The organism is Deinococcus marmoris (assembly GCF_001949125.1).
GTDB lineage: Bacteria > Deinococcota > Deinococci > Deinococcales > Deinococcaceae > Deinococcus > Deinococcus marmoris_A.
Genome location: NZ_MSTI01000066.1, coordinates 56,835 through 113,463, shown reverse-complemented (window position 1 = coordinate 113,463; position 56,629 = coordinate 56,835). Strand labels below are relative to the sequence as shown.

Below are 56,629 nucleotides of genomic sequence, written 5' to 3'. Positions count from 1 at the left end.
GCGTGAGCATCACCGTGGAGGTTGATCCCACGCGAATTGCCAAGCGCCTGGAAACCCGCTATCTGGACGAGGTGGCCGACAATCTGGAGGACGCCATCAAGCGCGCCGAGGGGTACAAGGCGGCGGGGGAGGCCCGCTCCATCGGCCTGCTGGGCAACGCCGCCGAGATCATCCCGCAACTGGTGGAGCTGAACTGGACCCCGGATCTGATCACAGACCAGACCAGCGCCCATGACCCGATGTGGGGCTACCTGCCCGTCACCACGCCGGATGAGGACGCTGCTGTGTTGCGGAAGGATCAGCCGGAGGTCTACAGAAAGCGGGCCTACGACGCGATGGCCGCCCACGTCCGCGCCATTCTGGAACTTCAGAAACGTGGTGCGGTGGCCTTTGATTACGGCAACAACCTGCGCCAGCGCGCAAAAGAGGCGGGCGTGGAAAATGCCTTCGACTACCCCGGCTTCGTGCCCGCCTTTATCCGTGATTCCTTCTGCGAGGGGCGCGGGCCATTTCGCTGGGTGGCGCTGTCCGGTGATCCAGAGGACATTTACGCCACCGACAGGGCGCTGCTGGACCTGTTCCCCGAGGACGCCCGCCTGCAATCCTGGCTGAGCTACGCCGCCGATCAGATTGCCTTCCAGGGCCTGCCCGCCCGCATCTGCTGGCTGGGCTACCGCGAACGCGATAAGGCGGCGAAACTGTTCAATGACATGGTGGCCGATGGCCGTTTGAAAGCTCCCATCGTGATCGGGCGCGATCATCTGGATGCGGGCAGCGTCGCCAGCCCGTACCGCGAGACGGAAGCCATGCTGGACGGCTCTGATGCCGTGAGCGACTGGCCGCTGCTGAACTTCGGCATCGGCATTGCCTCTGGCGCGGCGTGGATGAGCTTTCACCACGGCGGCGGCGTGGGCATGGGCTTTAGCCAGCACTCCGGTCTGGTGGCCCTGGCCGACGGCACCCCGGAAGCTGCCGAACGCCTGAGCCGCTGCCTGACCAACGATCCCGCGATGGGCGTCCTGCGCCACGCCGACGCGGGGTATGGGTTGGCGCAGGACGTGGCGCGTGAACGGGGGCTGGATCTGCCGAGCCTGGGCATTGGGAACAAGCCATGAACGTATTGGCGCTGTCAACGTTGGGAAGACTCACCGCCTGCGCTCTGATCGCCGGGGCTGCGGCGCTGGCCCAGGCGCAAACGCCGCCCACGCCTCCCATAACTCCGGTGCCCCTGCCAGATGGGCGGATCATTCAAGTCAGCGCCCCGCCCGCCCAGGCCCACCCGGATGGAGGCTGGATGGACTGGCGACTCCATTTCAAACGGACCAGTCTGGACAGACGGTTTACTGCTCTGGGCTTCGTGCAAAGCTCAAACAACCCCAAACACGATCCGGTGGAAGTTCATCTGGTCAAGCCCTCTGGTCAGATCATCCCCCTCAGGAACAGCGACGTGGTTGACGTTCTCTGGACCATAGACGGGCAGTATCTGATCGGGCAGGGCAGCAACACCCTGAGACTCTGGAACACCAACGGCGGCCTCCGTGTCCGGCAACTGCCCCGGATGGATCGGCTGGACGTGATCCCAAATCTGGTGTGCGTCGCGGTGCGAGACTTCACCGACAGCGCGGGGAATGAGACCGATGTCTGGACGGTTTACCGCCTGCACATCCCTTCCCTGCGACCAGCCGGACAATTTAAACTTCCAGAAGAACCCACTGAACGCCAGAGGTTCTGCCGATGAGCCAGCCTACCCACCTTCCCTACGCCGGAATCCCCACCTTCGCCCGCGCCCCGTTTCAGCAGCCGGACGGCGACTGGACTGCGGACGTGGCCGTGCTGGGCATTCCCTACGATATCGCTTTAGGCTTTCGCCCCGGCGCACGCTTCGCGCCGCGTGCCTTGCGGGAGGCGTCCCTGCGCTACGTGCCGCCCTTTACCGGGCTGGACGGCGTGACCCGTTTGCAAAACGTTTCCTTCGTGGATGCCGGGGATGTGGTGCTGCCCTCGCTGGAGCCGGAGCTGGCGCGGGAACGCATCACCGCAGCGGCGAGGCTGGTCAAGGCGCGTTGCCGCTTTCCCGTCTTTCTGGGCGGCGATCACAGCGTGTCGTATCCATTGCTGAGGGCTTTTGACGATCAGCCCGAATTGCACATCATCCAACTGGACGCGCATCTGGATTTCACCGACACGCGCAACGACACGCGCTACAGCAATTCCAGCCCCTTTCGCCGCGCCGCCGAGGAACTGCCCAATCTCGTCCACATCACCACCATCGGTCTGCGTGGCCTGCGCCATGACCCGGAGGCGGTGGCGGCGGCGCGGGCGCGCGGGCATACGCTGGTGCCGATGGAAGAGGTAGAGGCTAGGTTTTCGGGGATCGTGGAGGCACTACCCCCAGACCGCCCCGTTTACCTGAGCGTGGATGTGGACGCCTTTGACCCCGCCGTGCTGCCCGGCACCAGCAGCCCGGAGCCGGACGGCTTCTCGTATGCGCTGGCCCTACGTCTGATCGCGGCCCTGGCCCGCCGACATCAGATTGTCGCTCTGGACGTGGTGGAACTGGCTCCCAACCTTGACCCGACAGGCCGCAGTGAATTGATTGTCGCCCGGTTGATCCTGGAAACGCTGTGCGAGGTTTTCCATGACTGAGACGTTGTTTTCCGGCATTTCCCATCTCGTCACCCCCGCCCCCGGCTCCCAGCGCGGCGCGGCCATGCGCGAGTTGACGGTGATTGAAAACGCCGCCCTGCTCGTCCGTGACGGTCTAATTGCCTGGGTTGGAGCTGAAAAACAGGCTCCCCCTACCCCAGAGACACACGATCTGGGCGGCGTCGCCGTCGTTCCCGGCCTGGTGGACCCCCACACCCACGCCGTCTGGGCCGGAAACCGTCTGGCGGATTTTGAGGCGCGGGTGGCCGGGGTTCCTTACGAAACCATCCTGGCAGCGGGCGGCGGCATCCGCTCCAGTATTGCGGCGACGGCGGCGGCAACGGTAGAACAACTCGTCACGCTGGCCCGTCCGCGCTTGGCAGCCCTGCGGCAATCCGGTGCGACGACAATTGAGGTTAAGAGCGGCTACGGCATGGATTTTGACGCCGAGTTGCGGATGCTGCGGGCTGTTCAGGTGTTGGGCCATGAATTTGAACTCTCACCCACGCTGCTGATCCACGTTCCGCCCACCGAGAACCGCGAGGACTATGTGCGCGGCGTCTGCGAAACGCTGATTCCCGAAGTCGCCACCGAATCCCTCGCCACTGCCGTGGACGTGTTCTGCGAGGCCGAGGCGTTCTCGGTGGAGGAGACCCGGCAGATCTTTGAGGTGGCGCAGGCCCACGGCCTGAAGATCAAGCTCCATGCCGATCAATTTCACGCCATCGGCGGTACGGAGTTGGCCTGCCAGATGGGGGCATTGAGCGTGGATCATCTGGAGGCCAGCGGCCCGGCGCAGATTGCGGCGCTGGCTGCGTCCAATACGGTGGCAACCATTCTGCCCGGTGTGACCCTGCATCTGGGCCTCCCCGCCGCGCCGGGCCGCGCGCTGATCGACGCGGGTGCAGTGGTGGCGGTGGGAACGGACCTCAATCCGGGCAGTTCTCCGCTGTTCAGCGTGCAGATGGCGCTGGCGTTATCGGTCCGCCTGAACGGCCTGACCCCCGCCGAGGCATTGACCGCCTGCACCGTCAATGCCGCCGCCGCGCTGGGCCTGTCTGACCGAGGCAGCCTGAGTGTGGGAATGCGGGCCGATTTCCTTGCCCTACACGGCCCCGACTGGCGCGAGCTGCCATATACGCTGGGCGCGAACCCGGTGCGCGATGTATTTGTGGGAGGGATAAAACTATGATTCTTGACCGAAGTTTATCGCTGGAAGACTTTATCCGCGTGGTGCGCGGCGGCGAGAAGTTGGAGCTGTCGGACGCGGCCAGGGAACGCATTCTCAGGGCACGCGCCGTCATTGAGCGCATCGTGGAAGGTGGCGCGGCGGTGTACGGCATCAACACCGGCTTCGGCAAATTCGCCAGCGTGCGCGTGGGCAACGATGACCTTCAGAAGCTTCAATACAACCTGATCGTCTCCCACGCCATCGGTGTGGGTGATCCTCTGCCTGCCGAGGTGGTGCGCGGCATGCTGTTGTTGCGGGCTGTTTCACTGTGTCAGGGCCATTCGGGTGTGCGCCCGGAAGTCGTGGAACTGTTGCTGGCCCTGCTGAACGCCGGGGCGCATCCGGTGGTTCCCGCACAGGGCAGCGTGGGTGCGTCGGGCGATCTGGCTCCGCTGGCGCATCTGGCGCTGGCCCTGATCGGCCTGGGCGAGATTGAATACGGAGGAGAGGTCCGCCCCGCTACCGACGTCCTGAACGAGCTGAACTTCGCGCCGCTGATCTTGCAGGCCAAGGAAGGACTCGCGCTGATCAACGGCACGCAACTGATGGGCAGCCTGCTGGGTCTGGCCCTCACGGACGCCCGCACGCTGCTGGGCACGGCCAACCTTGCGGCGGCGATGACGGTGGAAGCCCTCTACGGCTCGCACCAGCCCTTCCGCGCCGACTTGGTGGGCCTGCGCCCGCATCCCGGCGCGGTGGCCGTGGCTGCCGAGTTGCGCTACCTCCTGCGCGATTCCGAAATTGCCCCCAGTCACGCCGAATGCGGCAAGGTGCAGGACCCGTACTCGTTGCGGGCCGTGCCCCAGGTCCACGGCGCAACCCATGATGCGCTGGCCCAGGCCGCCCGCGTGCTGGACACCGAATTCGCCTCCGTGACCGACAATCCGCTGGTCTTCCCAGAAACGGGTGAAGTGGTGTCCGGCGGCAATTTCCACGGGCAGCCGCTGGCCGTCACCGCCGACGCCCTCAAGGTGGCCGTGGCCGAGTTGGGCAGCATCAGCGAACGCCGCTGCGAGCAGCTTCTCAACCCGGCCCTCAGCGGTCTGCCGGGCTTCCTGGCGGCGCACGGGGGCCTCAACAGCGGCCTGATGATCGCGCAGTACACGGCGGCAGCCCTGGTCAGCGAGAACAAGGTGCTGGCCCACCCCGCCAGCGTGGACAGCATCCCCACCAGCGCCAATCAGGAGGATCACGTCAGCATGGGCGCGCACGGCGCACGCCAGTTGCGTCAGATTCTGGGGCATGTCCAGACCATCGTCAGCATTGAACTGCTGTGCGCCGCTCAGGCGCTGGATTTCCAGCAGCTCCGCGCAGGCGTGGGCGTGCAGGCCGCTTACGAACGTATCCGCGAGGTAGTGCCTTCTATGGAAGAAGACCGCTATTACCGCCCCGATCTGCTGCGCTTGCGGGAGCTGGTGGTGGGCGGCGAGCTGCTAGAAGTGGCCGGGTAAAGCCAAGCGTCCGGCCTGTATGGACGCTATTCCGGTCCACACGTCTAGAGGACTCAGACAGGCGCGTTAGCATGGGTCTCTATCCCGCTGTTTCTCGCCCTATCTGGAGGACTTGATCATGACTACCCTTGAAGCCTTGATGAACGCCCCCGCCCCTGCCTCGGCCTGGGTGCTGGAGCGCGACTGCCAGGAAACCGGGCTGGACCCCCAAGACATCCGCGACGAGATGGCCCGCCGCATCCGCGAGATGCGCGACAGCATTGAGCGCGGCCTGAACAGCAGCGCGAAAAGTATCACCGGTATGGTGGGCTGGAACGCCAAGGGTCTGTGGGATTCCCCCGATGCCCTGAACGCCCCGCTGATCCGCCGCGTGCAGGCCTACGCGATGGCCGTCAACGAGGAAAACGCCCGCATGGGCCGCATTGTCGCCGCGCCCACGGCGGGCAGCGCGGGGACCATTCCCGGCGCGCTACTGGGCGTGGCCGATCACTTGGGCATCCCCGACGACAGACTGGTGGACCCGATGATTCTGGCCGCTGGCGTGGGCAAGGCCATCAGCAAGCGCATGTTCATCTCCGGCGCGGCGGGTGGCTGCCAGGCCGAGATCGGCTCCAGCGCCGCGATGGCTGCCGCCGCCGTCGTGGAACTGCTGGGAGGCACGCCCCGCGCCGCCATTCAGGCCGCCAGCATGGCCCTGATGAACACCATCGGTCTGGTCTGCGATCCGGTGGGAGGTTACGTGGAAGTCCCGTGCGTCAGCCGCAACGCCTTCTTCGCCGTTCACGCCGTCAGCGCGGCGCAACTGGCGCTGGCGCAACTGGAATCCTTCATCCCCCCCGACGAGGTGCTGGGTGCTATGGCTGCCGTGGGCCGCATGATGCCCGCCGAACTGCGCGAAACGGCGGAGGGCGGGCTGGCGCAAACGCCGACAGGATTGGCTGTGACGGCCCGTATGGAAGGCCGGGGCGAAGACGGCGGTACAGGCATGGTTGAATTGCCGATGGCGTGAGTCTTTTTTTCCTCTCCCCTTGAGGATGACTGGTACAGCCGCTTGCGGAGACAGGTGTCGAAGGCGGCGATGGTGAGGGGATCACCGCCAAAACTCTGGACGCAAAGAACAGAAAAACGCCGCCCCGGATTAGTTCCGAGGTGGCGCAGGTTTTAAGAGGGCTTACGCAGCGGCGATGGTCGCCAGTGCCTTCTCGTTCTTGAGGGTGATCTTGCCGTAGCCCGCGCTGATCACGCCTTCGCGGCTCAGCTCGCCCACCACCTTGGTGACGGTCTCGCGCACGCTGCCCACGGCGGCGGCCAGTTCGTCGTGCGTGGCGTAGATCATGGTGTCGCCGTTCTCGGTCTGGGTGGCCAGGGCCGTGTCCTTCAGCTCCAGCAGCTCGCCAGCAATGCGGGCGCGCAGGCGCTTGCCCACCAGCCGGTAGATGCTCTCGTAAGCGCGTTCCAGGGTCTTGACCAGATGGGTGGTCACCACCAGATTGTCCTCGGCGCTCATCAGGGCGGGGTTGATCACGTCGATGCTGCTGTCGGTCACGGCTTCGGCAAAGTAGGCGCGGTTCACTCCGGCCAGGGCTTCCTCGCCAAAGTACTCGCCGGGCTTGACATAACGCAGGGTCAGGCCGTTGCCGTCGTCGTCCATGGTATGCACGCGCACCAGACCGCTGGAAACGCGGTACAGCATGTCGCTCTTGCCGGGGTAGAGGATGACAGCTCCGGGGCGGTAGGTCACGGTATCGACGAAGGTGCGGGCGGTGCTGTGTTGGGTCTGGGTCATTGTGGTCGCCTCCTGGGCGTTTTGGGTAGGGGATAGGGAGGTCGGGGCCATTCCCGACGTGCTTACAGTGTAACCTATCTCTACAATTTTGTAAACACTTTTGTTTCTTTAAACACCGTTTAGCTGACAAAGTCTGACGGTGAGCTGATGAACGGAATCACTGATCTGGACTGCAAAATCTCGCCTCGTGTCTCTGGTTTCACTCTCACCTCGACTTCATCTGTGATACGTGTCCAGAGAGTGTCAAGGTTCAATCTGGTCTTTTTCCAGCTTGTGCCGGGCGCTGGAGCAAACTTCAGAATCGCAATTGAGCAGGCCATCAGAGCGAGAACAGCGCCCGAAGCCAGTTGCCCCGGACGCCCTTTCTACCGCCTCTCTGTAAATTGTGGGTTAATGCTCGAAGCTCAGTCGCTCAGGCTCAAACCTCGTCCTCACGGCGGATCGGGAAGGCGCTGATCACGCTGTCCTTGTCACCGATATTGATGACCTTGACGCCCTGGGCATTGCGCCCGGTCACGCGCACTTCTTCCACGCGGGTGCGGATGACCGTGCCCTTCTCGGTGAGGACCATCAGTTCCTCGTCGCCGGCCACGCGGGCCAGTGTGACCAGCTTGCCCGTCTTGTCGGTCACGTCCAGCGTGATGACGCCCATGCCGCCGCGCCCCTTGGCCGGGTAGTCGCCCACCGGGGTGCGCTTGCCCAGCCCCAACTCGCTGACAGACAGGAGTTCGCTGGTGTCGTCGCCGCCGGGGACCAGGGCCATGCTCACCACGGCGTCGTCCTCGCCCTCACGCAGGCGGATGCCGATGACGCCCTGGGTGGCGCGTCCGGTATCGCGCACCTCGCCGCTCTGGAAGCGCATGGCCTTGCCGTTGCGGGTCGCCAGCACCACATGATCGTCGTCCTGCACGATGCCCACCCCGATCAGCTCGTCGCCGTTCACAAGGTTGATGGCGATCAGGCCAGCCGAGGTGATGTTGCCGTAGTCGGTGATCATGGTCTTCTTGACCACGCCCTTGCGGGTGGCGAAGATGAAGCAGCCCTCTTCCTCGAAGCTGCCCACGCTCAGGACGCTGGCGATGTTCTCGGTGTCGCGCAGGCTGGGCAGCAGGTTGCGCATGTGCGTGCCCTTGGCGTCGCGGCCCGCTTCCGGCAGGTCGTAGATCTTCTCGTGGAAGACGCGGCCCTGATCGGTGAAGAACAGCAGGAAGTCGTGCGTGCTGCCCACGAAGACGCGGGTGTTGATGTCCTCGTCGCGCAGCTTGCCCCCCGATGCGCCGCGCCCGCCGCGCTTCTGCTCGCGGTAGGCGGCCAGATTGGTGCGCTTCAGGTATCCGGCCTTGGTCATGGTGATCACCATGTCTTCCACGGCGATCAGGTCTTCCTTGGAAATGTCGTCTTCCAGAATGGAAATGGTGCTGCGCCGCTCGTCGCCGTAACGGTCCCGGATGTCGCGGATCTCCTTCTTGATCTCGCGCCACAGCAGCTTCTCGTCGCCCAGGATCGAGCGCAGGCGGGCAATGATCACGCTCAGCTCGTCATGCTCGGCCTGAATCTTCTCGCGTTCCAGACCCACCAGCCGTTGCAGGCGCATGTCCAGAATCGCCTGCGCCTGAATCTCGGACAGGGTGAAGCGCTGCATCAGGGCGTCTCTCGCCTCGGCGCTGGTGTTGCTGGCGCGGATGCGGGCGATCACCTCATCGATGTCGTCCAGCGCTTTCAGCAACCCTTCCAGCACATGGGCGCGTTCCTCGGCCTTCTTGAGTTCGTAGGCGGTGCGGCGGGTCACCACGTCCTGGCGGTGGTCCAGGAAGTAGCGCATGGTGTCCACGAGGGGCAGCACGCGCGGCTCACCGTTCACGATGCTCAGGTTGATGACGGTAAAGGTCCCCTGGAGCTGCGTGTACTTGTAGAGCTGATTCAGCACCAGGGTGGGAATCGCGCCGCGCTTGAGTTCAATGACGATCCGTACCGGATCCTTGCGGTCCGATTCGTCGCGCAGGGCCGAGATATCGGGGATTTTCCCGGCCTTGTACATCGCCGAGATGGTCTGAATCAGGTTGGTCTTGTTCACCTGATACGGAATCTCGGAAATGATGATCTGGTTGCGCCCGTTCTTTTCCTCGATGCGGGCCTTGCCGCGTACCTTCAGGCCGGAGTGCCCGGTGGCGTAGGCCTCGCGGATGCCCATCTTGCTGATGCGGCCCCCGGTGGGGAAATCCGGCCCCTGGACGTGTTCCATCATCTCATCCAGATTGATTTCTGGTTTGTCCACCATCGCCAGCAGGCCGTTGCAGATCTCGGTCAGGTTATGCGGTGGGATGTTGGTCGCCATGCCCACGGCAATCCCCGTCGCGCCGTTGATCAGCAGGTTCGGCACCGCCGAGGGCAGCACCGAGGGCTGAACGGTGGTGTCGTCGTAGTTGGGCTTCATGTCGACGGTTTCTTTCTCTAAATCCGCCAGCACTTCCTCGGCCACCTTGGTCATGCGGGCTTCGGTGTAACGCATGGCGGCGGGGGGATCGCCGTCGATGCTGCCGAAGTTGCCCTGCGGATGCACCAGCGGGTAGCGGATGTTCCACCACTGGCCCAGGCGCACCATCGCGTCGTAGATGGAAGAGTCGCCGTGAGGGTGGTACTTCTTCATGACCTCGCCCACCACGGACGCGGACTTGGCGTGTTTCTGGTTGCTATACAGGCCCTCCAGCATCATGGCGTACATGATCCGGCGCTGTACGGGCTTGAGACCATCGCGCACGTCGGGCAGCGCGCGGTCCACGATCACATTCATGGCGTAGGTAATAAAGTTGGTCTTGACTTCGCTGGTGATGTCAACGGGATGAATTCCAGTCATGTGGCTCCAGTCGGGGCGGGTTGAAACCGCCCGGCAATGTGGGGGTGATGGAGGCCTGGCGCGGCTGCCAGGAGTGAAACGATTCTAGCACATTATGTTTTTGACGTAATGAATCTCGTTCCGCCGAAGGGGTTCCCTCAATAGACCCATTGTACCCGAAAATGTCGGCAAAGACGGTGATTCGCCTCGCTTCAGGGCGGGTTGATCGGTGGGCATTCTGTGCATCATGCCAATCCCTCCCGACGGTGCGCTCAACTTCCGCCGCCCGCTGCCCGGCCTGTACCGCAGCGGCAACCTCAGCTTCCTGAGCGGGGAGGGGAGAGGTGAACTGCTGGCCCTGAAGCTGGGCCGCATTCTCGATCTGCGGACGCGCGCTGAACGGAAGATCGACGCGCCGCCGTTTCTGGGTCAGGCGGAATATCTGAATCTTTCGCTCCTGCCTCACCGTGTTCGCGAACTGAACGAAGCCCATCTGGCAGGCATCAATGCCCTGAACTCCATAGCCCTGCTGGATCATGGTGCAAATAACATTGTCAACATCCTGGGCGCGATTCTGGACGCGCCGCCCGGCCCGGTCCTGATCCACTGCCATGCGGGAAAGGACCGCACTGGATTGATTGCCGCGTTGTGCCTGGAACTGGCTGGGCGCAGCCGCGATGGGATTGCTGCCGACTACGTCGCCACCGGACCAGAGCTGGTTGACTTCTATGGCAGAGGCCGTTTACATCGGACTCTTGAGCAGCAGAAGCGGGATGCCCCGTTCATGCCCACCATCTCAGACGACATTCTGCGGCCCCTGGCGCATCTGGACTCAACCTGGGGCGGTGTCGGGCCGTATCTGGCTGCCTACGGTTTCTCGGAGGCCGAGGCGGCGGCGCTGGGTGACAGGTTGATAAAGGGCTGAGCCGGAACGGATTTTTGCGGCCTCTGAATCCACGTTCCGTGCGTGATGCACGGTGTTGCTTCCCTCTCTTCGGCTTCGCCCACTGCTGGCATGGAATTTGTGCGTGATTTGAAAGGGAGCGTCTGTATCATGATCCCAGAATGCTTGCTCACCTCACCCAACTGGTCAAAGACGTGGACGGCGCGTGGGCGGCGGCTATTGGCGGGCTGGACGGCCTGCTGATCGAGGGCCACTCCATCACCGATACGGACCTCAATTTGCTGATCGCCGAACACGCCGGGCTGCTCGTGGCCGCAGGCACCGCCTACACCCAGACCCTGAACGCCGGGCAGCCCCGCGAACTGTACCTGCGCGGCGAACGCCTGAGCGTGTACCTGCAACCCATCCGCGCCGAATACTTTCTGCTGCTGGCCCTGGACGCCCGCAGCAATCTGGGTCAGGCCCGCCTGTATGGCCGCGAGGCCGCCCGCAAGCTGGAGCAGACGCTGTGAGTGTCCTGACCCTGTCGGTTCAGGTTGTCCGAGAGGCCGGATTCGTGGCGAACCCACCGAGGAACCAAGCATGAAGATCGATGTTCTGAACAACATTCCCGGTGTGATCGCCACCGCCCTGGTCGGCCCCGACGGCCTGCCCATCGAATCCAACGGTGACGGCGGCGAGGTGCTGGCTGCCGAGCTGGCCTCGCTCAGGACCAGCCTCGACCGCATGGGCCGCCGCCTCGGCGCAGGCGAGGTCACCCGTCTGGCCTTCACCAGTGACCGCATCGAAGTGGTGGCGCTGGCCGTGGGCGACTTCATGATGGGCGCGGCGCTGGCCCGCAGCAGCGACACCCGCGCCGCCCAGCAGGCCCTGGCCAAGCTGGCGCAGGAAGTCGATAGCCTGCCGCGCGTGGACCGCTCGTGATCGCCACACTGCTGGAAGTGCGCGGCGTGCGGCATACCGTGCTGGTCAGCCCGACAGGCGAGGTGGTCGCCAGCGCCGGAATGTCCGAGGCCCAGATGAGCAGCGAACTGGGTCTGGTCGCGGCGGGCCGCGCCGTAATAGGCAGCCTGCAAAGCCAGATGGCCGCCGAGTCGTGGCAGGAAATTGTGCTGGACGTGGATGACGGTCCAGTGTTGCTGACCCCCCACGGCGATCAGGTGCTGCTGACTGCTTTCGATGAAGTGGCCAACCTGGGCCGCGTGCGCTTCGCCGTGCGGAAGCTGCTGGGATTGGCGTAATCGTTGTTCAGGACTCATGCCAGTCACCAGAATTCCGACTGACACGGACTCCGTGTAACAGGTCGGCAGGTCTGCACTATCCTCAGGGCTGATGTCCCTGCCGCCAGCCACCACGCCGCCCGCCGATCCGCCGCACCAGATCATCGAGACGCCCGACGGCTCACGCACGGCCCACAACCTGCGTTTCGGCGAGGCATACGGTTCGCGGCACGGCGCACACACGCAGGCGCGGCATGTCTTCGTGGAGGGCACGCGCACCGACGTGCATCCGGCCCCACGGGTGCTGGAAATCGGCTTTGGCCTGGGCGTCAACTTCCGCGCCACTCTGGCAGATGCGGTGGCACGCGGCGTGAGGCTGGACTACGTGGCCTACGAATTTGATCCGGCCCCCGCCGAACTGCTGCGCGCAGTTTCAGAGGGTGAGGTAGGCGCAAAGCATCCGGCGTGGCAGGAGGTTCTGGACCGCTGGCCGCACGCCCCGTTCGAGACCCAGACCGAAGACGTGCGCCTGACCGTTCACTTCGCGGATGTCCTCAGTGCCGATCTGCCGCAGGACTGGGCCACCGCGCTGTATCTGGACGGCTTCTCGCCCACGCGTAACCCGGAGGTCTGGACGCCGGACTTCATCTCGCGGCTGGCCGGAACCCTCGCGCCGGGCGGCGTGCTGGCCACCTACAGCGCCGCCGGGCATGTGCGCCGCGCCCTGGCAGCGGCGGGCCTGAGTGTGGAACGCAGACCCGGAGCGCCGGGCAAACGCGAATGCCTGCGGGCCGTGCGGTGACCCGGACTCTGGTGATCGGCGGCGGCATCGCTGGAGCGTCTGTCGCCTATTTCCTCTCCAGACTGGGCGCACAGGTCACGGTCATCGATGCGGGACTCCACGCGGCCAGTTCGGTGCCGTCTGCCCTGATCAACCCGGTGCGCGGGCAGTCGGGCGGCGTGGACGCGCGGGCGCTGGAGGGAATGCGGCTGACCTGGGAGCTGCTCCGCGAGTTGGAGGCGGCAGGTTTTCATGTCCCGCACGGTCAAACGGGGATGTTGCGGCCTGTTCCCGACGATAAAGCCCGCGCCCGCTTCGAGCGCAACCTCCCGCCCGAATTGCCGCACCGCTGGCTGAGCCGGGATGAATTGCCCGTGCCGCTGCCCCCCGCCTGGGCACACGCCCTGTGGCTGCCGGAGGGCGGCTGGGTGGACGGCGCGGCCTTCACGCGGGCTTTGCTGGAGGTTTCGGGCGCAGCGGTGATCCGGGGGCGGGCGGAGCAGGTGGGTGGGCAATGGTTGATGGTGGATGGAGAGGGCCAGAACTTGACGGCTTCCCTTCCCACAGCCCACAGCCCACACCCCACACCCCAGATCATCCACTGTGGCGGCTCCATCGGCTCGGGCTGGGCGGGCGAGGACCGGACGCAGCGCATGGGCACGCTGCTCACGCTGGACCGGGCGGCGGCAGACGTGCCCCTGAGTTTCGGCGCGTATCTGGCTCCATCTGCGCAGGGCGGCGTGCTGGGCGCGACTTACGAGACTCCGGCGCAGGGATGGCAGGCCCCGACGCTGCCACTGGCCTCGCTGGGCTGGCTGCTGGGCAAGGGCGAGGCGCTGGCGGACCTGAGCGGGGTGAACGTGACCGGGCGCTGGACAGGTTCGCGCCTTTCGGGTTTGAAGACGGGGCAGGACGAACGCGGCGTGTGGCACCTGTCGGGCCTGAGCAGCAAGGGCTTTTTGCTGGGCCCACTGCTGGCGCGTGAGCTGGCGGGGCAGATTGTGGAGGCTGAAAAATAGGGGCCGAAAAAAGTGGCTTCCTGTTTTCGTCACACACCCGGTAACGCCTGCGAACCCCGCCGCTGGTGAACTAGACTGTCGATTATGGCGAAATACCGCATCTGTTCTATCGAGGGCGACGGCATCGGGCACGAAGTCATCCCCGCCACCCGCCGCATGCTGGAGGCCGCTGGCTTTGACGCCGAGTACGTGGACGCCGAGGCCGGGTACGAGTACTACCTGGACCACGGCACCAGCGTTCCGCAGGCCACCTACGACGCGGTGGAAAACACCCACGCCACGCTGTTCGGCGCGGCCACCAGCCCTACGGGCGAGAAACCCCCCGGCTTCTCCGGCGCGATTCGTCACCTGCGCCAGAAGTACGGTTTGTACGCCAACGTGCGCCCCACCAAGACCCGGCCCGTTCCCGGCGCATACGAGAACGTCGATCTGGTCATCGTGCGCGAGAACACCCAGGGCCTGTACGTGGAACAGGAGCGGCGCTACGGCGACACCGCCATTGCCGACACCGTGATCACGGGCGAGGCCAGCCTGCGGATCGGCAAATACGCCGCCGAACTGGCCATGAAACGCGACAAACGCCTGACCGTGGTGCATAAGGCCAACGTGTTGCCCGTGACGCAGGGCCTGTTTCTGAACACCATTCTGGACCACTGCAAGACAGTGGAGGGCCTGAGTGTCAGCACCATGATCGTGGACAACGCCGCCATGCAACTGGTCCGCAACCCACGCCAGTTCGACGTGATGGTAATGACCAACATGTTCGGTGATATTCTCAGCGATCTGGCCGCCGGGCTGGTGGGCGGGCTGGGCATCGCGGCCAGCGGCAACGTGGGCGACAAGTTCGGCATCTTCGAGTCGGTCCACGGCAGCGCCCCGGATATCGCCGGGCAGGGCATCAGCAACCCCACCGCCACCATGCTGGCCGCCGTGCTGATGCTGGACGAACTGGGCGATCACGAGACGGCCAAGCGCATCGACAACGCCGTGAACAAGGTGCTGACCGAAGGCCCGCGCACCCGCGATCTGGGCGGCACGGCAGGGACGAAGGAGTTCACCGACGCGGTGATCGCGGCGCTGTAACCCGTCCTGTCGCGTCGCTTGAGTCTGGCCTCAACTCCTGTGCTGGGATGCCCAGGCGGGTCAGTTCCCCACAGCGAGGTACTGACCGTGAGATCGCCACAGGAACGTGGCAGGGGCCGTTCTCGGAAATGGCTGACCCAGGTTTCCACCCGCGTGGCATACAACGGCCCAGACAGCAGAACTCCCCCACCCGAATCTGGGATGGGGGAGTTCTACGTTGTGCGCTTTACTTCAGGGCGTCGTTCATGCCGATCACGTCCGGCACCTTGAGGCTCGCGCCGCCCACCAGCGCACCGTTCACGTTGGGCTTGGCGCAGAGGGTGGCGATGTTGTCCGGCTTGACGCTGCCGCCGTACAGGATGCGGATGCCGTCGGCGTCGGAGCCGTAGCGCTCGATCAGCGCGTCGCGGATGGCGGCGGCCAGTTCCTCGGCGTCGTCGGCGGTGGCGGTCTTGCCCGTGCCGATGGCCCAGACGGGTTCGTAGGCGATGACCACTTCCGGCCCGACGCCCACCAGACTGCCTTCCAACTGCCCCAGCGTGTAGGCCACCTGCTCGCCCTGCTCACGCACGTTCAGGCCCTCGCCCACGCAGACGATGGGAATCAGGCCGTTGGCCTGCGCCTGTTTGGCCTTGGCCGCCACATCCGCATCCGTTTCGTGGTGGTACTCGCGGCGTTCGCTGTGGCCCACCACGGCGTATTTCGCGCCCACATCCACCAGCATGGCGGCGCTGGTTTCGCCCGTGTATGCGCCGGATTCATGCGCCGACACGTCCTGCGCGCCCAGCGCCACGCCGGGGGGCAGGTGTGCGGCCAGCGACGCCAGCGCCACCGCCGGGGCCATGACCGCCAGTTCGGTGTCGTTGGCCGTCAGCTTCTCGCGCAGTTCCTCGGCCCAGGCGCGGGCCTCGGCGGGGGTCTTGTTCATCTTCCAGTTCAGGGCAAGCAGATTCTGAGTCATCATGTCTCCAGCCCGTTCGGGACGGGTCTTAAGAATGTTCGGTCATTGCGGTGGATCAGCGTTGGCACTTCCCGGAACAGGTCCTGGCACACCGGGTCTGCCATCGACTGCTCCCGGTAGCGTTCATAGTCCGCCAGACTGGGAAAGGTAAATAGCGCGTAGGCCAGGTCCGATGCTCCCTCGGAGGGCAGGAAGTAGCCGTGATGCTGGCCGCCGAAGGCGTTGATCAGCGTGATCCACTTGCGTCCATACGCCTCGAACTCGGCCAGCCGCTCAGGCTTGACCTCGTAGGTCAGGAAGCAGGTGACGGGGGCCACTTACGCCATCGCCTCCACGCCGGGCAGCGCCTGCCCCTCCAGCAATTCCAGGCTTGCGCCGCCGCCAGTGCTGATGTGCGAGACCTTGTCGGCCTGCCCACTTTTGTTGATGGCGCTGACGCTGTCGCCGCCGCCGATGACAGTGTATGCGCCCGCCAGGTTGCCCACGGTGGCGGCAATTGCGTTGGTGCCGCCCGCGAACGCCTCGAACTCGAAGACGCCCAGCGGCCCGTTCCAGAACACGGTTTTCGCGCCCTGCAATGCCTCTTTATACGCTTTAACCGTGTCCGGCCCGGCGTCCAGTCCCTGCCAGCCATCGGGAATTTCACCGCTCGGCACGACTTTGGTGTTGGCGTTGGCATCGAAGGCGTCGGCGGCGATCACGTCGCTGGGCAGCATTAGCTTGTCGCCGTACTCGGCCAGCAACCGTTTTGCCAACTCCAACTGGTCATCCTCGTGAATGCTCTCGCCAATCTTGCCGCCGCGCGACTTGATGAAGGTGTAGGCCATGCCGCCGCCGATCAGCATGCGGTCCACTTTCGGCAGCAGGTTCTCGATGACCTTGATCTTGTCGCTGACCTTGGCCCCGCCGATGATGACCACGTAGGGCCGCGCCGGATCGTGCAGCAGTTTGCCCAGTGCGTCCACCTCGCGCTGAAGCAGCAGCCCCGCCGCGTGCGGCAACTCGCCCGCCACACCGCTGACCGACGAGTGCGCCCGGTGCGCGCTGCCGAAGGCGTCCAGCACGAAGGCGTCGCCCAGCCGCGCCAGCTTGGCGTTCAGGCCCGCGTCGTTCTTCTCCTCGCCCGCCTCGAAACGCACGTTTTCAAGCAGCGCCACCGCGCCCGCCTTCAGGTTCCGCACCGCCACCAGCGTCTCGTCGCTGGAGGGCAGGCTGTCGATAAAGGTCACGTCCTGACCAAGTGTTTTAGACAGCACGTCTGCCACGGGTTTCAGGCTGTATTTCGCCTCCGGCCCGTTCTTTGGGCGTCCGAAGTGGCTCATCAGCACCACCGAGGCCGCGCCCATCTCCAGCAGCTTTTTGATGGTGGGGAGGCTGGCGGTGACGCGGGTATCGTCCTGCACCACGCCGTCCTTGATCGGCACGTTGTAATCCACGCGCACCAGCACACGCTTGCCACTGATGTTAAGTTGATTGAGGTTCTGCATCTTTGTCTCCATTTGTAAGTTTTCTGAAAGCATCTTCTATGATTTTAATAATTCGGTTTTTAAGGTCACGACTAATCAGAAGTCTATTAATTGCCTCAATAACTTCTTCTCTGGTGTGTCCCTTCTCAATTAATCGCATAGCTGTAGCCATAAGCAGATTTTCAAAACCATACTTCGTAATTGATCTGGATATTAAGCCGATTATGCCCAGAACTGCAATTCCGCCAAGCATTCCAAACGGTCCACCCAAGATGGCAAGTGAGCTTGTGATGGCGGCGGCTCCGGCAAATCCACTAATACTTATCATTACCAGCAAAATTAATCCGGGTATTCCGAGAGCGGCTATTTTATCTATTATCTTATCCATATCTAGATATCAAAATGGGTGGAGGGCATTTAATGCTCCCTCCACCCATCCTGCTTTATTAGCCTTTTTCCTGAACCAGTTCCACCAGATCGGCGATGCGGTTGCTGTAGCCCCACTCGTTGTCGTACCACGAGAAGAACTTGACGAGGTTGCCCATCGCCATCGTCAGGCCGCCGTCGATGATCGCGCTGTGCGAGTCGCCCACGATGTCCTGAAGCACGATGGGGTCCTCGGTGTAGGCGATGATGCCCTTGTGGGTGGTCTCGGCGGCCTTGCGGAACACGTCGTTGACCTCTTCCACGGTCACGTCACGGCCCAGGATGACCACCACGTCGCTGATGCTGCCGACGGGGGTGGGCACGCGCAGCGAGGTGCCGTCGAACTTGCCCTTCAGCTTGGGGTACACCTGCGAGACGGCCTTGGCCGCGCCCGTAGAGGTGGGGATGATGTTGATGGCGGCGGCCCGTGCGCGGCGCAGATCGCTGTGCGGCAGGTCCAGGATGCGCTGATCGTTGGTGTAGCTGTGGACGGTGGTCATGATGGCCTTCTCGATGCCGAATGCCTCGTCCAGCAGCTTCATCGGCGCGCCCAGGCTGTTGGTGGTGCAGCTCGCGTTGCTGATGATGTTGTGGTTCTTGGGATCGTAATCCTGCTCGTTGACGCCCAGCACGATGGAGAAGTCCTCGTTCTTGGCGGGGGCGGTGATCAGCACTTTCTTCGCGCCGCCGGCCAAGTGCTTGCTCGCGCCCTCACGGCTGGTAAAGATGCCGGTGGACTCGATGACGATGTCCGCGCCCATGTCGCCCCACTTGATGTTGGCGGGATCGCGCTCGGCCAGCGTGTGAATCTTCTGGCCGTTGACGGTCATGCTGTCGTCGTCGTACTCCACGGTGCCCTTGAAGCGCCCGGCGGTGGAGTCGTACTTGAGCAATGTCGCCAGCGTCTTGTTGTCGGTCAGATCGTTGATCGCCACCACGTCGATGCCGCGTTCCACCAGAATGCGGAACACCAAGCGTCCGATGCGGCCAAACCCGTTGATCCCGACTTTCATCTTGCCCGAATTGTTTCCCGTCATGCTTCCTCCAGTCTTGAGGGCCGCCATCTCGCAGCAGAACAGCCCACTGTGGGCGGCGACAGACCTCTCATGGCCCAGTCTAACGGCTGGCGTCAGTTCTGGCTTGGTGTCTTATCTACACCAAAGCGTAAGGTTGCTGACACTGACTGGTGAATGCAGGGCTGGGACGGCGTGCGGCACGCGTTCAGAACAGAACCGATCTGCACCGTGATGGAGTCGGTCTCGCCAGGAAAAAGAGCTGTTCCTGCTGACCTGCGTCAGTCGCGAACGGTTGCTCCTGACGACACGAGGCAAACTCCCTGGAGATTTAGGTCTCTCTAAAACTGGGGACAGTTGCCACGGTGGAGGCGGCTTACACTGGCAGCGACTTGAGGCCCCTTCGCGCCACCAAAATTGACCTCAGACGCCTGCTGGCGGTGCTGACGGTGGTGGCCGCCTTCGCGTTCCAGGCGCGGGTGGGCGGCATGCTGGACCTGCCGATGCCGGGGATGTCGGGCATGGTGCGGATGGCCGGGCACGGCATGGCCCGGATGCCTCCTGGGCCGTCCTCCACCGCTCCACTTCCAGCTCCGCAGCCCCAGCCTGGTCAGGGCGACAGGGAGAGCCACAACCACGCCGCGCACTGCCCCTTCTGCGTGACCGGGGCTTTCGCGCTGGAGGCGGGCGTGCTGCCCCTGTCCACCGCGCCCCCCCAGCAGACGCCCCAGGCGCAGCTTTTTACTGTCGTTGACCTGCCTGCCGCGATCCGTCACGCCGACGCCCGCGCGCCCCCTATTTCCCTCTGAAAACCCAGTGCCTTAACGCCACTTTTCAGAGGAGAACTTCCACCATGCAAAAATTTTTCATGCTGTCCGCCGCCCTGCTGCTGTCCTTCGCCGCCGCCCACGCCACCGTCCGCACCGAGGCGGGAACCAGCGAATCCGCCGCCGGAAAATCCGAGACCTACCGCCTGAACGTGCCTGTCGAGAAGGACATGGCCACCACCCAGATTCGCCTCGTCATCCCCGCAGGCGTGGGCATCAGCCGCTTTCAGGTCACGCCCGGCTTCGCCCGCACCGTGACCAAGGATGCCGATGGACTGGTCACCGAAGTGGTCTGGAAGGGCGACATCGAGCCGATGGAATACGCGCGATTCTTCTTCCAGGCCGTCAATCCGGTCCAGCCCGGCGAACTGGTCTGGAAGGTCTACCAGACCTATGCCGACGGCAGCGTGGTGGCCTGGGACGATACCCAACCCGATAAGACGCCCGCCAGCCACACCACGGTCAAGTAACTGACTGGGGCAGGGGAGACTTTGCCCCTCTGGAGGAAAAGAGATGCGTCTAACCGTTCTGTTGCTGGCCCTGATTCTGGGCACCGCCTCAGCCCATACCGCCGTTACATCCATGATTCCCACTGCCGATTCCACCGTCAGCGCCCCAAAAGAAATCGTCCTGAAATTCAGCGAACCTATTGAACTGCGCTTCTGCACCTTCCGAGTGATGGTACTGGGTGCCGATATGAAGCCCGAGGACGGTGCGAAAGCGGCGCTGGCCCTGAAAGCGGATGCCCCCGAACTCGCCAACACACCGCTCGTCGCCCGTAATCTGGCCGCGCAGCTCCGCATCCCCCTCAAGCCCGATTTGAAGGCCGGGAAATACGTTGTCGCCTGGAAAATTCTGTCCGAGGACGGCCACCCGGTCACAGGCCAGAACGTCTTCACGGTGAAGTGACACCCGAACTGCTGCCCAACCTGCTGCTGTACCTGGGCGCGGCACTGCTGGTGGGCGGTGTCTTTGCCCGCCGCCTGCTGACACCAGCTCATCCGGGGTTGGTCTGGCTGGGGACCGGGCTGGCGCTGCTGATTCTGGGTGGCGGTCTGGGCGTGTACACCACCCTGGCCGCGCTGGGCTTCACCGCCCCTGCCGACATTCTGGATTACCTGACGGGTACGGTGGCGGGCCGCGCCGTGCTGATCCTGTGGATCGGGGCGCTGGTCCTGCTGGCTGCCGAGATCGCGGAACTGACGTGGCTGGCGGCTCTGGGGGCGTCTGGCGTGCTGCTGTGGGGGCTGGCAGGGATCGGCCACGGGGCCTCGCACGGGCAACTCGTTCACGTCTTACACACGCTGCACGGCGGGGCGATGTGTCTGTGGGTGGGCGGGGTGTTCGCGCTGCTGACGCGGCGTGGGGCCAGTGCTGCCCTGGCCCGCAGATTCACGCCCTACGCCCTTGGATCGGTCCTGATGCTGGGCGTCAGTGGCGTGTGGATGTCGCTGGAACATGCGGGCAACCTGCTGCAACTCCCTGCCTCGGGCTATGGGCGCACGCTGCTGCTCAAAGTGGCGCTGGTGGGGCTGACGCTGGGGGCTGCCGTCGTTGTCCGCCGCGCCTTTGCCGTGGGCCAGGGCGTGCGCCCCCGTCTGGCCGCCGAGGCGCTGACATTGCTGGCGGTGCTGGGCGTGACCGCCTCCCTGTCGGGTCAGGCCCCTCCGACGCACGGAACCGGAACGGAACATTCGGGGCACTGAGGTTGAATCCGGTGGGGAGCGTGGTCATGGGCCGCGCACCCTTTTCATGGGCTGCCCAGACCTTCTTTCTCCCGGTCACCCGCTTCGCCCCATACTGAACGCCATGAGCGACACCCTTCTCGTGATGAAATTCGGCGGCACCAACATGCAGGATTCGGCAGCCATTCGCCACAGTGCCTCGCTGGCCGGGCGCAGCCTCTCGGCGGGCGTGCGCGTGGTGGTGGTGGTCTCCGCGATGGCCGGAGTGACCAACGGCCTGCTGGCCCTGGCCGATGCCGCCGAATCCGGCGATATCGCCGCCGCCAACGACGAGATCGCCGCGTTGCGGACCCGCCACTTCACGGCGGCCCAGGAACTCGGCGCGGCCCCTGACAGCCCCACGGTACGTGACATCCGCGAAATGCACGAAACGCTGCGTCAGGCGGTCTACGGCGTGTACCTGCTGCGCGAGCTGACCCCGCGCAGCCGGGACCTGATCGTGGCCTTCGGTGAGCGTCTCTCGGCCCCGCTGATGGCTGTGGCGCTGGAGGGCCAGGGCTTCCGCGCCCATCACCTGACCGGCGGCGAGGCAGGCATCCTGACCGATCACCACTTTGGCAACGCCAAGCCGCTGCCCACGACCTACGAGCGCGTCAAGGACCGGCTGAGCGGGCTGCTGGCCGCCGGAGTCACCCCCGTGGTGTCCGGCTTCATGGGCGAGACCGAGCGCGGCGCGATCACCACGCTGGGGCGCGGTGGCACCGATTTCTCGGCCACGATCATCGGCAAGGCGCTGGGCGCGAACGAGGTCTGGGCCTGGAAAGACGTGGACGGCGTGATGAGCGCCGATCCGCGCGTGGTGGGGGACGCCCGCAACATCACGGTCCTCAGCTACGGCGAGGTCATGGAGCTGGCCTACTTTGGGGCGAAGGTGCTGCATCCGCTGGCGGTCACGCCGTTGCAGGAAAGCGGCATTCCGCTGCGGGTCAAGAGCGCCGCCGATCCCGACTTTCCCGGCACGCTGGTGCAGGCCCAGGCGCAGGACGAGGCCGGGCAGCCAGTCAAGGCCGTGACCGCCATCCGCAACGTGTCCATCATCAACATCAGCGGTGCGGGCGTACTGGGCATCCCCGAGGTGATCGCCAGCGTCTTTGACGCGATTGCCCGCGAGAACATTACCCTGCTGATGGTGTCCCAGAGTAGCTCCATGAGCAACGTCTCGCTGGCCGTGCAGAGCAGTGACGCCGAGCGCACCCTGGCCGCCCTGCGCGCCGGGGTCAGCCGTGAGTTGATGGTGGACCGCCAGTCGGACGTGGCTGTGCTGGCCATCGTGGGCAGCGGGATGCGCGGACAGCGGGGCGTCTCGGCGCGGCTGTTCACGGCCCTGGCCAGCCAGGACATCAACATCCTGATGATCTCGCAGGGCAGCAGCGAGCTGAACATCAGCGTGGCCATCGAGGGCGCTCAGGTGGACGACGCCACCCGCGCCGTGCATGCCGCCTTCGGGCTGGGGGTGCGGGCGGAGGCGGCAGACTGATCCGCCCTTGCAGCGCCGCTTTTTACAGGGCCGGTTTTTACAGGGCTAGCGGGTCCAGCAGCAGTGGGTCCTGTGCCTCGAAGGCTTCGGCGTAACGCACGCGCGCCAGCGTGCCCCAGTAGCTCTGGCGGGCGCGGCGACGCTCGATGATCTCGGGCGTGACCGTCTCGGAAATCGCCTCGCCGGAAAACTGGCTGTCGTGGGCGCGGACGGCGGCCTCCCACTCGTGCTGCACGCTCTCCACGTCGACCAGCAAATCAGGTTGAATGTCCGCGTTTCCCTGGTACAGCAGTGTCCGCGCAATGCGCCACGGCTCGCCGTCCAGATCGGCCTTGCGGAGCTGCGCCAGATGCACGGCCCGCCGCGCCAGATGGTAGGTGCCGAAGTGGTCCGGGTGCCGGTCCTTGTGGTGGGGCACCAGCAGCACGCGCGGGCGCACGGCGCGCAGGGCGGCGGCCAGGGCGTGCGCGCTGCTTTGGGTATCGGTCAACTCTCCGTCGTTCAGGCCCAGATTGCCGCGCCAGCACAGGCCCATGATGGCGGCGGCCTGCGCGCATTCGGCCACCCGCACCTCCGGCGTTCCCTGCGTGCCGCGCTCCCCACGCGACAGTTCCAGAATGCCCACCGCGCGCCCGGCCTGCGCCAGCCGGATCAGCGTGCCGCCCGCGCCGATCTCGGCGTCGTCGGGGTGGGGGGCCAGACAGAGCCAGTCCAGTGGCTGCGGCGTGCCGTGGACCGTCTGGAAGGGGTGGGGCGGCGGCTGGGTCATGCTGGACAGCATAGGCGGGATGCGGTTGCTCCGGGGAGCGCATTTGCCTTGACACTCCAGGACGGCGTGCCTATACTCCCTGAGCCTTGTGCAAGAAAAGCAGGCCAGTGTAGCTCAGTGGTAGAGCAACTGATTCGTAATCAGTAGGTCGTCCGTTCGACCCGGATCACTGGCTCCAGGAAGTTCTAATCAGATGACCCCGCCTGGCGCGGGGTTTTCGCTTTTGCCCTTTCGGCTGAAATTGTCATAATGCCCCGATTGTCACTACTGGCAAAAGCAGCTTCAGTTGGGTGTGCCTGCTGCCCAGGGAAATAGAACCCTCAAATCGAAAACTGCTTCCTCGCGCTGACCGTCCTGGGCGGGATGCTCCGGCACTCCTCTGTTGGATGTTGACCGCCCAACTGCCCGCGCCCCGCTCCTCTAGCCTGAGACGGATTCTGGTTGAAAGCTGATGGACCTCCGGGCGGATTTGAAGGGCTGTGAAGCGGGGCAAGGCGCAGAAGAACATTCCTCCAGTTGTGGAATGGAAGAATCGGCGCTGTCCCGACTTCTACCGCGTTCCGAATACGTCCAGGGTCATGTTTGCGGGAAAACTGCTCTGGATGTCCACAGCATAGATCGGCACGGCAGCAGCTTCGGTTCCCCTTCCGAACCCTCAGCCCTGACGCTGAAGCGCATGCAGGCTGGCGTACAGCCCGCCCCGTTCCAGCAGCTCGGCGTGCGTGCCGACTTCGGCGATGCGGCCCTTTTCCATCACCACGATGCGGTCTGCGCGGGCCACGGTGCTGAGGCGGTGGGCCACCACGAAGCAGGTGCGCCCGTGCAGCAGCCGGGTCAGGGCGTTCTGGATCAGATGTTCGGAGGCGCTGTCCAGGGCGCTGGTGGCCTCGTCCAGAATCAGCACGCGCGGATCACGGACCAGGGCGCGGGCGATGGCGATGCGCTGCTTCTGCCCCCCCGAGAGTCTGGCCCCGTGTTCGCCCAGGCGGGTGTCCAGCCCCTGCGGCAGATCGGCCAGGAATTCCTGGATGTGGGCGTCGGCCAGCACCTGCTCCAGCCGTCCGTCGGGCAGCCCCTCGGTGCCGTACAGGATATTGTCGCGCACGCTGCCGTCAAACAGCAGGGTTTCCTGCGGCACCACGGACAGGTGTTGGCGGTAGGTCCGCAGGTCCAGCCCTGCCATGTCCTGACCGTCCAGCAGAATCTGCCCGCCGCTGGGGCGCAGAAAGCCGATCAGCAGGTTGATCACGGTACTCTTGCCCGCGCCCGAGGGGCCGACGAGGGCGATGGTCTCGCCGGGCCGGACTTCCAGACTCAGGTTGTTCACGCCGTCGCCGTAGCGGCGCTCTCCTGGCGCACCCGCCTCCGGGCCGTAGCTGAAATTGACGTTCTGGAGGGAGAACGCGCCACGCACCGCCGTCACGGCCCGCTTGCCCTCGTTGTGTTCCAGATCGGGGGATTCCAGCACCTCGCCGATGGAACGCACCGATTCCAGCCCCTTGGCGATCAGGGGCAGGGTATTGACCAGCCCCAGCGCACTGCCGGTCAGGGTGGCGAAGTAACCACTGATCAGGACCACGTCGCCCACCGTGATGGGCAGACTGCCGGTGTAGGCCGCCCAGCCCGCCACCACCAGACACACGGCGTTCAGGCCCTGAAAGACCACCCAGGTCACGCTGCCGAACAACCCGTTCACGCTGTCCAGGCGCAGCCCGGCGTCGCGCACCTCGTTCAGGCGGCTCAGGGTGCGGCTCAACTCGCCTTCCTCGGCGCTGTGCGCCCGCGTGACAGGGATCATGCGGAGCATCTCCGAGACGCGGCCCGACAGGTGTTCAAGTTGGCCGCGAAATTCCCGGTTGCGCTCCTTGATGGGCGCTTGCAGGGCGGCGTACAGCCCCAGCGCCAGCGGCACGATCAGGGCGAAAAAGACCAGGAACCACGGCACCCGCAGCGCCGTGACGGTCAGCACCACCACGATGGTCAGCAGCAGCGCGGGCACGTCCTGAAAGACCTGCCGCGTCAGTTGTTCCAGCACTTCCACATCGCGCAGCACCTTGGTTTGCAGCGCCCCCGCCGAGGTAGTCCCGAAATACCCGATGCTGAGCTGCTGAAACTGCCGGGCCAGCCGGGCGCGAAGCTGGACCTCCATTCGCCGGATCACCCGGCTGGTCAGGCGCACATACAGTGCGTTGGTGGGAATGTTCTGGAGTTGCAGCCCCAGCAGCACCGCCCCGTTCCACCACAGCTCGGTGATGGGGTGCGCGTCGGGCCGGGTGATGATGTTGATGATGTTGGCCGTGACCAGCGGCATGGCCCACGACGGGCTGTTCTTGACGATATAGACCAGCAGCGCCAGCGCCAGCCGGGCGTGGTCATGGCGGTACAGCCCGATCAGGGTTTTCAACGGCGTCTGGCCGTTATAGGGAAGGTCCGGGCGTTCGCGGGGGCGCGTCAGGGCTGGATTGGACATGGGGACCACCGGAAGGGAGAGGGGGCGTGAGAGGAGGGGGGTTTGGGGAGGTTGAAGACCCGCTGGCAATACGCTTTTAATGGCGGACGAGACATCAGCCCCGCCCGCCCGTTCACGCCCTTACAGCTTGAGGATTCGTGTTGTTTCCGAGAGATGTAGCGTAAAGCCTGCGCTTTCAGCCAGCGCCGATGCCCAGCACTTCGCGGGCAAACCTGTAACTGCGCTGCACATTGGCCTCTTCCAGCGCCAGGGTTTCAGTCTCGCTGGCCTGCGGCTCAGAGACGATTTCCAGCATGATCCGGTCCAGGCCAGAGTCGTTCACCAGAATGTCCAGCACGGCCTTCAAATCAATCACGCCCTCGCCCAGCGCCACGCCATACGACTTGAAGCCCCAGTTCTCCATCTTCATGTCGTAATCCTTGAAATGGGTGTTGATGATGTAGGGCGCGAGCTGCCGCACGGCCTCCACCGGGTTTTCAAGGTGGATCATGAAATTGCCCAGATCGACGCAGACCCCGACGGTGGGCGAATCTACCCGTTCAATCACCTGCTGCAACTCCGGGGTGGTAGCGTCGCAGTGGTTCTCCAGGGCGATGCGGATGCCCAGGTCTGCCGCCTGTAGGGCCAGCGAACGCAGCAGCGTGACGGCGCGGGTGGTTTCCCCGGCCACGTCGGTGCCGCGTTCAAAGCGCGAGAAGCCCATGAAGGTCCGCATCAGCGGCGCACCCAGCAGGCTGGCGATCTGCAATTCCTGAACGGCGGTGTCTGCCGTGAGGTAGGCCGAGCCGTATTCCACATACAGATTCCGTTCCGCCGCCGCCGCACGCAGCTCTTTCAGGTAGGCCGGATCGTGGCTGGTCAGGTGCGTCAGATCGATCTGGATGCCGTCAAAGCCGAGGTCCTGCACATGCTCCATGTACTGGAACAGGGTCATGTTCTGGCGGGGCTTGACGTCGTGTGACCCGAAAGCCATGCGGTAGCTGTAGCTGAACAGGCCCAGCTTCAGATCCTTAAGCCCGCTCAAATTCGCCCACCCTGACCGTTTCCTCCGCACCCAGCCAGCGGGCGGTCAGGTTGGATGGACTGAGCTTCTGCGTGCGGACCACGCGCGTTTCTCCAGGCAACAAATCCAGCATATTGTCGTCCCAGACGGTTTCCGGGGCCGATTCCAGCCAGACGCCCTTGGCGGGGCGCGTCACGCTCAGGCTCAGGGCGTTCGGGCCAGTCACTTCAACTTTCAGGCCGGGATCGGGGAGGGTCAGGTACTTGAACGGCTCGGGCCAGCGCACCTCACGGGCGATCACGCTTCCGTCCTGGTTCAGGGTGGCGGCCACGATGGTGGAAGCGGCGTCGTGTTCGGCGGCGAAGATGCCCAGTTCGGTCACTTCATTGGCCGCCAGCTTCAATTCGCGCGTCTCGGCACTGAGTTCTTTGCCCTCCAGCGTCAGGGCGCGGAGGTCCAGCGTCACGGTCTGAACTTCTGTCGTGCCGTTGACGGCCCAGACCTCGGCCCCCTTGCCAGTCACGGTCACACCGACACTCACCGGCTTCAGCGCCCCCTTGATGGCGTAATACGCGGGCTTGGGCTGGCCCGACGAGTCTATGATGGCCCAGCTCGTGACCGGCCAGCAGTCGTTGAGCTGCCAGACCAGCGCGCCAGATACGGCCCTCTTCCCATCCCGGCCCCAGCGCCGCCGCCAGCCCCGGTAGGCACTGTCCAGCGCCTCGGCCTGCATCAGTTGCGAGGCGTACACGTAGCCCGGCAGATCGGCAGGAATCGGCACCGTGTCGCCGATGTAGACGTTCAGGCGGCGCGGCCCGTCACCCGCCTTGTTGTGGTGTTCCAGCGTGCGGCTGGCGGGAAAGCGTTCCTCGGGGGCCACGACGCTTTCCAGCAGCGCCAGCGACGGCAGCGACTGCATCCCGAACTCGGCGACGAAGCGGCCCTCGTACTTGGGATAATCCTGATACGGGGCCATCGCGCCGTGCCATACGTCCCAGGTGTGGCGGTCCCCGATCTCCTGATCGGTGGAATTCGGCCCACCGAAAGCGCTGCCCGGCCAGTACGGCGTGGCGGGATTCAGGCGGCTACAGACTTCCGGCAGCAGCTCCTCGTAGGTACTCAGGGCGTCAAACTTGCTCTCGTCGCCCCCCGGCCCGTAGGCCCCCACCGAGTTGGCAATCTGATAGTCCTCATTGTTGCCGCACCACAGGGCGAGGCTGGCGTGGTGGCGCAGGCGGCGCACGGCCACCTCGGCCTCCTCGCGGATGCTGGCCTGAAACTCGGTGTGGGCCGGGTACATCCCGCAGGCGAACATGAAATCCTGCCAGACCAGCAGGCCCAGCTCGTCGCAGACGTCGTAAAACACGTCGTCCTCGTAGATGCCGCCGCCCCACACGCGGATCATGACCATGTTGGCGTCCCTGGCCTGGGTCAGGCGGGTGCGGTAGCGCTCCGGCGAGATGCGCGGCAGGAAGTTGTCGTCGGGAATCCAGTTCGCGCCGCCGCAGAAGATCGGCATGCCGTTGACCTCAAAGAAGAAAGAGCTGCCGGGTTCGTCTGCCACGGGTTCCTGAATCAGTCGAATGCTCCTGACTCCCACCCGAAGTTCCGAGGAAGTTCCGTCTTCCAGCCCCGCCCGCACGGTGTAGAGCGGTTGCTCGCCATGACCAGCGGGCCACCACAAGGCAGGGTTTTCCACGCTGAAGGTGTGGGCGACGCTCCCAGCAGCGGGCCGGGTTTCAGATGCAACCACTGCGCCGTCCGGTCCCAGCAGCTCCAGCACGACGTTCCCGGCAATCTTGCCCTTCACGTCCACGCTCACCGGAAATTCGGCGCGTTTGAAGTCGTCCGACACCGATACGGGGCAGGCCAGTTCGTCCAGCCGGGCCGCGTAGACCTCCAGCCGCACGCCGCGCCACAATCCCGCCGTCATCAGCACCGGACCCCAGTCCCAGCCGTAGTGGTACTGCGCCTTGCGGACATACAGGCGGCTGGAATCGCCGTTCCACAACTGGCGTTTGCCCAGTTCGGCCTCGATTCCCTGACCGCGCAACAGGGCCGAGGAAAACAGGACGCGCAGTTCGTTGGACCCCTCGCGCAACTGGCCCGCCACCGATACGCGGCGCGGCACGAACATATTCTCGCTTTCCAGAATCAGCTCGCCGTTCAGCCAGACCTTTGCAAAGGTGTCCAGACCGTCAAAGCACAGATCGGCCTGTTCACCAGATTCCATGCTGGGCGCGTCGAACTCCAATTGATACAGCCAGTCGGTTTCGCCCACCCACTGCACATCCAGCTCGTTCAGACCGACGTTGGGATCGGGAATGCGGCCCGTCGCCAGCAGGTCCTGATGCACCGTGCCGGGAACGCTGGCGGCGGCCCAGTCGGAGTCGGCGGCAAAATCGTCGTTCAGAGGGGTCTGGGGTGCGCGGGCCTTGAACTGCCAGCCAGCGTGCAGGGGAAGCGTGTGTGTCATGGGAGGTACTCCTGAGAATGAGGTCGGCATTGGGGAGGCGGTGGTGCCGCGAACCGGACGGTAAAGCAGTGGTCACTCTAAAGCAGTTGTCCTGGGAAGACCTTTTCGATGACTGGGCGGGTGGGTCAGGGCTTCATGGGGAGGAGTTGCCCCGTACGGGTGGGGTCCCACGATTCCAGTCTGTTCGGCCCAGGACTGCTGGGGGCTTCTGCCGCGCTGGATGGCCCTGAGAAGCAGAGAATGGAGTCGCCGTTCTCAAAAGTCCACCACCGAGAACGGCGCTAGAGCATGACTTGCTCGCCGCGCCGCGCACTTTCCACCGCGCCGAAGACCATGCCCAGGCTCTTGATGTTGTCGGTGCAGTCGGTTTCGGGGCGGCGGTTCTCGCTCAGGGCGGCGAACATCTCGTCCAGGCAGCCGAAATGCCCCTCGGGGCCGGGGGCGTTGTGCGACAGTTCCGCCTCCACCCGCTTGAAGTCGAGTGTGAAACTCTCCTGCTCGGGATCGGCCACCACATCGGCGTAGGGAGCGTTCGTGCCGTCCCAGATCGCCGCGCCAGTGCTGCCCATCACGCGCCACTCGGCCTCCCAGGACGTGGGCGCACCCTCGGCGCACCACGAGCCGTTGTAGCTGAAGACCTGTCCGCCCTCAAATTCAAAGATGCACACCGCTGCCGCGCCGCCCGCGTACCACGATCCCGGCGGGTTGAATTCCTGGCAGTACACCGACACCGGATCGGCCCCCAGGATAAAGCGGGCCTGATCGAAGGTGTGAATGGCCATGTCCAGCAGCAGCGGGCTGTCCATCAGGTCGCGGAAGCCGCCGAAATGCGCGCCGATAAAGAAATTGGCGGTGGTAAAGCCGGGCGTGCCGATGCTGCCGCGCACCAGATCACGGAAGGCATGCATCTGCGGCAGGTAACGGCGGTTCTGCATCACGGCGTAGGTGTGCCCGGTCTGCCCGGCAGCGGCCACCATGCGGCGGGCCTGTTCCATCCCGGCGGCCAGCGGTTTCTCTCCGAACACGTTGCAGCCTGCCTTCAGGGCGGCCACCGTGACCGCCTCGTGCGCGTCGGGGATGGTCACGTCGAAGACCACGTTGGCTCCGCTGGCCCCGATAGCGGCTGACACGTCGCTGAAGATGGGAACGCCGCCCAGGTGGTGTTTCTCCGCCAACGCCCGCGCGGTGGCCTCGTTCAGGTCCACCAGCGCCACAAGCTCGGCGTCCCCTCTGGCCTGCGCGTAGTCCACCCAGGTGTTCGCCATGTTGCCGCAGCCCACCAGCGCGATCCGAAATTTCGGAGTGGTGGCGGCGGTCATACCGTTTCCGCCACTTCGGGTTCGCCGATCACCGGGTTGGAGATGAACGCGCCGCCCCGGCACTCCTTGAGGTAGTTCAGCGCGTGGACCTGTCCGGTCATTTCCAGTTCACCTTTGTAGACCGGATCGTGGAAGCCCTCGATGGCGATGTCGCCCTTATACCCGCTCTGGCGCAAAATGCTGATGACGTCGGTCCAGTTGGTGTCGCCAAAGCCGGGGGTGCGGTGCCACACGTAGGGCTTCGGGCCGTGGATGCCGGACTCGCGGATCACGTCCCAGGCGATGGTGGCGTCCTTGCCGTGAACCTGAAAGACCTTGTGCGCCCACTTGCGGAGCTGCGGCAGCGGATCGATCAGGCCCACCATCTGGTGACACGGCTCCCACTCCAGCCCGATATTGTCGGCGGGCAGGGCGTCCCACATCATTTCCCAGGCGTCTGGCGAGTGGGCGATGTTCCACTCCCCGGCCTGCCAGTTGCCGTCCATCGCGCAGTTCTCAAAGCACAGGCGCACGCCCTGATCGGCGGCGCGGCGCGACAGTTCACCAAAAACCTCGGCGTAGCGCGGCAGCGAGGCGTCCAGCGGTACCCCCGGCAGCCGTCCGGTAAAGCCGCCGATCAGATCGCAGCCGAACAGGTGGGCATGGTCGATCAGGCGCTCCCAGCTTGCCAGGGTGTCGGCGTCGTCGCCCGTACCGGTCAGCGGGTTGCCGAAGATTTCAAGAGAGGAAATCTTCGTGCCGCTGGCCTCCACGATGTCGCGGACGCGCCGCCCGGTCTCGGCCAGATCGGTGTCGCCAGTGGTTTGCCAGAAGGTCAGGCCGAAACTCTCGAAGCCGTGCGGAATAATCTGCGGCAGCACCTGCACGGCGTGCCTGCCCTCTAACAGCGTTCCAATACGGATGTCGTGCATATTCCTCTCCTTGCGCGGGCCTTCTCTGTCCCTGCGCCGTTCCCAGATCACGGTTGATCGAATGGCGATTCGTTCTCTCCACAGTTTCTAAACCATCCACGGCCTCTAAAGTTTTTTACTAAAAAACAAATTAAACCTTTCGGGCGGGGGAGTCAAGGGGGCTGGGCGGGAGGAGGGCTGTCGGATGCAGCCCTGCGGTCCAGTCCGCGTGACGGTCAGCCAGGAAAACAGGCTGGTCAATCCCAGTGCCCGAAAGACTTCTGTCAAAACAGGTGGGTATACTTTCCGCCATGTTGACTCGCGCCCCTGCCTCCACTCGGTCCAACGTGACCATTCAGGAGGTGGCGCAGGCGGCGGGGGTGTCGATTGGCACGGTGTCGCGGGCCTTGCGGCAGCAGCCGGGCGTGAGCGAGGTGACGCGCGCGCAGGTGACCAGGGTGGCGCAGACGCTGGGCTACGACATGGCCAAGCTGCGGGCGGGCAAGCTGCGCCGGATCAGCTTCGTGCTGCATCGCCGGAATATCGGGGCAGGCGGAAATCCGTTCTATTCGCACGTCCTGCACGGCGTCGAGGACGAATGCCGGGCGCGCGGCCTGACCCTGCACTTCACCTCGCTGGACAACGGTGACGATGTGGCCGAACTGATGCAGCGCAACGGCACCGACGGCCTGCTGTGCGTGGGCTTTGTCGAGGATGACCTGCTGGAGCAGTTGCGCGCGCTGGACCTGCCCCTGGTCCTGGTGGATCTTCTCGCTCCGGGGCTGCCCAGCGTCAACAGCGACAACGTGGGCGGAGCGAGGCAGGCGGTCACGCACCTGCTGACGCGTGGGCGGCGGCGGGTGGCCTTTATCGACGGCCCGGACCATCCCAGCATCCGCGCGCGGCGACTGGGTTACCGTCAGGCCCTGTACGACGCGGGCGTTCCAGCGGACCCGGCCCTGGAGGTCTGCGCGGGGCCAGAGGGCACCACCGCTGAGGTGACGGCGGCCATGCATGCCCTGCTGGCGCTTCCTCAGCCGCCGGACGCAGTGTTTGCCTTCAACGACGCGTCGGCCATCGGGGCGATGTATGCCTGTCAGGCTGCTGGGCTGAAGGTGCCGCAAGATCTCGCCTTCGTGGGCTTCGACGACGTGAGTGCAGCGGCGCAGACCGCGCCCCCGTTGACGACGCTGCGGGTGAACAAGGAGGCGCTGGGAGCGCGCGGCGTGCAACTGCTGCTGGAGCGCGCCGCCCTGGCCCAGACCGAGCTGCCCGTCGAGTTGATCGTGCGTGCCAGCAGCGGCGAGAGGCGCTAGCGGCGGACTTGCTTAGCCCCGTGATTTCCGGCATAAACAGACGTCCACGACGGGTCCAGCCGGGAGCGAGAACGTCTTTCTCTGGGTGCGAACCTGCCGTGTGGCCCGGCTCAGTCGGCCTTCACCCGGCGGCGACGCTGTGAAACTTGCGGCTCCAGCACCGGGTCTGCTGCGCGCCTGGCCGTATCCGTGCCCGCCGAACTTTCCCGGACGATCAGGTGGGTGGGCACCACCATCTGCTCCGCCGGACGGTTCTGAAGGTCCAGCAGCAGCTCCACGCCGCATGCGCCCAGCGCCTCCCGGTCCACCCGCAGACTCGACAGCGGGGGACGGGCGTGGTCCGTGGGAAACACATCGTCGTAGCCCACGACAGCGATGTCGTCCGGCACCTTCAGCCCAGCAGCCTGACAGGCGCGCAGCACCCCCATAGCCGACGCGTCGTTGAAGGCAAACACCGCGTCCGGCGGCTGGGGCAGCGCCAGCAGGGCGTGCATGGCCGTGTGCGCGCCGCTCTCCAATTCGGGTGGCTGACGGGTGGCGTCCAGCACCGGGTCCTGATCCATTCCGGCGTCGGCAAGGGCCTGGAGGTAGCCGCGCCGCCGCTCGCGGATGCTGAAATGTTCGCGCTGGCCGCCCATGAACGCCACCCGCGTGCGCCCCAGCCCCAGCAGATGCGCCGTGGCCGCGTAGGCCCCGCCGAAGTTGTCGCTGTTGACGCTGGGCAGCCCCGGCGCGGAGTGGTCCACCAGCACCAGCGGTTTGCCGGTGGCGCGCAGGGCGTCCAGCAGTTCGTCCTCGAAATAGCCCACGCACAGCAGGGCGTCGAGCTGCTGCTGGGCCACCAGCGCGCCCAGGTCATCCCCTGGCCCCACGGTGCTGTAGGCCATTGCCAGCCCGTGGGCGCGGCAGGCCGTCTCGGCCCCGTGCAGCACTGCCGAGTAGAAGAGGTTGTTCGCCAGCGCGTTTTCACCCCGGTGGATCAGCACGCCCAGACGGGCGATCTGAACCGCGTGCAGGTTGCCCAGGTCGTAGCCCAGCTCCACGGCGGCGTGCAGCACCCGGTCCCGCGTTTCTGGCGATACGCCCTCGGCGCTGCGCAGCGCGCGTGAAACGCTGCCCACCGAGAGGCCCACCCGCGCGGCGATGTCGGTCAGGCTGATCCGGGAGCGGGCGCTGGGGCGCAGGCTGGCGCGGTCATAGCCCAGTTCCGTGGCCGCCCACAGCACCCGCGCGCGGATGGCCGCCGAGACGCCCTTGCCGTCATTGAGCGCCCGTGAAACTGTGCCCGCCGAAACGCCTGCGCGGCCCGCGACGTCACGGATCGTCACCGCCGCAGGGCGCTTGGTCTGAGAAGCCATTACACCAGTATAGCGGTCCCAGCCACCGTTTTCCTGGCCAGGCGTGCGCGCTTGACCCGGCCTGACCGAGCCGCTTGACATTGCCCGAAGTTCGGCTTACGATATTTTTACTAAAAAACAAGTTCAAGAGGGAAAGAGCGGGATCAGTCTGTGATCCGCCGCAGCCCAAAAGAGGGAGGACGCCCAGAAAAAGCCGATCCAGCAAGAAGCCGATCCAGAAAAAGCCGATCCAGAAAAAGCCGACGAGTTCACGAGACCCAACCCTGATTTTCCAAGCTCTACCCGCCTGCCCATTGCACCCCATCCGAATTCACATTGCTCCACCCTTTCCAAAGGAGTTCACATGAAAGCACTGCATACCAAAGCACTGGCCCGCACCCTGCTCGCCACCGTGACCGGCGGCCTGCTGCTCAGCGGTCTGGCCTCGGCCCAGGCCCCCACCAAGTTGGTCGTCTGGCTGACCGGCGACCCCACGGCGGCCACCATCATGAAGACGGCCACCGACCTGTACACCAAGGCCCACCCCAACGTCACCTTTGACCTCCAGGCCATCCCCTGGGGCGACTCCCACACCAAGATTCTGACGGCGGCGGCGGCGCGGCAGGGACCGGACATCATCACCGGGGGCCTGTCGTGGGGCATCGAACTGGGCAACCTGGGCGGCATGGTCAACCTGACCAAGCAGTACCCGGCGCTGGACAAGCTGGTCAAGGCCGAAGCCATTCCCGGCCTGCTCGCCTCGGTCGTGACCACCGACAACCAGCTTTACGCCGCGCCCTTCAACCTGACCGTGCAATTGCAGTTCTCACGCCCCGATCTGCTGAAAGCGGCGGGCATCAACGGCAACCCCCAGACGTGGGAGCAGCTCACCAGCGCCATCGACAAGTTACAGGCCAAGGGCAAGAAGGGCTTCATGATTCAGTGGGGCAACCTGGACTGGATCGGCTACTTCCCGTACCTGTACCAGGCAGGCGGCAGCCTGTACGACAAGGGCTGCACCAAGGCCACCGTCAACAGCGCGGCGGGCGTCAAGGCCCTGACCTTTTACCGCGATTTTTACACCAAATACAAGCTGCCCACCGACAACAGCCCCGATCTGGGCGGCGGCCTGGACAACGGCAATTACCCTCTGGGAACGTCGTACAACACCTTTAACTTTGACATCACCTACCCCAAGATGAAGGGAAAATGGGCCATCAGCCCGCTGCCCGCTGGCCCCACCGGCAAGCGCACCAGCTTCCTGGGCGGCACAGTCATCGGCATCATGGCGTACTCCAAGAACGCAGACGCCGCCGCCGACTTCCTCAAGACGCTGTACACGGCCAAGGTGTCGGACGCGCTGGTATCCAATGCCCGCAAGCAGGGACTCTATTTCATCCCGCCCGTTGCCGAATTCTCCAAGGCCCTCGGGCTGCCCGCCGATCAGAGCAAGGCCCTGATCGCGCAGCTCAAGGAAGGCGCTGGCCCGCCCAACTGCAAGGGCTGGGAAGCCAGCAACGCCGATATGGTCAAGGCCTTGCAGTCGGTCATTCTGAACAAGGTTGACCCCAAAAAGGCGCTGGATCAGGTGGCCGCCGCCATGGACGCCAACCTCAAGAAGTAAGCGCGCGCCGGGAAGCTGGCAGGCCAGCGGGAAGCACCAGAGGGTAGGGGCGCTTCCCGCTGTTTGTGCGGCTGAGACGGATTCCGTCTGTTTCGCGCAGAAATCGGGACAGTGCCGATTCCCGCACTCCATGCCCGGAACCCGTTTTTCTCCCACTCACTCCGTTCGGATTTCCAGGTGTTCTCAACACCTTTCAATCGGAGTCCGTATGATCGGTAGGTTTCCCCCTCAGGAGGCGGCAAGATGAGAAACGAGACGACGACCATTCCCTCGGTGATGCTGGGATCGGCGATGCCCAGGCGCAGGCCCCGGCGTGACATGACCATGCCCATGCTGATGCTGGCCCCCTTCATGGTGCTGTTCGCGGCCTTCGTGCTGTACCCGGTGGTCAAGTCGCTGTACCTGAGTTTCACCGACTTCAATGCCATCAGCCCGCCCAAACTCAACGGCATCAGCAACTACACCGAGCTGTTCTCGGACCCGCGCTTTTACAAGGCGCTGGGCAACACCACCATTTTCGTGGTGGCGGTGGTGGCGCTGAATACCGCGATGGGCCTGCTGCTGGCGGTGGCCTTTGGCGGGCAGCGTGCGTGGGATCAGTTTATGCGCGCGGTGTTCTTCCTGCCCTCGGTGGCGGGCGGTATTGCCATTCTGGCCGTGTGGAAATGGATTCTGAACTCGGAAGGCTACGGCGTTCTGAATGCGGCCCGCCACTCCTTCGGGCTGGAGCCGATTTCCTGGCTCGGCACGCCCAACCTGACCCTGCCCGTGCTGATCGCCGTGGCGGTCTGGGGCGGCATGGGCGGCACCATGATTCTGTTCGTGGCGGGCCTGCGCTCCATTCCCAATGACCTGTACGAGGCCGCCGCGATTGACGGCGCAACCGCTTCCACCCGCTTCTGGAAGATCACGCTGCCCCTGCTGAGGCCCACCCTGCTGTACGTGACGATCACTGGCACCATTGGCGCATTCCAGGTGTTCAACGAGCCATACGTGATGTTCGGCACGGTCTCTGGCCCCGGCGGATTGCTGGATTCGGCGCTGACGCTGGTGAGCTACCTGTATGACCGGGGCTTCAGCCACTTCCAGCTCGGCTACGCCTCGGCGGTGGCCTGGGTGCTGTTCATCATCGTGTTCATCCTGACGTTGATCAACCTGCGCATCGGCGATCCCGACGAGAGGAAGGTGGACTGATTAAAGACTGAGGGCCAGGGCAAGAGTCATACATTCTGTGTTCTTGCTCGCTCTCCGTCTTGTTCGCTTTCTGTTCTCGTTCACTGACTTCCCTGCCTGTGCTTGTGCCACGGCACAGCACCCACAGCCCACCGCTTTAAGGAGACGAACATGGTTGGTGAAACGAAATCATCCTGGCCCATGAGACTGGCAAGGATTCCGCTGTATCTGCTGGCGCTCACGGTGCTGTTTCCGTACTACTGGATGGTCTCCAGCGCCTTCAAACCGCTGGGCGAGATCACCAAGGCCCCGCCCACGCTGATCGTGCAGAACCCCACCACCGCGAACTTCTACAATCCGAAATACGATCCCGCCGCTTCCGACGCGATTCAGGGTCTTTTTCAGCGCTTCAGCGGCGCGGGTTTCGCCAGCTTTTTTGTCAACAGCCTGACGATCACCATTTTTGTGACCGTGGTGTCGCTGATTCTGGCCTCGGCGGCGGGCTACGTGATTGCCAAGCACAAGTTTCCCGGCAGCCGCATCGTGTTCTTTCTGATCATCGGCTCCATGATGATTCCCTGGCAGGTCACGCTGATTCCCAACTTCCTGACCATGCGCGACCTGGGCTGGATCAACACCTTCTGGGCGCTGCTCATTCCGGGGCTGGCCAAGGCGTTCGCGGTGTTCTTTTTAATCCAGTCCATCCGGGGCGTGCCGCAGGAACTGTTTGACGCCGCCCGCATTGACGGCGCGGGCGAGATCCGGGTGTGGTGGCAGATCGTGTTGCCGCTGGTGCGCCCTGCTCTGGCCGCGATGGCAATTTTCGTCTCGCTGGGCGAGTGGAACAGCTTCCTGTGGCCGCTGCTGGTGGTCAACGACGACGCCCACGCTACCCTGCCGCTGGCCCTGGGACGGCTGGCCGGGTCCATCACCTCTGACCCCCGCGCCGCCGGGCCGATCATGGCCGCCACGCTGCTGGCCTCCATCCCCACTCTGATCTTCTTCCTGATGTTCCAGCGTCAATTCGTGAGCGGCATCACCGTCGGCAGTGTGAAGGGATGAGTGTGACCACCCACCAGCCCGCCCTGCTGGGCGTGAATTACTGGCCCGCGTACTCCGGCCCGAAGATGTGGCGCGACTTTCGCCCCCACGAGATTGAGCTGGATCTGGCCGCCCTGAAAGACGTGGGCGTGGATTACCTGCGGGCCTTCCTGTTCTGGCCGGACTTCATGCCCACGCCTTCGCGGGTGGAGCCGGAGATGCTGGACAAACTGGAGCAGTTCCTGGACCTCTGCACGGCGGCGGACCTCAAGGTTCACCTGAGTTTCCTCGTCGGCCACATGAGCGGCGAGAACTGGAGTCCGGCGTGGCTCCCCGATCCCACCCAGCTCTACGCCGATCCGCGTTTGCTGGACATCCAGGCCCTCTACCTGCGCGAGGTGACGGCGCGGGTGGGCGGGCATCCGGCCCTGGCCGCCTACGTACTGAGCAACGAGATGCCCATTTACGGCGGCGTCGGCACCAAGGCCACGGTGGGCGGCTGGGCCGAGCGGCTGTGCGGCGTGCTGGCGGAGGTGGAGCCACGCTTGCCGGTCAGCCTGGGCGACGGCGCGTGGTACTGCCTGGGCGACGAGACCGGCTTTGACCCCGAACACGCCCAGGATATTCTGGGGCCGCACCTGTACATGGCCGAGACCGACGCCGGACGGCAGATCGCGGCCTACGGGCTGGCGGTGGGAACAGCCTCGGCGCTGGCCCACGGGCGCGGCGTGTGGCTGGAGGAATACGGGGCCTCGCAGAACACCTTCGGGGAAGCCCAGATCGCCGAATTCGCGGGCCGGGTGGCGACAGAGGCGCGTTTGCAGGGAGCCAGCCACATCTGCTGGTGGTGCGGGCTGGACTTTGACCTGATCCACGATCTGCCCTACTTCCACCACGGCTTTGAGCTGAGATTCGGCCTGCTGAATGCTGACCGCACGCCCAAGCTGGCGGCGGCGGCGCTGCGCGAGGCGGTCAGGGCTCCGTTGCCGGAACTGCCGGAAGTGGGCCTGCTGGTCACGTCCTTTCTGCCGGAACGCTACCCCTTTTCCTGGGATGACCGCGACTACGTGAAGCGGGCGCTGCGCAACAGCTACGCGGCGCTGAGGAATCTGGGCTACCTGCCGCGCATCGTGCCGGAGAATGAATTCCTGGCGGGAACGGTGGAGGTGCCCGACATTCTGCTGGTGCCGTCTACCCAGAAACTGCTGGCCCCCACCTGGGGGAAGCTGGCCGAACACGCCGGGCGCGTGATCTACAGCTATTTTCACGGGGCGCTGGACATTCACACCGGGGCCTGGGTGCATGACGCCGGGGCGTTCTTCGGGGCGCTGCCGCACAACCGCTACGGCCTGTCTGAGACGGCCCCCACGGAACTGGTGGCGAATGGGGAACGCTGGCCGCTGCCCGCCCACGCCAACGCGCTGGCGACGACGCCGCTGCTGCTGGACCCCGAGCAACTGGGCGACGCCGAATTGATCGGCAGCGACGAGGGGGGACGCCCGCTGTGGGTCAGGACTGGCAACCGCGACTTGCTTCTCTACCCGTTAGAGGCACTGGCACAGAGTCCGGCGGAGGTGGAGCCGATTTACAGGGCGCTGCTGGCAAGCGTCAAGACCATAGCCCAGCAGGCCAGACAGCCAGAGGCCGTGGCGGGAGATGACTGATGACCGCTCTAAAACGAATCAGGGTGCGTTGATGAGGCGCGGTCTCCTGGCGCTGGGACTTTCGCTCTCGGTGTTTGCCGCCGCGCAAACCGGGACAGCGCCCACCAAACTCAGCCTGACTGCGCCCACGGCGGCGGCCCGCACCTTTGAGCCTCTGGATATGGCCCTGACAACGGACGGCACCTTCGCCAACCCGTATGACCCCGCGCAGGCGCAACTGGACGTGAGCTTTACCTCCCCCGCCGGGAAGACCATGACCGTTCCGGCGTTCTGGTACCAGGACTTTGACCGCGCCACGCTGAAGCCCAAGGGGACCGCAGGCTGGCGGGTGCGCTTCACGCCCACCTCGGTGGGGAAATGGACGGCCAGCGCGGCTTTCACCAAGCCCGGCCTCAAGAGTGCGCCGCTGACCTTCAACGTGGCGGCCTCCGACTCGCCGGGATTTGTGCGGATTGACAAGCAGAATCCGCGTTATTTCGCGCACGACAACGGCAAAACCCAGCAGTTTTACTTCCCCATCGGCCTCAACCTGGGCTGGGCCAGCGAGCAGCCGGGAACCATCGGCTCCACGCTGGACAGCTACGAGCGCTGGCTGACCCAACTGTCCAAGAACGGCGGCACCATCGCCCGCGTGTGGATGGCCGATTGGGGCTTCGGGGTGGAGGGCAAGGACACCGGCCTGGGCAATTACGGCGGGCGGCAGCTCCAGGCATGGATGCTGGAGCAGATGTTTGAAATGGCCCGCGAACGCGGCGTCAACATTGAGCTGGTGCTGCTCTACCACGGCGCGTTCAGCACCACCGTCAACCCCGAATGGGCGAGCAACCCCTACAACGCGGCCAACGGTGGCCCGCTGAAGTTGCCCGGCGACTTCGTGACCAACCCGCAGGCCAGAGACCTGTTCAAGCGGCGGCTGCGGTACATCGCCGCCCGCTACGCCGCCCAGCCCAACCTGTTTGCCTGGGAATGGTGGAACGAGGTCAACTGGACGCCGATCAGCGACGGGGACCTGAAGCCGTGGATCAAGGAGATGACCGGGGTTCTCAAGAGCTATGACCCGTACAACCACCTGATCAGCAGCAGCTACGCTTACGGCGGTACGTCTGACCTGTGGAAGCTGCCGGAAATTGACTTCTCGCAGCAGCACGATTACGCGGGCCGCGATCCGCTGGTGTGGGGCCGCCGGGATATTGAATCTTTTATCGAGACCGCGCCGAACAAACCGGTGCTGCTGGCCGAGGTGGGTTATTCGGCCAACGGGACGGGCGAGCCGCTGATCCGCGACGAGATTCACTTTCACAACGCCATCTGGGCCGCACCCTTTGCAGGCTACGCCAGCAGCGGGATGTACTGGTGGTGGGACACCTTCGTGGACCCACAGAACCAGTGGCCGCAGTACAAGGGGCTGGCCGACTTCCTGAAGGGCGAGAATCTGGGCCTGATGACCGGGCAGGACGCCGAGGTCGGCACGCCCGACGCCGCCGCCCTGACCTTGCAGAGCAAAACCCGCGCCCTGATCTGGCTGCGCTCCAGCACCTACGACGCGGGCGAGGCCAATGCCGCTTATTCCAAGGCATTGATCGCGCAAAAGGCCGGGCCGGACTGGAAATACGACATGCCCATTCGCTACAAGGCCACCGTGAAAGTGGACGGCCTGAGCGACGGCGCGTACACCGCTTACTGGTACGCCCCGCAGAAAAATGTCTGGCTGAGCGTCATTCCGGTGGCTGTCAAGGGCGGCAGTGTCACGCTGAACGCCCCGTCATTTGACAAGGATCTGGCGGTCAAGATTGTGCCTGTCGGGGAGCCGCGCACGCCGTAAACGCAGGCGTCTCTGATGTTCTCAACGCGAAGAGTCGGACGTCTGAACGGGAGATGCCGACTCTGCGTGCTGCCATGTCCAGAATCCATTCTTCTCAAGCTGGAGGCCCCATGTCTACTTACGATGTCCTCACCTACGGCGCAGTCGGCGACGGCCAGACCAACGACGCCCCCGCCATTCAGGCCGCAATTGACGCTTGCCATGCGGCGGGGGGCGGCACAGTGCTGCTGCCCGCTGGACATACCTACCTCAGCGGCTCGTTGCAATTGCGCGGCCAGACCGAGTTCCGGGTGCAGCGCGGCGCGACGCTGCTCGCCAGCCCCGATTACGCCGACTATTCGCCCGAACACTTCAGCGACGTTATCAGCGGCGGCCTGATCGACACCGACACCGAACTGTCGCGCCGCGCGTGGCTCACGGCCTTTGAGGCGCATGACCTGAGTATCACGGGCGGCGGCGTGATCGACGGCCACGGACGCGCCTTTGTGGACACCGATCTGGGCACCATCTACGAGATGCGCGGCCCCCCCGGCGAGGACCAGTACCGGGCGCGGCCCTACACCCTGCACCTGATCGGCTGCGTGCGGCTGGACGTGGAGGGCATCAGCATCCGCGACGGCGCGTACTGGACGCTGCGCCTGACCGGCTGCGAGGACGTGAACATCTCCCGCTTGCGGCTGCACAACGATCCCAAGGTTCCCAACAACGACGGCATTGATCTTGACCGCTGCAAACGGGTGCGAATCAGTGACTGCGACGTCGTGGCGGGCGACGACGCCATCTGTTTCAAGTGCAGCCGGGCCACCGCCGTTTACGGGGCCTGCGAGGACATCCTGGTGACCAACTGCGTGCTGCAAAGCGTCAGTTGCGCCTTCAAGATCGGCAGCGAGTGCTGGAGTCCGGTTCGCAACATCGTGTTCAGCAACAGTGTGATCCGCGACTCTCACCGGGGGGTGGGCGTGCAGTGCGTTGATCCCGGCGGTGTGGAAAATGTGCTGTTCACGGGCCTGACCATTGAAACGCGGCTGTACGACGATCACTGGTGGGGGCGCGGCGAGCCGATTTACGTGGCCTGCACACCGCGCAGCCGGGAGGCGGGCGTGGGACCCATCCGCCACCTGCGCTTCCAGAACATCCTGGCGCGTGGTGAGAACGGCGTCATCCTGTACTCCGAGGACGCGGGCGACGTGCAGGACGTGGTGCTGGACAACGTGCGGGTGGAGGTGGACGTCTGGAAGGGCGCATATCCCATCGGGCAGCAAGATTTCCGGCCCGCCCAGACCCTGATGGACGGTCCCACCCACGGCGTTCTGGTAGACGGCGCTTCAGGGGTGACGCTGCGCCACGTTGAGGTCAAATGGGGCGAGAACGGCCACGCCGCCTTTGCCCAGGCCCTGTCCTCAAGTCGGGCCGAGGGGCTGAAACTGGACGATTTCACGGGCGAGGACGCCCCACATGCCTGAGCTGGACACCATTTATCTGGTTCACCACAGCCACACCGACGTGGGCTTCACCGCCGATCAGCCGATTTTCTGGGAGTTGCAAGCTCGTTTTATTGACGACGCCCTGAACACCATCGAGCGGATGCAGGACGGCCCCAGCGAGAGCCATTTTCGCTGGACATGCGAGACGACTGCTCCGGTCTTAAAGTGGCTGGAAACGGCGTCTGAGCGGGATATCGAGCGGTTTGTCGCCGCCGATAAAAGTGGGCATCTGGAAGTCGCGGCCATGTTTGCCAACGTGACGCCGCTGTATAACCGCGCCCAGTACGCCGAGTCTTTGCGGGCGGCGGGACGGCTGCGCTCCGACTTCGGGCTGGACATTCGCCACGCTATGCAGTGCGACGTGAACGGGCAGAACTGGCCTCTGGCCGACGTGCTGCTGGACGCCGGAATTGAAGGCTTTTCTATGGCGATCAACACCCACTTCGGCGGCGCTCCGCCCCGGCCCGCCGTGTTCGGGTGGCAGGCCCCCAGCGGGCGAACGCTGCCCACTTTCAACGGCTGGGCCTACCCCCGCGCCCGTGAATTCGGCATCGGGGAAATGGACGACACGGCGTTCGCGGCCTGGGTGCCGCGCCTCCAGGCCCATCTGGACAGCGTGAAGTACCCGCTGCCCTTTGTCATGATTCAGGGCGATCACCTGTACGGCGACAACGCCAGCGTCTACCCGGCCTATGCAAGGTTTGCCCGCAAATGGAACGCCAGTGGGCGCGGGCCAAACATCGTGATTGCGACGCTGAGGATGTTCTGGGATGCCGTCAAATCACATGCCGAACCGCTTGAAATCTGGCGCGGCGACTGGACGGACTACTGGAATTTCGGCTGCATCAGTACTGCCCGCGAGACGGCTATTGACCGGGCCAACCGGGTTCGCCTGACCGATGCCGACGCCATCCACGCCGTTTTGCGGAGCTTTGCTGGAACCCCGAAATCCCACTTGAGAACCCAGTGGGCCGAGCGTTCCTTCCGCCTCTACAGGGACGAGGCGTGGCGCAATCTGAACCTGTGGGGCGAGCATACCTGGGGGGCCGACAGCGCGGTGGGAACGCCGGAAACCGACGATTCGCTGGCCCAGAAGAACCATAAGCTCAGCCTCGCCTACACCGCCCGCAGCCTCAGCCTGCTGCTGGGGCGCGACGCGCTGGCCGACTTCACGCAGTTCGTGGCGGGTGGCCCCGACGAGCTGCTGGTCTTCAATCCGCTGCCGTGGCCGCGAACGATCAGCGGACAGGTTCCAGCCAACACCCTGACCCCGCGTGGCGACGCTGCCGACACCACCGCCAGCCGCCATTTTCAGGGCCATTACACGCCGCCCACTTCCCTCTGGACGGGCCGCAACGCGGTGCATCACGGCGGTAATCTGGGCTGGGTGCTGCCGCCTACCGAGGTTCCAGCCTTCGGTTATGCCACTGTTCCCAAAAGCAGCGTACTGAACGTGAAATCGGCGGCAATCAGTGGAGAAGCGGAGGTGGAGACAGAGCGTTACCGCCTCAAATTTGATACCGAGCGCGGCGGCGTGATCTCCCTGCATGACAAGGCACTTGGGCACGAGTGGGTGGACTCCGGGGCCGGACACCCTTTGCATGGGTTCGTCCACGAGGAGGTGGCGGACCGCGCTCACGACTGGCCGCGCCGCCTGCTCAACGCGATGGACTGGACACCCACCGCCGCCGACGTGAGCGGCTGGCAACCGGACTGGGCCGCCCATCGTAGCGGCCCCAGCCGTGTCACCGCGCATCAGGTTTACCGCACCCCGTTGGGCGTGGCCGTGGAGCAATTGCTGGAGCATCCCACCGTGGGCAAGCTGGCCCAGCGCGTCTTTCTGCCCGCCCACGCCGACTGGATAGAGTGCGAGGCCGAGTGGGAGATGAACCAGGACCCGCATCCGCAGGCCACCTATCTGCTGTTTCCCTTCGCGTTGCGTGGGGCGACAGTGCGCCTGAATATTGCGGGGCAACCCGTCGTGCCGGGGCGGGATCAGTTGCCGGGCGTCTGCCGCGACTATTTCACCGTGCAGGGCTGGGCCGATTTCAACAACGGCGAGTGCGGTATGACTGTCGCCCTGCCAGAGAATCCAATGGTGCAGCTCGGCGACTTTCACTTCGGTCAGGCCCAGTCGGAATTTGTGCTGGAGCGGCCCACGTTTCTCGGCTGGATCACCAACAACTACTGGGAAACCAATTTCCAACCCGTGCAGCCGGGGCTGGTCACGGCCTGTTATCGCCTCCAGCCGTATGCCGGGCCGTTTGATGAAACCCGCGCCCAGCGGTTCGGGCTGGACACCGAACACGCCGCGCCGCTGACCCAGCATTTCGGGGAACCGGGCGTGACGCCGTCCCCCTTGCCCGCCAGCGGAACGCTGCTGCATCTGCCAGATGCACCGATTCTGACCACGCAATTCAAGGCCGCAGACGGCGGCGGTTTGCTCTCGCTGCTGAATGCCAGCGACGAGACGCAGACCGTCCGTGTCGCCCCGGCTCTCCTGAGCATCGGCAAAGCGTGGCGCTGTGACCTGTTCGGCGTGAAGCGGGAGGAACTGGCCGTATCGGCTGGAGCTGTCGCGCTGGAGCTGCTCCCGCGCTGCGCCGCCACCCTGCATCTGGAGCTGAGTCAGGCTGGCCCGGAGGCGTCCAGATGAACCTGCCCTCCAATCCCATCGTCCCAGGCTTCTACGCCGATCCAGAGGCCCGCTACTACGAAGGGAAATACTGGATCTACGCCACCCGCTCGGCCACCGATTACACCCGGCAGCTCAATCTGGACGCCTTCAGCTCCGCCGATCTGATCCATTGGGAGAAACACGAGGGCATCACTGAGATGGCCGATTTCCCGTGGGTCTGGCGGGCGGTCTGGGCACCCACCATCATTGAAAAGGGCGGGCGCTACTTCCTGGTCTTCGCCAGCAACGACATTCAGAAGGATGACGAGGTGGGCGGGCTGGAAATCGCCGTCTCGGATTCGCCTGCCGGACCGTTTCGCGGCCTGCCGGGTCAGCCGCTGATTGACCGCTTCATTGGCGGAGCGCAACCGATAGATGCCCACTTCTTCAAGGACGACGACGGCACGGTGTATCTGTATTACGGCGGCTGGAAGCACTGCAATCTGGCCGTGATGAACGACGAGATGACTGGCATCGTCCCCGGCAGTCTGCGCGGCATCACGCCGGAGGGCTACTTTGAAGCGCCCTGCCTGATTAAAAAGGGCGGCCAGTATTTCCTGATGTGGTCCCAGGGGGACTGGATAGACGGCACCTACAGCGTGGCCTACGGCGTCAGCGACAACCCTTACGGCCCCTTCGAGTCTCGCGGCACTGTGCTGAGCAGTCAGCCCCCGCTGGCGGAAGGCCCCGGCCACCACGGGTATTTGCAAATTTCAGACACAGACGAGTGGTTGATCGTCTACCACCGCCGCGTCATCGGCAATACCGATCCGGGGGCGCGGGTGCTGTGCATTGACAGGCTGGAATTTAAGGGCGACACCATTCAACCTGTCGTGATGACCTGACCCCGCCCGGAGGCTCCCGCATGCAAAATCCCAACATCCTTCTCTTCTACACCGATCAGCAGCGCTGGGACACCCTCAGCGTCAACGGTAACCGCGAAACCATCACGCCGAATCTGGATGCGCTGGTGCGGGAGGGGGTCAACTTTGACCATTTCTTCGTGCAGCATCCGCTGTGTATGCCCTCGCGGGTCAGCTTTCTGAGCGGGCAGTATCCCAGCTCGCTGCGAATCACGCAGATGGGCGTGCCGGTGCCGGAAGACCTGGTGACGCTGCCGCATCTGCTGAGGGCGGCGGGCTACCGCACCGCCAATATCGGCAAGCTGCACTTTCTGCCGCACGCCAACCGCGATCACCGCCGCCCGCACCCGCCCTACGGCTTTGACACGCTGCTGGTGTCTGACGAGCCGGGCGTGTACGAGGACGCCTACCGTGCCTGGGTGCGGGCGCGTGACCCGCAGCAGCTTGAGCATCTCAGCGTGGGGTTGCCGCCCGCCGCCTACCGCTGGTACGTGACGATGGGCATCGACGACATGGTGCCGCAGCCGGTGCCAGGAGAGCGCTACGACTTTGGCGGCGCAACCCCCTTTCCCGGCGACGAGCGTTATACCCACAGCGCCTTCGTGGCTGATCAGACGCTGAATTTTCTGGACGGGGCCAGTGCCCGGCAGCCCTTCTTCGCCATCGCCAGCTTTTTCTCGCCGCACGCGCCCTGGGTGGTGCCGCAGCGCTTTTTAGACCTGTACGATCCGCAGACCTTCACCGCGCCCACCTACCCGCCGGAGTTGCAGGCCGAGCGCTACGATCACGCCTGCTCGCCAGAGGAATTGCGAAGCGCCAAACACGGTTATTACGCCATGATCAGCGAGGTGGATGAATATGTGGGCGTCATCCTGGCAAGGCTGGAAGCGCTGGGCCTCAGCGAGAACACCATCGTCGTGTTCGTCTCGGATCATGGCGAATGGCTGGGCGAACACTTGAAGTACGGCAAGGGCTACCCCGGCGACGACTCGGTGGCCCGCGTGCCGTTCATCATCCGCTGGCCCGCCGGAATCCGCGAGGTGGGCCGCAGCGTCACCGAATTGGTAGAGGCGGTGGACGTGCTGCCCACCCTGCTGGAACTGGCCGGACTCCAGACGCCGCCCGAAGCGCAGGGCCACAGCCTCGCCCCGCACCTGCGCGATTCGGCGCGGCCCATCGTCCAGAAGCCCGCGCTGATGGAATATGCCGGGTGGAAGAATCTGCGAACCCCTGCTGCCCGCTACCTGATCCACGAGAACGGCACCGAGGCGCTGTGGGACCTCCAGAACGATCCGCACGAATACTTTGACGTGGCCGCCGAGCAACCGGAACTGGTGGCACAGCACCGCAAATTGCTGCTGGAAAAGCTGCTGGAAATAGAGCGCCCTCTGCCGCGCATCTGGGCGTACTGAACAAGGAGAACCATGACCTACTACGGCTTCAATTTTCAATGGATGTACCACTGGGAGGAGGGCGCTCAGCCCAAAGAACCCGACGCACAGGCGCTGGATTTCATGGCCCAGTACGGCTTCAACTTCGTGCGAATCCCCACCAATTACCAGTTCTGGACGCGGGATTTTGACTACCTGCACCCCGACGAGGCGGTGTTTGAATACCTGGATCGTTACCTTGCCGCCTGCCAGGAGCGCGGCATTCACCTGAGTCTCAACTTGCACCGCGCCCCCGGCTACTGCATCAACGGGCAGGAGCTGGAACGCGACAACTTATGGACCGACAAAGTGGCGCAGGACGGGTTTGTCTTCCTGTGGGAAACCTTTGCCCGGCGCTACAAGGACGTCAGCGCTGAAGCCCTCAGCTTTGATCTGGTCAACGAGCCGCCCGACATCGGCACGCGGGGCCTGACGCGCGACATTCACGCGGCGCTGATCACCCGAACGGCGGAGGCGATCCGCGCGGTTGATCCGGCACGCCCCATCGTCATTGACGGGCTGAACGGCGGCAACATCGCCATGCCGGAACTGGCCCATCTGGGCGTCACGCACAGCGGGCGGGCCTATCAGCCCTACGCGGTCAGCCACTGGGGAGCGCCGTGGTGGGACGGCTGGAACACCCCCGGCGCGGCCCCCGAATATCCCGGCACCGTCTACGAGGGTCAGGTCTGGAACCGTGAGGCGTTGCACGACTTCTATCAGCCCTGGCGCGAGGTTCAGACGGGCGGAACCTCCGTTCATATCGGGGAATTCGGTTGTTACATTTACACGCCGCAGCACGTCGCCCTGCGCTGGTTCAAAGACCTGTTCAGCCTGTTCAAGGAGTACGGCTGGGGCTACGCACTTTGGGAGTTCGAGGGCGTGTTCGGCATCGTGAACCACGGGCGGCCCGGCGTGGTGTATGAGGAAATCGGCGGCTATCAGGTGGATAGGGCGCTGCTGGATCTGATGCTGGAGAGCCGGACTTGACGCACGCATTGGTTATGGATATTGGAGGTGGTCACGTCACCGCCGCACGGGTGGACCTGAACACCCGTGCGGTCCTCCCCGGCGAGGTTCATCACGTTGTTGACCCAAACGCCAGTGCGGACGCCCTGCTGAACGCCTGGGCCGCTGCCGCACTGGAGGCGCTTGCCGGAAACGGGCCGCCCGCCCGCATCGGCATCGCCGTTCCCAGCCCCTTTGACCACGCGGCGGGCGTGTCGCAGATGACCCATAAATTCGCCGCCCTGCACGGCGTCAATGTGCGGGATGGCTTGCAGGACTGCTGGGCCGGAACGGTGCTGGACGGAGTACCCGTAGCGTTCGGCAACGACGCGGACTTGTTCACGCTGGGCGAGTGGTGGGGCGGTGCGGCGCGGGGAACCGGGCGGGTCATCGGCGTCACGCTGGGAACGGGCCTCGGCTCCGGCTTCGTGGCGGGCGGGCAGGTGGTCACGGCTGGCCCGGACGTTCCCCCGGACGGCGAGCTGTGGAATGTCCCGTACCACGGTGGAATCGCCGAGGATTTCGCGTCCGGTCAGGCTGTGAGGCGGGCCTACCAGTCCTCTGGTCAGGAGGACTACAGCGCCAGCGCCGCCGGAATTGCCGCCCTGGCCGATGCTGGAGACGCGCGGGCGCGGGCTGCCTACGCGGAACTCGGCACGCATCTGGGCGGTATCCTGGCCCCCTGGGTCAGCCGCTTTCGCCCTGACGCGGTGGTGTTCGGCGGCAACGTGGCGCGGGCCTGGAAACATTTTCAGCCCACCTTAGAGGCGGCCCTGCCCGGCGTCTCCTGCCAGTTGACGACGCATTTTGAAGCCTCGGCGCTGCTGGGAGCGGCGGCGCTGGGCGGCGAGGAATTGATATGAATACTGAACTGAAAGCGGACCAGAAGATCGTCTTTATCGGAGACAGCATCACCGATGCGGGGCGCACCGGCAGCGGCAGCGAGTACGGCGAAGGCTACGTATCGCGGGTGCGTGAGCTATTGCTGGCCCGCCACCCCGAGCGGCATCTGACGGTGGTGAACCGGGGCGTCAGCGGCGACACCGTGCGGCATCTGGCGCAGCGCTGGGAGCGGGACGCGCTGGCCGAGCGCCCCGACTGGCTCAGCGTCAAGATCGGCGTGAATGACGTGTGGCGCATGTTCAATGCCCAGCCGGACGAGGCCGTGCCAGCCGATGAATACGCCGCCACCCTGCGCGAGTTGCTGGGCCGCGCCGCCGACGCGGGCAGCAGGATCGTGCTGGTCACGCCCTTTCTGATCGAGCCAGACCGCGCCGATCCCATGCGCGTGATGGTGGAGCAGTACGCGGCCATCGTGGCGCAACTGGCGGGCGAGTTCGGTGCGCCGCTGGTGAATTTACAATCCGCCTTCGACGCCGCCTGCGAGGTCACGCCGCCGCAGATGTGGGCGCATGACCGGGTGCATCCGACGCCTGTGGGCCACACCCTGATCGCCCTGGAATGGCTGCGGAGCATGAGAATCTCGCTTTAGTTGGCGGTTCGGATTGTTTTCTTACCCGGACTCAATTGAAAGGTGTTGAAAACACCTGAAAATCCGAGCAAAGTGAGCAGGAGAAAAACGGGTTCCAGGCGTGGAGTGCAGAAATCGGTGCTGTTCCGATTTCTGCCGCGTTACAGACGGAATCCGTTTTGCACGGACCACTGCCTATCAAGCTGCGATCAAATGCTCAAACGGTAAAAATGCCGTCCAGAATGCTGTCAACATCAGGTTGTCAGTTATCGAACTCTGTTTCTTCCCTAACCCTTGCTCAGTCCAGTTCCATATCGATCATCAACGGGTTTTCCTTGCCGTCTTTTCCGCCTGCCCGCACGTCAGGAATACCGATGGGGGTGGTGCGGTCCATCTCCTTTGGCGGCTGGCCGGGCTTGACCCAGTGGGTGCCGGGGCCAGCCGGACCGGCGTTGCGGGCCGGGGCCACCGGATAGGCGGCCAGCCGGGCGGCGCGCAGGATTGAGTCCAGTTCCGGCGAACTCAGCAGGCCCTTGGTTTCCAGGGTACTCAGCAGGCCCAGCACCAGCTTGCGCGTGAATTCGGCCTCCTGTTCGGGGGTCTTGAAGGGATTGGCATCGCTCATGGGGTCCAGAGTAGCGCGTGTGTGCCGCCACTGGGAAAACGGCCCTTGCCGGAGGGTTGCTCCCCGCGCGGTGACAGGAACGCCCGCCGCGACAGGGCCGGGCCGGGACGTGAATTGCGGGGCCGGGTGTTATCCTGCGGGAGCTGAAAATCATCCGAAGTAAACGGTCAGTTTAGTTACCCACACGGCAAAATGTCCGCCTTAACATATGAGACGAGCAGAAGTCCGGGCTGTGGGTTGCAGGTTTCAAAGGCCCACGGGCAACCTGGGGAGGAACGAATGTACAAGGGAAGAGAGGGGCAATGGGCGTTTTTGCTGCACCGCCTGTCGGGGATCGCAATCCTGGCTTACCTGCTGATTCACGTCTTCAGCATCGGCTCGTTCATGTTCGGTGAGCGGTTTTACATGGCGATTCACGAGACCTACGACTGGCCGGGATTTCGCGTCGGGCTGGTGTTTATCACGGCGGGTGTGGTGTATCACGCCTTCAACGGTCTGCGAATCATCGTGATGGACTTTACCGGGGCGGGCGTGGCCTACCAGCGCCAGATGTGGTACGGCGTGATGCTCATTACCCTGATCAGCGGGTTGTACGCCGCCTGGACCCTGCTGCCGCGCCTGATCGGAGGCTACTGAGATGATCCGCGCAAGAACGTTTATGGACGCCAAGACGCAGTCCCACAGCAACGCCGAGTTGAACTGGTGGATCTTCATGCGCATCAGCGGCCTGATCCTGGTGTTTCTGGTGCTGGGCCACATCTACATGACCTTTATTCAGGTGTCCGAGTCCGACGCCACCTTCACGGCGGTGGTGGGCAAACTGGCCAACCCGGCCTGGAAGTTCTACGACTGGCTGATCCTGGCGCTGGCGCTGATGCACGGCAGCAACGGGGCGCGCTATTCCATTGAGGACTATGTCCGCACCCGCCCCAACCGGGCCTGGGTCAAGGGCGTGTTCTACACCGTGGTGGGGCTGATCTTCGCCTTCGGCACCATCGGGCTGTTCTCCATCTAGTTCTGTTCACCTGGTTTTAACCGGGCCGCCCTGGACCCTTTCCGGGCAGGCCAAAGGAAGTAAGCAACCATGCAACATCGTTATGACGTACTGGTAATCGGCGCAGGCGGCGCGGGACTGATGGCCGCCCTGTACGCGGCCAAGGGCAATGTCTCGGTGGCGTGTATCTCCAAGCTGTACCCCACCCGCTCGCATACCGGCGCGGCGCAGGGCGGGATCGGCGCGGCGCTGGGCAACATCGCCGAGGACCACTGGGAATGGCACATGTTCGACACTGTCAAGGGCGGCGATTATCTGGCCGATCAGGACGCCGCCGAGGTGTTTTCCAAGGACATCATCGACGCCGTGTACGAGCTGGAACACATGGGTCTGCCTTTCTCGCGCACCCCGGACGGCAAGATCGCCCAGCGCAAGTTCGGCGGCCACACCCGCGAATTCGGCAAGGCTGCCGTCGAGCGCAGTTGCTACGCCAAGGACCGCACCGGCCACATGATCCTCCAGACGCTGTACCAGCAGAACGTCAAGGAAGGGACCAAGTTCTTCAACGAGTTCCACGTCACCGATCTGCTGATCGAGGACGGGCGCTGCCGGGGCGTGGTGGCCTACGAACTGGCGACGGGCGAGACCCACACCTTCCATGCTAAGGCCGTGATTCTGGCGGCGGGTGGCTACGGGCGCATCTTCAAGATCACGTCCAACGCGCTGACGCTGACCGGCGACCTGATGAGCATCTACTACCGCAAGGGCCTGCCGCTGGAGGACATGGAGTTCTACCAGTTCCACCCCACTGGTCTGGCCAAGCTGGGCATTCTGGTCACCGAGGGCATTCGCGGTGAGGGCGGCATCCTGCGAAACAGCGACGGTGAGCGCTTCATGGAACGCTACGCGCCCACCATCAAAGACCTCGCGCCGCGCGACATCGTTTCGCGCAGCATCATCAGCGAGATCCGCGAGGGCCGGGGCGTGGGCCGCGACGGCGACGCCGTCAACATCGATCTGACCCACCTGCCACGCGAGGTCATCGAGGGCAAGCTGGCCGAGATCACCGATCTGGCGCGCACCTACCTGGGCATGGACCCGGTCAAGGATCTGGTGCCGGTGCAGCCCACGGCACACTACGCGATGGGCGGCATTCCCACCGATCTGAACGGCCTGTGCCTGAGCGACGGCAACGGCGGCAGCATCGAGGGGCTGTACGCGGCGGGCGAACAGGCGTGCGTGTCGCTGCATGGCGCGAACCGGCTGGGCACCAACAGCCTGGGCGATCTGGTGGTCTTTGGCCGCCGCGCCGGAATCTACGCGGCGCAGTACGCCCGTCAGGTCGAATTCCCCGATCTGCCCGACGATCCCCAGAGCGGCACCAGGGACCTGTTCGACGGCCTGAAGAACGGCAGCGGCAAGGAAAACCCAGCCCTGATCCGCAAGGAAATGCAGGAGTCGATGATGAACAACGTCGGCATCTTCCGCAACGGCCCCGACATGGAAAAACAGGTCGAGATCATCAAGGAGCTGAAGTCGCGCTATCAGGACGTCAACGTGGGCGACACCAGCCTGCGTTACAACTCCGAGCTGATCGAGGTGATGGAGCTGGGCTTCATGCTCGACTGCGCCGAGGCGATGACCGCCAGCGCCGTGAACCGCACCGAATCGCGCGGGGCGCATGACCGCGCCGATTACCACAGCCGCGACGACGTGAACTGGCTCAAGCACACCATGGCCTACAAGGACCTGGATAAGCCGGGCAACGTGCAGATCGGCTACAAGGACGTGGCCTTGAAGGGCTTTCCCCGCGCCTTCGAGCCGAAAGCCCGTGTCTACTGATCTACACCTGACTACTGATCTATGACTGAAGGGATGGCTGCAAAGCTCTGGCTCTCCATCCCTTCAAAGGACTGCAAATGACTCAAACCCAACATGAAACCAGCACCGCGCCCGCCGCCGCCCAGCAGGCGTTGCCGATGCTGCACATCAAAGTCAAGATTCTGCGCTTCGATCCCGAGAAGGACCGCAAGGCCCACTGGGAGACCTATGCCATCGACGCCCAGGCCGGAGACCGCGTGCTGGACGTGATCAACGAGGTCAAGTGGTATCAGGACCACAGCCTGACCTTCCGGCGTTCGTGCATGCACGGCATCTGCGGCTCCGACGCCATGCTGATCAACGGGCGCAACCGACTGGCCTGCAAGACGCTGGTGCGCGACGTGGCCAAGGACGGCGGCACCATCACCATCGAGCCGATTCGCGGCCTGAAGGTGGAAAAGGACCTGCTGGTGGATATGGAGCCGTTCTTCGACTCCTACAAGGCCATCATGCCTTACTTCATCAACGAGTCCCCGGCCCCCGCCGCCGAGCGCATCCAGTCGGAGGAAGAGGCCGAGCGCATGGCCCAGTCCAGCAACTGCATCCTGTGCGCGTGCTGCACCACCTCTTGCCCGATCTTCTGGGTCAACGGCTCGTACCTGGGACCCGCCGCGATTGTCCAGGCACACCGTTTCATCTTCGACACCCGCGATGAAGCCACCGAGCAACGCCTGAACATCATGAACCAGAACACGGGCGTCTGGCGCTGCCGCACCGCCTACAACTGCACGGAAGCCTGCCCGCGCGACATTCCGATCACGCAACTGATCGAGGAAGTCAAGCGTGCGGTGATGTACCAGCAGGCGTAAGCAAAAAGCTTAGGGCAGGGCGCGGAGGCTACGGCTTTCCGCGCCCCTCTTCTTGCGCGGTTCGAGCCAGCGCACCCGCTTGCCCTGGGTGCGGGCATAGTCGATCTCTGAGCGCGTGCTGTCGCCCACATGGCCGCCGACATTAATCACCAGAATCTCGTTGGCCAGAGCGATCTTGCGGCGGTGGAGTTCGGCGAGGCTTTCCAGCACCGCCTGTTTCTTTGCCGCCGTCAGCCCCGCAAAAATGTCGGAGTCGGGGCGAAGGTGGCTGCCCACGCTCAGCACGATGCGGCCCGCCAGCGTTTCCGCCAGGGAGGCCGCATCGAACCCGTCCAGAAAGCGCACGCTGCCGCACAGGCAAACGATCACCGGACGGTCCTGATTCAAAGTTTGCGGCTCATGCAGGCTCCGATTGAAAGGTGTTGGAAACGCCTGGAAATCCGAACGGGCGTCCAAGCGTCCTGATGGGCGCTGTTCTGGACAAGACAGTGAGCAGGAGAAAAACGGGTTCCGGGCGTGGAGTGCAGGAATCGGTGCTGTCCCGATTTCTGCCGCGAAACAGACGGAATCCGTATCAGAATTGCAGGGCGTATTTCACGCCGTCGTTGCCGCTGCATTCGCCGATGCCGTGTTCGGACTCGTCCACGGTGATGGTGCAGGTCAGGGTCAGGACTGGGGCGCTGGCAGTGCGGGCGATCAGGTTGCCGCTGCGGGTCACGGCGGCGCGCGGACGGGGGGTGTCCACGCGGGTGCCGATGCCCACAGCAGCATTGCTGCCGATGGCTGCTGTGCCGCCCAGTGACAGGCTGACACCCAGGCCAGCGGGCAGAGGGCTGACCGGCCCGCCGTTCACGATGGCGGTGCGCCCGCTGTAGGTCTGGCCCCCGATACGGATGGTGGCGTTGTCGGCGGCGAAAGGATCGCCCAGACGCGGTTGCAGCGTGCCGCGCACAAAGCTGACGGTTCCCTCCTGCCCTGTGACGCTGTTGACGATGCGGCCCACCTGCGGGCCGGTGACGGTGGGGGCGCAGGAGGCCAGCACACCCGCGAAGGCGGCGCTCAGCAGAAAGGGGGAGAGTTTCATGGTGTTCTCAGTGTAAACGCCGGGCCTGACGGGGCCATGAGCCTGAATGTCGGGGGCGCTCACCTTCTGGTGGGAGCTTCAGGAGCGGTGCTGGACGGGCAGGGCATCTGCGAAGTCGTGGACGAATTGCACCTGCTCGCTCGTTTCGATGGCCTTGCGGTCACGGGTGGCCCGGACCAGTTCGATGGCCCGGTCCGCCGTCATGCCGCCCTGCACCAGCAGGCAGGCGGCGGTCAGTCCCGCGCGGCCCAGACCGCCCCGGCAGTGGACCACCACGCCGCGCCCGTCCAGCAGATCGGTCATCAGTTCGTCGATGAAGGCGGCAAAATCCGCGCGCTTGCCGGGTGCGTGCTGATCGGGGATGGCGTAGGCCTTGACCTCCAGATTGTTCAGATCGGCGGCGGCGTGGTAGCCGTCCATGCCCAGCATGTCGAACTCGAAGTCCTCGATCAGCGGGGCCAGGACGTTCACGCCGTCCGCCGCCAGGGTCTGCATGTCGGTATGCACGTCGCGGTCATGCGTGACGCCCT

The 56,629-nt window shown here is 64.5% G+C and carries 53 protein-coding genes and 1 tRNA gene (2 of these 54 only partly in view); 36 read left to right on the top strand and 18 right to left on the bottom strand.

Annotated elements, in window-relative coordinates:
• The 6 genes from hutU to sdaAA form a co-directional block, all read left to right on the top strand.
• Positions 1 to 1,115, top strand: the 3' portion of a protein-coding gene (gene hutU, locus BOO71_RS09860; protein WP_075831803.1) for a urocanate hydratase. It extends 568 nt beyond the left edge of the window; only the last 1,115 of its 1,683 coding nucleotides appear in the window; the start codon falls outside the window, past its left edge; it ends in the stop codon at positions 1,113 to 1,115.
• Positions 1,112 to 1,738 carry a hypothetical protein gene (locus tag BOO71_RS09855; protein ID WP_175607421.1) on the top strand — a complete coding sequence of 209 codons (627 nt, stop codon included), beginning with the start codon at positions 1,112 to 1,114 and terminating at the stop codon, positions 1,736 to 1,738. The genes hutU and BOO71_RS09855 overlap by 4 nt, the downstream gene beginning before the upstream one ends.
• On the top strand, positions 1,735 to 2,646 hold the full coding sequence (locus tag BOO71_RS09850; protein WP_075831799.1) for an arginase family protein: 912 nt from the start codon (positions 1,735 to 1,737) through the stop codon (positions 2,644 to 2,646). Before BOO71_RS09855 ends, BOO71_RS09850 begins: the two co-directional genes overlap by 4 nt.
• A complete protein-coding gene (gene hutI / locus BOO71_RS09845) occupies positions 2,639 to 3,838 on the top strand; it encodes an imidazolonepropionase (RefSeq protein ID WP_075831797.1) in 1,200 nt (399 codons plus the stop codon). The genes BOO71_RS09850 and hutI overlap by 8 nt, the downstream gene beginning before the upstream one ends.
• Positions 3,835 to 5,328, top strand: coding sequence for a histidine ammonia-lyase (gene hutH / locus BOO71_RS09840; RefSeq protein ID WP_075831795.1), 1,494 nt, complete (start codon positions 3,835 to 3,837; stop codon positions 5,326 to 5,328). The genes hutI and hutH overlap by 4 nt, the downstream gene beginning before the upstream one ends.
• Positions 5,329 to 5,446: 118 nt before the next feature.
• Positions 5,447 to 6,337, top strand: coding sequence for an L-serine ammonia-lyase, iron-sulfur-dependent, subunit alpha (gene sdaAA / locus BOO71_RS09835; protein WP_075831793.1), 891 nt, complete (start codon positions 5,447 to 5,449; stop codon positions 6,335 to 6,337).
• A gap of 162 nt (positions 6,338 to 6,499) precedes the next feature.
• Here sdaAA and BOO71_RS09830 read toward each other — a convergent pair whose 3' ends face one another.
• Positions 6,500 to 7,114: a helix-turn-helix domain-containing protein gene (locus tag BOO71_RS09830; protein ID WP_029481757.1), complete on the bottom strand. Its 615-nt coding sequence runs from the start codon at positions 7,112 to 7,114 to the stop codon at positions 6,500 to 6,502.
• A gap of 418 nt (positions 7,115 to 7,532) precedes the next feature.
• Complete coding sequence (gene gyrA / locus BOO71_RS09825) at positions 7,533 to 9,968, bottom strand: DNA gyrase subunit A (protein ID WP_075831791.1); 2,436 nt, start codon at positions 9,966 to 9,968, stop codon at positions 7,533 to 7,535.
• A 226-nt stretch (positions 9,969 to 10,194) separates the two neighbouring features.
• Here gyrA and BOO71_RS09820 point away from each other — a divergent pair, with 226 nt between their 5' ends.
• The 7 genes from BOO71_RS09820 (at position 10,195) to BOO71_RS09790 (ending at position 14,954) form a co-directional block, all read left to right on the top strand.
• Positions 10,195 to 10,872: a tyrosine-protein phosphatase gene (locus tag BOO71_RS09820; RefSeq protein ID WP_075831902.1), complete on the top strand. Its 678-nt coding sequence runs from the start codon at positions 10,195 to 10,197 to the stop codon at positions 10,870 to 10,872.
• 140 nt (positions 10,873 to 11,012) lie between these two features.
• On the top strand, positions 11,013 to 11,363 hold the full coding sequence (locus tag BOO71_RS09815; protein ID WP_075831789.1) for a roadblock/LC7 domain-containing protein: 351 nt from the start codon (positions 11,013 to 11,015) through the stop codon (positions 11,361 to 11,363).
• Between the two features lie 70 nt (positions 11,364 to 11,433).
• Complete coding sequence (locus tag BOO71_RS09810; protein ID WP_075831787.1) at positions 11,434 to 11,775, top strand: roadblock/LC7 domain-containing protein; 342 nt, start codon at positions 11,434 to 11,436, stop codon at positions 11,773 to 11,775.
• Positions 11,772 to 12,092, top strand: coding sequence for a roadblock/LC7 domain-containing protein (locus BOO71_RS09805; RefSeq protein ID WP_075831785.1), 321 nt, complete (start codon positions 11,772 to 11,774; stop codon positions 12,090 to 12,092). The genes BOO71_RS09810 and BOO71_RS09805 overlap by 4 nt, the downstream gene beginning before the upstream one ends.
• Positions 12,093 to 12,183: 91 nt before the next feature.
• Positions 12,184 to 12,873, top strand: a complete 690-nt coding sequence (mnmD, locus tag BOO71_RS09800) for a tRNA (5-methylaminomethyl-2-thiouridine)(34)-methyltransferase MnmD (RefSeq protein ID WP_075831783.1) — start codon at positions 12,184 to 12,186, stop codon at positions 12,871 to 12,873.
• On the top strand, positions 12,852 to 13,871 hold the full coding sequence (locus tag BOO71_RS09795; RefSeq protein ID WP_075831781.1) for an NAD(P)/FAD-dependent oxidoreductase: 1,020 nt from the start codon (positions 12,852 to 12,854) through the stop codon (positions 13,869 to 13,871). Before mnmD ends, BOO71_RS09795 begins: the two co-directional genes overlap by 22 nt.
• A gap of 84 nt (positions 13,872 to 13,955) precedes the next feature.
• Entirely contained in the window at positions 13,956 to 14,954 is a 999-nt protein-coding gene (locus tag BOO71_RS09790; protein ID WP_075831779.1) for an isocitrate/isopropylmalate dehydrogenase family protein, read from the top strand.
• A 226-nt stretch (positions 14,955 to 15,180) separates the two neighbouring features.
• Here BOO71_RS09790 and tpiA read toward each other — a convergent pair whose 3' ends face one another.
• Genes tpiA through gap form a run of 5 tightly spaced genes read right to left on the bottom strand, consistent with a single transcriptional unit; the run spans position 15,181 to position 18,820 of the window.
• A complete protein-coding gene (tpiA, locus tag BOO71_RS09785) occupies positions 15,181 to 15,915 on the bottom strand; it encodes a triose-phosphate isomerase (RefSeq protein WP_075831777.1) in 735 nt (244 codons plus the stop codon).
• Positions 15,915 to 16,232: an NIPSNAP family protein gene (locus tag BOO71_RS09780; RefSeq protein ID WP_075831775.1), complete on the bottom strand. Its 318-nt coding sequence runs from the start codon at positions 16,230 to 16,232 to the stop codon at positions 15,915 to 15,917. The genes tpiA and BOO71_RS09780 overlap by 1 nt, the downstream gene beginning before the upstream one ends.
• Positions 16,233 to 17,402, bottom strand: coding sequence for a phosphoglycerate kinase (locus BOO71_RS09775; protein ID WP_075831773.1), 1,170 nt, complete (start codon positions 17,400 to 17,402; stop codon positions 16,233 to 16,235).
• A complete protein-coding gene (locus BOO71_RS09770) occupies positions 17,380 to 17,769 on the bottom strand; it encodes a hypothetical protein (protein WP_075831771.1) in 390 nt (129 codons plus the stop codon). The genes BOO71_RS09775 and BOO71_RS09770 overlap by 23 nt, the downstream gene beginning before the upstream one ends.
• Before the next feature lie 58 nt (positions 17,770 to 17,827).
• On the bottom strand, positions 17,828 to 18,820 hold the full coding sequence (gene gap, locus BOO71_RS09765) for a type I glyceraldehyde-3-phosphate dehydrogenase (RefSeq protein WP_075831900.1): 993 nt from the start codon (positions 18,818 to 18,820) through the stop codon (positions 17,828 to 17,830).
• 392 nt (positions 18,821 to 19,212) lie between these two features.
• On the opposite strand from gap, the gene BOO71_RS09760 reads away from it, so the two are divergent.
• The 5 genes from BOO71_RS09760 (at position 19,213) to BOO71_RS09740 (ending at position 22,869) form a co-directional block, all read left to right on the top strand.
• Positions 19,213 to 19,629: a DUF2946 family protein gene (locus BOO71_RS09760; protein ID WP_075831769.1), complete on the top strand. Its 417-nt coding sequence runs from the start codon at positions 19,213 to 19,215 to the stop codon at positions 19,627 to 19,629.
• A gap of 44 nt (positions 19,630 to 19,673) precedes the next feature.
• Entirely contained in the window at positions 19,674 to 20,117 is a 444-nt protein-coding gene (locus BOO71_RS09755) for a DUF1775 domain-containing protein (protein WP_075831767.1), read from the top strand.
• A gap of 43 nt (positions 20,118 to 20,160) precedes the next feature.
• Complete coding sequence (locus tag BOO71_RS09750) at positions 20,161 to 20,556, top strand: copper resistance CopC family protein (protein WP_075831766.1); 396 nt, start codon at positions 20,161 to 20,163, stop codon at positions 20,554 to 20,556.
• Positions 20,553 to 21,353 carry a CopD family protein gene (locus BOO71_RS09745; RefSeq protein WP_254843108.1) on the top strand — a complete coding sequence of 267 codons (801 nt, stop codon included), beginning with the start codon at positions 20,553 to 20,555 and terminating at the stop codon, positions 21,351 to 21,353. The genes BOO71_RS09750 and BOO71_RS09745 overlap by 4 nt, the downstream gene beginning before the upstream one ends.
• A gap of 103 nt (positions 21,354 to 21,456) precedes the next feature.
• Positions 21,457 to 22,869 carry an aspartate kinase gene (locus BOO71_RS09740; RefSeq protein WP_075831764.1) on the top strand — a complete coding sequence of 471 codons (1,413 nt, stop codon included), beginning with the start codon at positions 21,457 to 21,459 and terminating at the stop codon, positions 22,867 to 22,869.
• Positions 22,870 to 22,906: 37 nt separating this feature from the next.
• Here BOO71_RS09740 and bshB1 read toward each other — a convergent pair whose 3' ends face one another.
• Positions 22,907 to 23,638, bottom strand: a complete 732-nt coding sequence (gene bshB1, locus BOO71_RS09735) for a bacillithiol biosynthesis deacetylase BshB1 (protein ID WP_075831896.1) — start codon at positions 23,636 to 23,638, stop codon at positions 22,907 to 22,909.
• A 103-nt stretch (positions 23,639 to 23,741) separates the two neighbouring features.
• On the opposite strand from bshB1, the gene BOO71_RS09730 reads away from it, so the two are divergent.
• Positions 23,742 to 23,816 (top strand) — tRNA-Thr (locus BOO71_RS09730).
• Between the two features lie 477 nt (positions 23,817 to 24,293).
• Here the strand turns inward: BOO71_RS09730 and BOO71_RS09725 are convergent.
• From BOO71_RS09725 to BOO71_RS09705, 5 genes are all read right to left on the bottom strand, one after another.
• Positions 24,294 to 26,108 (bottom strand): ABC transporter ATP-binding protein, encoded by a 1,815-nt coding sequence (locus BOO71_RS09725; RefSeq protein ID WP_075831762.1) that lies wholly within the window; start codon positions 26,106 to 26,108, stop codon positions 24,294 to 24,296.
• Positions 26,109 to 26,283: 175 nt separating this feature from the next.
• Positions 26,284 to 27,132, bottom strand: coding sequence for a sugar phosphate isomerase/epimerase family protein (locus tag BOO71_RS09720; protein WP_075831760.1), 849 nt, complete (start codon positions 27,130 to 27,132; stop codon positions 26,284 to 26,286).
• Positions 27,119 to 29,587: a beta-mannosidase gene (locus BOO71_RS09715; protein ID WP_075831758.1), complete on the bottom strand. Its 2,469-nt coding sequence runs from the start codon at positions 29,585 to 29,587 to the stop codon at positions 27,119 to 27,121. Before BOO71_RS09715 ends, BOO71_RS09720 begins: the two co-directional genes overlap by 14 nt.
• 281 nt (positions 29,588 to 29,868) lie before the next feature.
• On the bottom strand, positions 29,869 to 30,906 hold the full coding sequence (locus tag BOO71_RS09710; protein ID WP_075831756.1) for a Gfo/Idh/MocA family protein: 1,038 nt from the start codon (positions 30,904 to 30,906) through the stop codon (positions 29,869 to 29,871).
• Entirely contained in the window at positions 30,903 to 31,817 is a 915-nt protein-coding gene (locus BOO71_RS09705; RefSeq protein WP_075831754.1) for a sugar phosphate isomerase/epimerase family protein, read from the bottom strand. The genes BOO71_RS09710 and BOO71_RS09705 overlap by 4 nt, the downstream gene beginning before the upstream one ends.
• 290 nt (positions 31,818 to 32,107) lie before the next feature.
• Here BOO71_RS09705 and BOO71_RS09700 point away from each other — a divergent pair, with 290 nt between their 5' ends.
• The gene (locus BOO71_RS09700) at positions 32,108 to 33,112 is read left to right on the top strand and encodes a LacI family DNA-binding transcriptional regulator (RefSeq protein WP_075831752.1); all 1,005 of its coding nucleotides are present in this window, start codon (positions 32,108 to 32,110) and stop codon (positions 33,110 to 33,112) included.
• Positions 33,113 to 33,222: 110 nt separating this feature from the next.
• On the opposite strand, the gene BOO71_RS09695 is transcribed toward BOO71_RS09700, so the two are convergent.
• Positions 33,223 to 34,470 carry a substrate-binding domain-containing protein gene (locus tag BOO71_RS09695; protein ID WP_139322860.1) on the bottom strand — a complete coding sequence of 416 codons (1,248 nt, stop codon included), beginning with the start codon at positions 34,468 to 34,470 and terminating at the stop codon, positions 33,223 to 33,225.
• Between the two features lie 343 nt (positions 34,471 to 34,813).
• Between BOO71_RS09695 and BOO71_RS09685 the strand changes: the two genes are divergently transcribed.
• The 12 genes from BOO71_RS09685 (at position 34,814) to BOO71_RS09630 (ending at position 50,727) form a co-directional block, all read left to right on the top strand.
• Positions 34,814 to 36,073 carry an extracellular solute-binding protein gene (locus BOO71_RS09685; RefSeq protein ID WP_075831750.1) on the top strand — a complete coding sequence of 420 codons (1,260 nt, stop codon included), beginning with the start codon at positions 34,814 to 34,816 and terminating at the stop codon, positions 36,071 to 36,073.
• Positions 36,074 to 36,316: 243 nt separating this feature from the next.
• Positions 36,317 to 37,267 (top strand): carbohydrate ABC transporter permease, encoded by a 951-nt coding sequence (locus BOO71_RS09680; RefSeq protein ID WP_083653316.1) that lies wholly within the window; start codon positions 36,317 to 36,319, stop codon positions 37,265 to 37,267.
• Positions 37,268 to 37,447: 180 nt separating this feature from the next.
• Positions 37,448 to 38,308, top strand: a complete 861-nt coding sequence (locus BOO71_RS09675; protein ID WP_175607420.1) for a carbohydrate ABC transporter permease — start codon at positions 37,448 to 37,450, stop codon at positions 38,306 to 38,308.
• A 2-nt stretch (positions 38,309 to 38,310) separates the two neighbouring features.
• Positions 38,311 to 39,951 carry a glycoside hydrolase 5 family protein gene (locus tag BOO71_RS09670; protein ID WP_175607419.1) on the top strand — a complete coding sequence of 547 codons (1,641 nt, stop codon included), beginning with the start codon at positions 38,311 to 38,313 and terminating at the stop codon, positions 39,949 to 39,951.
• 31 nt (positions 39,952 to 39,982) lie between these two features.
• A complete protein-coding gene (locus tag BOO71_RS09665) occupies positions 39,983 to 41,773 on the top strand; it encodes a DUF5060 domain-containing protein (RefSeq protein WP_175607418.1) in 1,791 nt (596 codons plus the stop codon).
• Between the two features lie 110 nt (positions 41,774 to 41,883).
• Complete coding sequence (locus tag BOO71_RS09660; protein WP_075831742.1) at positions 41,884 to 43,236, top strand: glycoside hydrolase family 28 protein; 1,353 nt, start codon at positions 41,884 to 41,886, stop codon at positions 43,234 to 43,236.
• The gene (locus BOO71_RS09655) at positions 43,229 to 45,913 is read left to right on the top strand and encodes a hypothetical protein (protein ID WP_075831740.1); all 2,685 of its coding nucleotides are present in this window, start codon (positions 43,229 to 43,231) and stop codon (positions 45,911 to 45,913) included. Before BOO71_RS09660 ends, BOO71_RS09655 begins: the two co-directional genes overlap by 8 nt.
• Entirely contained in the window at positions 45,910 to 46,779 is an 870-nt protein-coding gene (locus tag BOO71_RS09650; protein ID WP_075831738.1) for a glycoside hydrolase family 43 protein, read from the top strand. The genes BOO71_RS09655 and BOO71_RS09650 overlap by 4 nt, the downstream gene beginning before the upstream one ends.
• A gap of 20 nt (positions 46,780 to 46,799) precedes the next feature.
• Positions 46,800 to 48,209 carry a sulfatase family protein gene (locus BOO71_RS09645; protein ID WP_075831736.1) on the top strand — a complete coding sequence of 470 codons (1,410 nt, stop codon included), beginning with the start codon at positions 46,800 to 46,802 and terminating at the stop codon, positions 48,207 to 48,209.
• A gap of 12 nt (positions 48,210 to 48,221) precedes the next feature.
• Positions 48,222 to 49,217: a glycoside hydrolase family 5 protein gene (locus tag BOO71_RS09640; RefSeq protein WP_075831734.1), complete on the top strand. Its 996-nt coding sequence runs from the start codon at positions 48,222 to 48,224 to the stop codon at positions 49,215 to 49,217.
• The gene (locus BOO71_RS09635; RefSeq protein WP_254843107.1) at positions 49,214 to 50,098 is read left to right on the top strand and encodes an ROK family protein; all 885 of its coding nucleotides are present in this window, start codon (positions 49,214 to 49,216) and stop codon (positions 50,096 to 50,098) included. Before BOO71_RS09640 ends, BOO71_RS09635 begins: the two co-directional genes overlap by 4 nt.
• On the top strand, positions 50,095 to 50,727 hold the full coding sequence (locus BOO71_RS09630; protein WP_075831730.1) for an SGNH/GDSL hydrolase family protein: 633 nt from the start codon (positions 50,095 to 50,097) through the stop codon (positions 50,725 to 50,727). Before BOO71_RS09635 ends, BOO71_RS09630 begins: the two co-directional genes overlap by 4 nt.
• Positions 50,728 to 51,004: 277 nt before the next feature.
• On the opposite strand, the gene BOO71_RS27775 is transcribed toward BOO71_RS09630, so the two are convergent.
• Positions 51,005 to 51,331 carry a hypothetical protein gene (locus BOO71_RS27775; RefSeq protein WP_075831728.1) on the bottom strand — a complete coding sequence of 109 codons (327 nt, stop codon included), beginning with the start codon at positions 51,329 to 51,331 and terminating at the stop codon, positions 51,005 to 51,007.
• A 279-nt stretch (positions 51,332 to 51,610) separates the two neighbouring features.
• Here BOO71_RS27775 and sdhC point away from each other — a divergent pair, with 279 nt between their 5' ends.
• The 4 genes from sdhC (at position 51,611) to BOO71_RS09605 (ending at position 55,015) form a co-directional block, all read left to right on the top strand.
• Positions 51,611 to 51,967 carry a succinate dehydrogenase, cytochrome b556 subunit gene (gene sdhC, locus BOO71_RS09620; RefSeq protein WP_075831726.1) on the top strand — a complete coding sequence of 119 codons (357 nt, stop codon included), beginning with the start codon at positions 51,611 to 51,613 and terminating at the stop codon, positions 51,965 to 51,967.
• A gap of 1 nt (position 51,968) precedes the next feature.
• Positions 51,969 to 52,346, top strand: coding sequence for a succinate dehydrogenase hydrophobic membrane anchor subunit (locus BOO71_RS09615; protein ID WP_075831724.1), 378 nt, complete (start codon positions 51,969 to 51,971; stop codon positions 52,344 to 52,346).
• A gap of 69 nt (positions 52,347 to 52,415) precedes the next feature.
• Positions 52,416 to 54,167, top strand: a complete 1,752-nt coding sequence (gene sdhA, locus BOO71_RS09610) for a succinate dehydrogenase flavoprotein subunit (RefSeq protein ID WP_075831722.1) — start codon at positions 52,416 to 52,418, stop codon at positions 54,165 to 54,167.
• Positions 54,168 to 54,244: 77 nt separating this feature from the next.
• Positions 54,245 to 55,015, top strand: a complete 771-nt coding sequence (locus BOO71_RS09605; protein ID WP_075831720.1) for a succinate dehydrogenase iron-sulfur subunit — start codon at positions 54,245 to 54,247, stop codon at positions 55,013 to 55,015.
• 9 nt (positions 55,016 to 55,024) lie between these two features.
• Here the strand turns inward: BOO71_RS09605 and BOO71_RS09600 are convergent, their stop codons facing one another.
• From BOO71_RS09600 to BOO71_RS09590, 3 genes are all read right to left on the bottom strand, one after another.
• Entirely contained in the window at positions 55,025 to 55,402 is a 378-nt protein-coding gene (locus BOO71_RS09600) for a hypothetical protein (RefSeq protein ID WP_083653313.1), read from the bottom strand.
• A 187-nt stretch (positions 55,403 to 55,589) separates the two neighbouring features.
• Positions 55,590 to 56,099: a hypothetical protein gene (locus tag BOO71_RS09595; protein WP_075831718.1), complete on the bottom strand. Its 510-nt coding sequence runs from the start codon at positions 56,097 to 56,099 to the stop codon at positions 55,590 to 55,592.
• A gap of 78 nt (positions 56,100 to 56,177) precedes the next feature.
• A protein-coding gene (locus tag BOO71_RS09590; RefSeq protein WP_254843106.1) for a cyclin-dependent kinase inhibitor 3 family protein crosses the window boundary here: on the bottom strand, positions 56,178 to 56,629 show its 3' portion. Its footprint extends 127 nt past the window's final position; only the last 452 of its 579 coding nucleotides appear in the window; its start codon lies off the right edge, out of view — the gene reads right to left on this strand; it ends in the stop codon at positions 56,178 to 56,180.

Bases quoted from the DNA above. Each gene is read 5' to 3' on its own strand.
- BOO71_RS09855 (WP_175607421.1), top strand. From the start codon at position 1,112: ATGAACGTATTGGCGCTGTCAACGTTGGGAAGACTCACCGCCTGCGCT.
- gyrA (WP_075831791.1), bottom strand. From the start codon at position 9,968: ATGACTGGAATTCATCCCGTTGACATCACCAGCGAAGTCAAGACCAAC.
- sdhA (WP_075831722.1), top strand. From the start codon at position 52,416: ATGCAACATCGTTATGACGTACTGGTAATCGGCGCAGGCGGCGCGGGA.
- BOO71_RS09725 (WP_075831762.1), bottom strand. From the start codon at position 26,108: ATGTCCAATCCAGCCCTGACGCGCCCCCGCGAACGCCCGGACCTTCCC.
- BOO71_RS09715 (WP_075831758.1), bottom strand. From the start codon at position 29,587: ATGACACACACGCTTCCCCTGCACGCTGGCTGGCAGTTCAAGGCCCGC.
- BOO71_RS09680 (WP_083653316.1), top strand. From the start codon at position 36,317: ATGAGAAACGAGACGACGACCATTCCCTCGGTGATGCTGGGATCGGCG.
- BOO71_RS09675 (WP_175607420.1), top strand. From the start codon at position 37,448: ATGAGACTGGCAAGGATTCCGCTGTATCTGCTGGCGCTCACGGTGCTG.
- BOO71_RS09605 (WP_075831720.1), top strand. From the start codon at position 54,245: ATGACTCAAACCCAACATGAAACCAGCACCGCGCCCGCCGCCGCCCAG.
- bshB1 (WP_075831896.1), bottom strand. From the start codon at position 23,638: ATGACCCAGCCGCCGCCCCACCCCTTCCAGACGGTCCACGGCACGCCG.
- BOO71_RS09710 (WP_075831756.1), bottom strand. From the start codon at position 30,906: ATGACCGCCGCCACCACTCCGAAATTTCGGATCGCGCTGGTGGGCTGC.
- BOO71_RS09790 (WP_075831779.1), top strand. From the start codon at position 13,956: ATGGCGAAATACCGCATCTGTTCTATCGAGGGCGACGGCATCGGGCAC.
- BOO71_RS09820 (WP_075831902.1), top strand. From the start codon at position 10,195: ATGCCAATCCCTCCCGACGGTGCGCTCAACTTCCGCCGCCCGCTGCCC.
- gap (WP_075831900.1), bottom strand. From the start codon at position 18,820: ATGAAAGTCGGGATCAACGGGTTTGGCCGCATCGGACGCTTGGTGTTC.
- sdaAA (WP_075831793.1), top strand. From the start codon at position 5,447: ATGACTACCCTTGAAGCCTTGATGAACGCCCCCGCCCCTGCCTCGGCC.
- BOO71_RS09705 (WP_075831754.1), bottom strand. From the start codon at position 31,817: ATGCACGACATCCGTATTGGAACGCTGTTAGAGGGCAGGCACGCCGTG.
- BOO71_RS09695 (WP_139322860.1), bottom strand. From the start codon at position 34,470: ATGGCTTCTCAGACCAAGCGCCCTGCGGCGGTGACGATCCGTGACGTC.
- BOO71_RS09665 (WP_175607418.1), top strand. From the start codon at position 39,983: ATGAGGCGCGGTCTCCTGGCGCTGGGACTTTCGCTCTCGGTGTTTGCC.
- hutH (WP_075831795.1), top strand. From the start codon at position 3,835: ATGATTCTTGACCGAAGTTTATCGCTGGAAGACTTTATCCGCGTGGTG.
- BOO71_RS09795 (WP_075831781.1), top strand. From the start codon at position 12,852: ATGCCTGCGGGCCGTGCGGTGACCCGGACTCTGGTGATCGGCGGCGGC.
- BOO71_RS09740 (WP_075831764.1), top strand. From the start codon at position 21,457: ATGAGCGACACCCTTCTCGTGATGAAATTCGGCGGCACCAACATGCAG.
- BOO71_RS09655 (WP_075831740.1), top strand. From the start codon at position 43,229: ATGCCTGAGCTGGACACCATTTATCTGGTTCACCACAGCCACACCGAC.
- BOO71_RS09615 (WP_075831724.1), top strand. From the start codon at position 51,969: ATGATCCGCGCAAGAACGTTTATGGACGCCAAGACGCAGTCCCACAGC.
- BOO71_RS09650 (WP_075831738.1), top strand. From the start codon at position 45,910: ATGAACCTGCCCTCCAATCCCATCGTCCCAGGCTTCTACGCCGATCCA.
- BOO71_RS09700 (WP_075831752.1), top strand. From the start codon at position 32,108: ATGTTGACTCGCGCCCCTGCCTCCACTCGGTCCAACGTGACCATTCAG.
- BOO71_RS09755 (WP_075831767.1), top strand. From the start codon at position 19,674: ATGCAAAAATTTTTCATGCTGTCCGCCGCCCTGCTGCTGTCCTTCGCC.
- BOO71_RS27775 (WP_075831728.1), bottom strand. From the start codon at position 51,331: ATGAGCGATGCCAATCCCTTCAAGACCCCCGAACAGGAGGCCGAATTC.
- BOO71_RS09685 (WP_075831750.1), top strand. From the start codon at position 34,814: ATGAAAGCACTGCATACCAAAGCACTGGCCCGCACCCTGCTCGCCACC.
- BOO71_RS09630 (WP_075831730.1), top strand. From the start codon at position 50,095: ATGAATACTGAACTGAAAGCGGACCAGAAGATCGTCTTTATCGGAGAC.
- BOO71_RS09660 (WP_075831742.1), top strand. From the start codon at position 41,884: ATGTCTACTTACGATGTCCTCACCTACGGCGCAGTCGGCGACGGCCAG.
- sdhC (WP_075831726.1), top strand. From the start codon at position 51,611: ATGTACAAGGGAAGAGAGGGGCAATGGGCGTTTTTGCTGCACCGCCTG.
- BOO71_RS09815 (WP_075831789.1), top strand. From the start codon at position 11,013: ATGCTTGCTCACCTCACCCAACTGGTCAAAGACGTGGACGGCGCGTGG.
- BOO71_RS09810 (WP_075831787.1), top strand. From the start codon at position 11,434: ATGAAGATCGATGTTCTGAACAACATTCCCGGTGTGATCGCCACCGCC.
- mnmD (WP_075831783.1), top strand. From the start codon at position 12,184: ATGTCCCTGCCGCCAGCCACCACGCCGCCCGCCGATCCGCCGCACCAG.
- hutI (WP_075831797.1), top strand. From the start codon at position 2,639: ATGACTGAGACGTTGTTTTCCGGCATTTCCCATCTCGTCACCCCCGCC.
- tpiA (WP_075831777.1), bottom strand. From the start codon at position 15,915: ATGACTCAGAATCTGCTTGCCCTGAACTGGAAGATGAACAAGACCCCC.
- BOO71_RS09830 (WP_029481757.1), bottom strand. From the start codon at position 7,114: ATGACCCAGACCCAACACAGCACCGCCCGCACCTTCGTCGATACCGTG.
- BOO71_RS09595 (WP_075831718.1), bottom strand. From the start codon at position 56,099: ATGAAACTCTCCCCCTTTCTGCTGAGCGCCGCCTTCGCGGGTGTGCTG.
- BOO71_RS09770 (WP_075831771.1), bottom strand. From the start codon at position 17,769: ATGGATAAGATAATAGATAAAATAGCCGCTCTCGGAATACCCGGATTA.
- BOO71_RS09645 (WP_075831736.1), top strand. From the start codon at position 46,800: ATGCAAAATCCCAACATCCTTCTCTTCTACACCGATCAGCAGCGCTGG.
- BOO71_RS09750 (WP_075831766.1), top strand. From the start codon at position 20,161: ATGCGTCTAACCGTTCTGTTGCTGGCCCTGATTCTGGGCACCGCCTCA.
- BOO71_RS09850 (WP_075831799.1), top strand. From the start codon at position 1,735: ATGAGCCAGCCTACCCACCTTCCCTACGCCGGAATCCCCACCTTCGCC.
- BOO71_RS09640 (WP_075831734.1), top strand. From the start codon at position 48,222: ATGACCTACTACGGCTTCAATTTTCAATGGATGTACCACTGGGAGGAG.
- BOO71_RS09775 (WP_075831773.1), bottom strand. From the start codon at position 17,402: ATGCAGAACCTCAATCAACTTAACATCAGTGGCAAGCGTGTGCTGGTG.